The organism is Flavobacterium sp. GSP27 (genome assembly GCF_003970395.1).
Taxonomy (GTDB): Bacteria; Bacteroidota; Bacteroidia; order Flavobacteriales; family Flavobacteriaceae; genus Flavobacterium.
This window is the reverse complement of sequence record NZ_RYDP01000001.1, coordinates 98,939-156,609: the sequence shown is the minus strand read 5'-3', so window position 1 is coordinate 156,609 and position 57,671 is coordinate 98,939. Positions and strand designations below refer to the sequence as shown.

The following is a 57,671-nucleotide window of genomic DNA, read 5'->3' as shown; positions in this document are numbered from 1 at the left end:
GGGTTTAATTTTATTGGCTTTATCCAAAGCTACAATTGCTTTATCATAGTTCTCAATCCCTTTTTGCAACAACGATTCATAAAAAAGTTCCTGAAACTGATCCGTATCGAGCTTTATTTCCTCAGGTTCTGTTTGTGCCCACAGCAAAGCCGAATTGCATTGCAAAACGAGAAATAAAATTATGAAAGCGCTTTTTTTCATGCTGTATTTTTAATCCTGAATCTTTTTTATATAATACCACTTAACATTACAAATAATAACATTTCGTCGCATACTTGTTTAAACATATAAGTCATATAAGTTTTGAATTAATTCAAGTAAAACCAATAGTTCATTTAAGCGAAGCCACATAGCCTTGCAAGACTCGTATGTTTAAAATTAAATATTTTTATTTTTGATTATAGCATTTAAGTAGTTGGACCTATTTAATGTCATACTAAAAAATGAGTGAAATACTATTTGATATATAAGTCATATAAGAATTAAACCTTAAATGACCTTATGATTGTTTAAGTTACATAAGGCCAACACAATTGAAACTTAAACTTACATGACTTATATGGTAAAAAAATGCAACATTGTTTTATTCTTATTGCTTAGTGCATTAATTGAATCCTTTTACTCCAATACCGAATAATCCCCAATGCTAATACTGGAAAAATTCCCATCAAAACTAACGTGATTCCCAATCATTGCATTGTCTAAATTCGCATTTTTGATATGAGAGTGCGTTTGTACTAAACTGTTTTTTATCGTGCTGTTTTGAACATGACATCCATCACCTAAAGATACATTCGGTCCAACAGTTGCGTTTATCAAAATTACATTTTTACCGATATAACAAGGCGGAATTATAGTCGAATTCTCTAATTTGACATCAAAATCCACTAAATGTTCGCCATCATTGTGCAAGAATCCTAACATTCTGGAATTGGTTTCCACGGTTACATTCTTGTTGCCACAATCCATCCATTCGTCCACTTTACCGGGAACAAATTTCATGCCTTTAGCCATCATTTGTTTGATACCATCATTTATTTGATATTCACCACCGTGGATAATATTGTTATCTAATACTAATTGTAATTCGTTTTTCAGCACGGCCACATCTTTAAAATAGTAAATTCCGATAACGGCAAGATCTGAGACAAAAGTTACCGGTTTCTCTACTAATTCTACTATTTCATTTGCTTCATTCAGTTTTACAACACCAAAAGCTTCCGGCTGATCTACTTGTTTCACCCAAATCACGCTGTCGGCATTTTGGTCCAAATCGAAATCAGCCCGAATCAACGTATCTGCGTAAGCGATAACTGCTGGTCCACTCAAAGAATCTTTGGCACACATAATGGCGTGACCGGTTCCTAAAGCTTCGTTTTGGTAATAAATAGTGCCTTTGGCGCCTAATTTTTGTGCGATAGCAATTAGTTCCTCTTCTACTTTTTTGCCAAAACTTTCATGAATAATAAAGGCTACTTCCTCAATTTCTTGATTCAATACGCCAGCGATATCCTCAACTAGGCGGTGTACAATTGGTTTTCCTACAATAGGAATTAATGGTTTAGGAATGGTTAATGTATGTGGGCGAAGGCGTGAACCACGACCAGCCATTGGGACAATTATTTTCATGTTTTTTTATTGAAAGATTAAACGATTGAAAAATTTAAAGATTATCGCAAATCTTTAAATTTTTCAATCTTTAAATTATTAAATTTATTTCACTCCCGTACTACCAAAACCACCTTCTCCTCTGGAGGTTTCTGTCAGCTCTTGTACTTGAATCCACTCTGCACGTTCGTGTTTTGCGATGATGAGTTGCGCAATGCGTTCTCCGTTTTGGATAACAAAATCTTCATTGGATAAATTTACTAAAATAACTCCGATTTCACCCCGATAATCAGCATCTACTGTTCCAGGAGCGTTCAACACCGTAATTCCGTTTTTAGCAGCGAGACCGCTTCGAGGTCTTACTTGCGCTTCGTACCCTATGGGCAATTCGATGAAAAGACCTGTTTTTACAATCGCTCTTTCCAGTGGCTTTAATGTTATGGGTTCCGTTAAATTGGCACGTAAATCCATTCCTGCTGAGGCTATGGTTTCATAGTTAGGCAAGGCATGTTGTGATTTGTTGATTATGTTTATTGTCATTGTTTTTTTCGATTAATAATTTTGATTAATAATTCTTTTTCATTGTGGTATATAAAATACATAAACACCAGTAATAACGTGATTCCTACGTAATAATTTTCTCTGAAACCATAAAATGAAACTGCCGAAAATCCTACTGAAATCAATAGATACATGAAGATTTTATTGGTATCATACGGAATAGGATAATATTTATTCCCAAAATAGTAGGAAATACACATCATACTTCCATAAGCCGCAATGGTGGCAATTGCCGACCCATAATAACTCATTGTTGGGATCAGCAGGTAATTTAACACGAGTGTGATTATGGCTCCCACTATGGAAATATAGGCGCCAATATGGGTTTTGTCGATCAGTTTGTACCAAACGGAAAGATTGGTGTAAATTCCTAAGAAAAAGTTGGCCAAAATAATTAATGGTACTACTTTCATGGCTTCCCAATAGGAATCATCTCGGATCATAATAACTTTGAGCACATCGGCAAAAACGATGACGGACAGTAATATAAACGACCCGAAAATGACAAAATATTTGGTAATTGTAGCGTAGGTTTGTGGCGCATCCTGACTATTAGAATGGCTAAAAAAGAAGGGTTCGATTCCCAAAGTATAGGCCGTACGGTACAAGACCATGAACAAACCGAGTTTGTAGCAGGCGGAATAAACGCCCACTTCGGCATCAGCAATGTCAGGAGGCAATAAGTATCCCAGTAAAATTTTGTCGAATTGTTCGTTGATGGCAAATGCGATTCCAGCGACCATTATGGGCATACCGTATTGCATCATGCGTTTCCAAAGCGAATAATCAAACTGCCATTTGAGTTTGAAATAATTGGGGGACAGCAGTATAAATGTAAGTAAGCTCGCCGCGATATTGGACACAAAAATATATCCTATTTGGAAATCTTCCAGGTACAAAGAGCGTAAAATACTGTCCGGATTTGATTCTGCAATCGCGGGTAAATAACTCAAAAAGAAAAGGTTCAGAAAAAGATTGACGGCTACATTTCCTATTTTGATTATGGCATATCTTACGGGTTGCTGGTTGACCCTTAATTTAGAGAACGGAACAATAACCAATGCATCGAGCACTAAAATCCAAATGGTGTATGTAATATATTGTTCATCAATTCCTGACCAAAGCGCTAATGTGTTTCGAAAAAGTAATGCTATGAATAAAAAGGTAAGTGAAGTCCAGAAGATCGACACTGAGGTTGTTTCAACTACTGAATTTTTGTTGGTTTCTTTATTATAAAACCTAAAAAAAGCGGTTTCCATTCCGTACGCAAGAATGACATTAAAAAAAATCATGCCGGCAAAAATGATCGAAACCTTTCCGTATGCTGCTTTTGGAAGTAAATCAGTGTATAAGGGCACCAAAAAAAAACTGAACATTCGCGGGACAACCGTTGCTAACCCGTAAATCGCAGTCTGTTTAAAAAGATTTTTATATAATCCCAAAATGGTGTATTTGTTTAAATTGATATCGACAAAAATAACCAATTCTTTGGTTTAAATGACCTCAGTACCTTTTTGTTTTTACTGCTGTTTCGTCTTAGAAATATTTGATTTGAAGATTTTAATTAGAGCGGTTTTTCGAAGACATTGGAGATTTTCAAATAATACGTTTTGTTTTTTAGCTTGTATTTTAATACTGCTTCAGTGGATTTGATATCGAATTTGGTCTTTGAAATTATAGGTGCTTTGTTGCAATATTCTTTGGTGGGATTTATATCCATAATCAAATCTTCTTTTTTATTGCTTTGTAAAAATGAAGATTTAAAGTCTTTTGGTGTAATTTCCTGAACTAGAGATTCTTGATTGTGAAAATAGATTTTCTCCAATTTGATGTTTGCCGCAAGCGGTTTTTTGAATTCGATATAAAAATTGATCACGCTGCTTTCCGTATCTTTTTTCACTTTTTGGTAGAATACTGATTGTATTTCTTGAGGGAATTCCGTTTGAAGTTCGTGTTTCATAGCACAAAAAGTAAGGCTGATAGCGGTAATCACAGAGAAAAAAATTATTTTATATCCTTTCATAATTTTCTCTTTAACTTAGACCTTCTTCGTTTAAAATTTTAAGAAAGTGAAACCCTTTGGGTACGTAACCTTGGTTGTAATAAAAGCGATGTGCGGTGAAATTTCCGGTAAAGGCATCTAAAACGATCATCGTACAGCCCGTTTTTTTTGCCAAAGCATCAACATAATCCGTCAACATTTTGCCAATTCCTTTTTTGCGGTGATCTGGGTGTACAATAAAATTATCAATTTCTAAATACTTGCCAGACCAGAGTTTAGTTCCTGACCACAATCCAGAGAGTCCAACACATACATCACCTTCAAAAACGGCAATTTGCTTGTAGTTGTGTGGGATCATCTCTGTGAGATACGCATCGTATTTGTCTAAAGTGAAATTCGTATATAAATGTAGCATAACTTCATATTGAGCTAACATTTCCTGTTTAGTGGTCAGTTCTCTAATTTCTAATTTCATATTTGCTTTTCAAAAATGTAAAATTAGAGAAAAAGGAATGAGATTGAAAGTGATGATAGGGTAAATTTTTGAGAAATCTAATTGAAAATTTTGAAGTTTAATAAGTGTCATTTATCGCGCAACACCTAAAATTAGAGCTTATAGCTTAAATTCATAGAAAAAATCATGTTTTCAAATTATTGATGTTCAGGTATTTTAAAAAAATATTCACGGAATTAAGACACGGAATTCCGCGAATTCCAATAACAAGTGTTTGTATGTTAAAATATATGAGGGTAGTTTTGGAGTCAAGAAAAACAAATAAGTTCTTAGTAAGACGTTATTTAGAATTAAGTTTTTTTTCTAAAATGATATTGTAGCTACTTATCTAAAATTTATCAATTTAAAACAATTAAAACAATCTTAAATGAGAACAAAATTTATAATGAGAAAAAGTATATTCCTACTTTCCTTCTGCCTCTTGGTAATCAGTTGTTCTACTGAAAACAATAGTGAAACACTAGAAAAAACAAATTTAAATTCAAAACAGAAGTTAGTACAAGAAACTGCTATTTTGTTAGGCAAGTTATTAACTGACTCTGAAGTCAAAAACGCTTTAAATAACAAAATGAAAGAAGTTGACAAAGATGCAAATATTGTATCTTTTGCATACTTACTTGAACAAGAAGAAGGTTTAAGAAAAAATGAACAAGCTACGTTCAAAAACCAAATAAATAATTTAAGAAAGCAAAATATTTTTAAAAATGCTTTAAGAAAAGAGTTTGAAAATAATTCTAATGATTATAAAACAATTAAAGAAATTTTGGACAAAAACTTAACTTCTAAGAACAATTTTAGATCTACAGCGTTTATTGCAGATGAATTAACTAATCTTCTTGTTTCACAGGAATTACAAATTTTTTTTCCATTTGATCCTGAATATGAAAATGATGATCAAAATGCACAAGAATATTATGTTTCATTCGATCCGCTAAACAATTCGCAAACAAACATCGGATTTCAATTTAATACAGGCTACAGTGATTATGAAATTATTAATAATCTTGATAACAATTTTTTAGATAACAATCCCGTTTATGTAATCGTACCTATAGATCCATGTGATATTGCTGGTAGACCTTGTAATTTTATAGAACTGTTACCTACACCTTTAGACCAAAATAATGAACTGATAACTAGTGAGAATCAATTCATGGTTTACAATCCTAGTGGATTTACTAATAATAACAATACAATACCAACAACAACATTACTGACAACAAATACCAATCATAATAATATTCCCGAAACAGATGGTATCAGTTCCTATATCCCAAGAATAAGAATAAATGGAACTGGTTACATGGGGTTTGGTGGCACACATCAAAAGTTGAGATTTTACCGCGGCACAACTGATGGTTCTGTCACACAAAACGCAGATGGCACAATAACAGCTTCTCCAAAAGATTATATTGTAAAAGAATTCAGATGTAAAAGAAAACATGTCAAAGATAAAAATTGGGTTGATTTTGGTGCTGAATTTGACCAAGATTGGAACATGAGCGAAAATACACAGGATTTCGCTATTTTTTCCATACATAACTTGAAGGCTACAGCATCTTTTGAACTTTCCATGAAGTCAGGTTTTAAACTTGAAGATGGTAAAATTAAACCAAATGCCGAGGCAAGCGGTTCAGCTAAAATTAATGTTTCAGTCGGTAATGCAAAGTTTAGGACAAATGCAGAAATCTCACGTAGAATTGTTTTAGCAACTATTGTAGGTCTTGGCGCTACTGGTGAAACAGTCAGTGATGGTGGTGTGGATTATAATGTGAAGAAAAATGGCATTGTAGATTACTACTTTAAACACTATTATACCGACCTTTAATTATTAATTAGATGCTGTATCTTTGGTACAGCATCTACATTTATGTTGTTATGAAAAAAAATTTTACAGTTTTATTTATCTTTATTTTTACAATCTCATCTGCTCAAAACGAAAGCGTTTATGTGTCAATTGGCAAACCTTGGTTTCCTGATAAAGAAAGCAACTTAAATAATTTTTCACTAGGTTTAAATTATCAAAATAGATTTTCTCAGTCTTTTGCATTTGATTTGTATTTAGAATACAATCAAAGTAATGATTTTCCTCGTTTTTTTGATGATGCAACAGCAGTCGATAATTATTTAATGGATCAAACCTACTCAGGTGTATATTTTAATTCGCTTTGGTCAAAAATAAATACTGTTACTGTAGGAACTAAGATAGATTATCTATTTGTTAATAATGATCGGTTTTTATTTAATTTTAATTTAGGTGCTGGCTATTTGTTTTCATATTCTAGAGCGCATGATGTAAAAAATTGGACTTATGATTTTAATAATGGACAGATACTTACTTATGAAAATGGAACCACTTCAGGTAATTTAAATACTTTTTATTATACCTTAGGATTACAATTTCAATGTACATTTTATAAGAATTACTTTGTTGGTATCAGTCCGTACTATTTAATGCCTATTGGCGAAAAAAAAATTAACTCAATTCCGGTGTATCCTAACCACTATAACCTTACTTTAAATATTGGTAAAAGATTCTAATTATCATAAAATTATTTTTAGAAAAATGATTCAATAAAACATTCATTAAAATTAAAAAACAGTTACTTATAAAATCTAATCCTATGAAAAATAGACTACTATTAACTATATTTTTTCTTTCAACTTCTTTATTTGCTCAAGAAAACAAAGAACAAAAAATTGAAATTTCGTTCTCTTATGGTCTATCCTACATCGAGTACTCCAAATCCTTTTTAGATGATCCCGTACCTTTTGAATTGCCAAATATTGGCTCGTTTTATGAAATAAATTTTGATTTTAAATTACCTAAAGACCGCTACATTGGATTAGGTTATTCTAGGTTACAGCATGCAAAAAATATAGATGATGGTGTAATACTTACTTCAACCAATACTGGTTTGGTTTTACAAAACTATAGAAACATTCATACCAAAGACTTTTATGATGTTCATTTTAGAACCGTTTTTAAAAACAATTTGCAGTTTACGCTTGGAGCATACTATTTTATTGAAAATATGAACAGAAGCGATATTACTAATATTGATAACAATACTGTGTTTGTGTTAATAAACGAAAAAAATCGAGCAGACAATTTGGGTTTATTTGGATCTTTAGAATATTATTTCAAACTCAATAGTTATGCTGAACTTGGTTTAAAAAGCAAGTTGTATTATTCATTAAATGGTGTTGAAACCATAGCTATATTACCTACTTTAAGAGTAAAATTATAACGTAATGATTGTTACTTGTTATGTAGCAAATCGAATAGAAATGTTCAGTAATTTTGCTATTTTCCAACATAAAAAATGATGGTGCTAAAGTCAATTTTTAAAGGATGCTTACAATGTTTGGGAAGGTACTGCATCAGAGGGTTGGCAAAGAGACAACATCTATTATGGATTGACTCCTAGCAAGCAAAAAGGAGCAATTAGTGGTGGGAAGTATAGAGAATACATAACCTCTTTCAAAATGTCGGGAAATGATGCACAAGGAGCATTTAATACTATTTCAAACACAGATGACCCAAAACAAGTAACTGATTATAGACTCAATAGCTCCTCCGGATGGACAGACGGACAATTTGAATTTATGATTTATTGCTTTTATGGATCAAAAGCATCAAACACTGGTGAATCAGATAAAAAAGGCTTTTTTGCTAAACCGTCTGATTTATTTGAATTAAAACATGAAGCATACAGCAGATTTAATTGGCCTTTCAAAAAAACTTACATTCGTACAACTATAATTGGCTTAAAAACTATAAATTTTTTGAATAATAATTACGGTACAGTGTTAGAATTTCAAACGTGGGATTTAAATAGATTTTCAAATGAATGGAAATTTTCTTTTGAAGAAGTAGATGATCCATTAATAATTGAAACTAAACAATCAATAAGCTCAAAATTCAATGCTAACTTTTCTACCGAATTAAGCGGGACAATTTTTGAGGTTGTTAAAGTGAACACGAAATATGGAGCGTCAATTGAAGAATCAAAATCAAATGATTATATCGTCAAAAGAACAACGAAAAGCAACAATTTATTCGACTCTGTAATTCCTTTTTACGATAATGTAGTAAATAAAAATCCTAATACTGGGCAATTTGCTACAAGAACATATTATACTGGTAAAGTAGAGTTTCAAGTAAGACCAATTCAAGTTCAATGGTAGGCACAAAAAAAAACATATCCACCTACGGTAAGTACTGTAGGTGGTTTTTAATAAAAGCAAATAGTTTGCTTTTATTCCTTTTTATAGCATCTTGTGAAAGAGAAGAAGTTCTTAAAGAAGAAGTTGTGAATTCTCTAAATATTAAAATTGACAATGAACAGTTAAATTTAATAAATAGTCGCATCGGCTCCAACGAAAGTTGTGAAAGTTTATTTTTTAGTTGTAGCTATCAAAACAATAAAAATCCAGGTTTTAGAATTGAATTCTCGCTATTGAAAAATGGTACGTTAAAAAATATTACACTTTTTGACTATAGAAATCAAAATGCACATTTTGAATCTGCCGATTTTAACCCTAAAGGCTTAATGACAATATCAAATTTCAACTACGATGAAACAAAAAAGTACCTTCATTTTGATTTTAAAGGATATCTATTAGAACAATCTTACTATGATGAATTAGACATTGATAAAAAAAGAAAATATATCGAAGGGTCGGTAACTAGTAATAATGTAAGAACTACCGAGTGCCCATATACTTTTACAAATATGAATTTTAAAGGAACTGCTTTAAGTTTTTTTACCGCATTTCATTTTGGCGAATATGATCCGAAACTATTAAATAATCCATATCAAATGTACTTTTACACAGATAACGGATTTAGAGCTTTAATTAAATCTAAAATTAAATTGCCAAATTTAGCAGTAGGCACGTATAAATTTGACCAAAATACAATAGAGAACAGAATTGATTTTGATCAATATGTTGGCATATTTAGAGCTACCCAGTTATTGTGGATTAGAGATATTGATTGGAAAAAATACCAAACAGCTGGCAGTTACACAATTCTTGAGCATACAACTATAAATGAAGAAAAAGTAACTAGAGGCGAAATGAATCTGCAAGTTTATAATAAAGGCGCTTTGATTCACAATATTACAAATGGTAAATTTGTTGTCACTGATTTTTAACTAAAACATTCTATTGTATTATAGAGCAAAAGGGCTTAACTCAAAAGTCAATCCCAATTTTTAATGCCTTCTGAGCTCCTGAGTTTTATAAAACCGATACAAATGGTCGTATATCAGGAGCTCATATTGTCGTTGGCGGGAGGTAAACTGACGATTAACCATCATGTGAATATGGCTGCTTAAAAAATCAAAAAGAGGAATCTCCAACTGACTTTTTATGTTGGAACTTAACAAAGCAATTTCTGATATTTTAGTTTCTATGAAGGGAGTTAATACTTCAAATGGCAAGTCCGTTTTGCCTAGTAGCAAGGCAGTAATTTCTACTTCACGCTTGCGGTATTGGGTATCTAGTCCCTTATTTGTGGCCGCATCGGCATTAAATTCTTTTTTAAAATTCATTTGTAACCGGCGCATCAATTCATGTTTTTCAGACATTGATAACTGAAAACTTTCTAAAAAATGATGAATTGTAAACAGTCCAAACAATAGCTGTGCTGCTACCTCAAAATTGGATTTATGCTTTAAATAGGCTACAATCAACTCACTATGATACCCAAACAAAGTCTCAGAATCTACCATGGTAGCCTCTCCGTACCGCTCCAATTCTCTCTTATAAGTATCCGTTTGTACTTTCCAAACTAAATGGTTGACCAATAACTTCTCAAAAACAGGATGGAATGAACTGATAATGGTAGCTATTGCTTCTGGTTTGGTTACTAAAAAACGAAGACGAAGATGCGAATCAGGATCGTTATACCGAATAAAAAACCATTTGGCAATTATCTTTTCCTTTTGTAAATCTAAAATTAAGGGATACAACTTTTCAGATAATATAAGATCTGCTGTTTTTACTCCAGTGTATATTTTATAATACAGCCATTCACTTCCTATGCAAAAATCCCTTTTCATACTTTACAATTGGTCTTTATAATAGGATAGAATGAACTGATTGGCAAAATTTTCACCTTTTGCGTTTTTCACCACAGATTCCTCTGTAAATAGAAATTCTTCTAAAGTGATTTTAACATGATTTACAACTGATTTCAAAAATAATTGAATCCCTATATTTGTCTCAAAATCAAGTAACAATGTGTTGTCAAAATGAGCCCAATTTACAAGACTAGGAATGCTTCGTTGTTTTCTCCAAATCGAAAAAGCTTCAAATAATAGAATGCCATCCATTTTATAAAAAGGCATAATTTCAGTTTTACTTACGATCCATTTTGATTTTGAAAGTAGTACTCCGTTATATTCAACCCTTGGAAAAAAATCATAATGCGTTTCTAAAACACCCCAACTGAAACTGTAAATAGGCTTTACATCTTGCGACTGTAAATCACATAAAAAATGATAAACAGGCAGCGATTTAGTAACATAATTATGGGCATTTGACAAACAAGGAATAACTTCTTTATTGTGTTTCTTAGATCGCAAAATAATTTTGTTGTTGCGTATCGAAATCATTAAATCATTTAAGTCAATCGTGTAGTCTTTAGTTGCTGCCGAATTAGCCAAATAGGCAATTTCAAATGCTCTTAAAACAGGTCTTCTTAATATATTACCAGTTCTTGATTCCGGAATATGAACAATCTCTGCTAAAATTTTATCAGAATGATAGGTCGCTTCTTTGGCTACAACTTCATTGGTTAAATTGAAAATAGCATCATTTCCATTACAAAAACGCCCTAATAGTTTGGCGGCACTAACATCCCCCGAAGATTCAATTGATATGATTTCTTTTTCTTGATGCAATGCAATTTCAATCATTACCGAGAAAGTAGCTGGTGCATTATTCCAACTAGGATCAAAATCCGGAAAATCCTTTTCAGAAAGCGATACTGCTTCTTCATTTTTAAGAATACATTGCTGAAGTTTCTTCTCCATTATAAAATCATAAGCCGTCCAAGGTTCGAGGATTGTTTCTTGAACTTTACTTTTAAAAGAAAAATGCTCCAAAATCTCATGCGTATCATTCATTTCAGAATTTTGAAGATACCCAATTCCCGTTTCAGTATCTAAAACAGTTGTCAAAGGCATTTCTCTTGATTCATTCCTTTGTGTGAATGCTTTTATAAAATTAGTATGGTTTTCAGACTTCTTTTGCTTTTGAATTCCGTTTAAAAAACGAACCGCTTGGAAGACTTTATTTTGTGAACTAGTACTCAAAGTATTTACGGAAGCGGTCGTATTTAAATCAGTTTGAAAAAGATATTTTTCATCAAACTCCACACCTGTTTTCTCAATTAAATCCTGTATCGCTTCATAGTCTTTTTCAGAAGGAACAAGCGTTTGGTCTAATACTAAAAATTGAGTTCTTATACTTTGCAAAAGTTGAGAATCTTTTTTTAAGTTCGGAATTTTATCGATGATAGAAAAAACGCGTCCCCATTCATCACTACCTGTAACTGTTGCATCCAATTCACTTACAAGAAACTGAAAATCGATAAGCTGATTAATATATTCTAAAGCTTCTGCGGTTTCAGAATCATCATCGGCAAGAAGACAAACCATTTCATCAACAGTCATCCCTGATGTTGCTTTAAGCACTAATTCACTTAAAAGGGCTGTTTTTCGCAATGCTGAAATGGTATGGACTCTTTTTGTTTTTACATAGTTGTAATCAACATAGCGGTAAAAATCCCCAAGAGCATAGATCGAATTATTAGGATAATATTTAAGATAAGGTATAACTTCTTCTCTTTTAGCAAATTCTCGTAATAATGCCACCCAAAATTGCATGTCAAATTGTGTAAAACGACTAAAATTTTCAGTTGAATTGAGTATAATGTTCGTTTCAGAAGCTATTTTTCCAACTGAACAACCCGCAAATAACCCGAAAGGAGTACAACGAGTTGATATTCGCGCAATGTATTTCAGTAAACTAAGCTGCAAACTCTCCCTTTTTTTAGGTGATACACTGGAAGGATCAGCTTTCCATTTTTTTAAAGCTGTTAGTAGTTCCGGTGAAGCCATACGAATGGCTTCTCTAACATAAGGGTTTTCAAACTGCAGCAATAAGGCCTCTTCGGAATAATTTTCCAATAAATCAAAATAGAAAGGCAATGGAAATAAAGGGGTTCTTAAAACATAGTGCGAGAAAGGACGAACTTGATAGTGGTGCATTATCGTTTCTTTTTACTCACTTTCTCAGCGAGTTGCATCGCGTTATAGACATTTAATACTTTTCCTGATTTAGATAATTCACTAAATTTGATTTTTTTGCCCTCTCCACCAGGGACCAAAACGTCTAAATCGTAAGCCGTTCCTGATTCTAGAATAATTTGTTTAACCTCCTTAGCTGTTAGTTTAGGATAATACGACCATATTAAAGCCGCTGTTCCAGAAACCATGGGTGCTGCAAGTGAAGTACCTGAATCATAGCCATAACTATTGCCTGCGGTTGTGGTATAAATTTTATCTCCAGGAGCAAATAAATCTACATTCTTCTTGCCGTAATTTGAATAAGAGGCCACAAAAGTACTGTCTGCTTTTGCAGTAGTGGCGCCTACATTGATAAAATTATCTACGACTTCTTTTGCATCATCCTTAAATTCTGTATCTGACGGATAATAAGGGTTTTCGTCAATATTGAATTTATTGTTACCCGCAGAATGTACAATCAATACATCCCTTTTCATTGCATACTTTAATGCTTCTATTACCAATTCTTTATATAAAGAAAATTCTTTACCAAATGACATATTGATAACCTTTGCACCATTATCTACTGCATAATATATCGCATTAGCTATATCCTGATCGTATTCATCACCTGATGCCGAAATTACTAACGGCATTATCTTGAAATTATTTTTTGCAATCATCGATACAATACCTGATACCTTAGTTGAATGATTATGCGTAGATCTTTTGCCTGCCTTGTTTTCTGAGATAGTCGCATTTCCATATCCTTTACTAACTAAATAAGGATTGCCTTTAATATATATTCTTTCATCAAAATTTACATTTAGATTTCTGTTGACTATCGAATCTATTCGAACCCTTGTATCTAAAGCTTCCTCAATTGTATTCTCTCCTGCTTGCAATCTTGACTTTATAAAACCTATCATTGCACCAATATCATAATCCTTGTCTTCACGTCTTTGTTTAAAAGTTTTATCATTAATTTTATGCTTGAGATACAAACTATCTAATTCCTTGATTGAATACTTTTCATTAGGAAAATATCTTTTTAAGCTATCTTTTGCTATTTGATAATTATCAACAATGTATTGTTGTGATTTTAACCAGTTGTCATAAGCTCCAAATTGCTTGTTATAAGTGTTGATTATACGTTTATATTCATCACCGCCTAGGTTTTGAATAGTTAATTGAGGATTAGAATTAGCGTTCAAAATTTTCAAAAATCTTACAAATTCAAAATTAACCCAAACTAAATAACCATTATCTCTTGTTCCTATAAAATTCCAACCATTAATATCGTCTACATAGCCATTTTTATCGTCATCTATACCGTTAGAAGGAATTTCATGTTTATTGAACCAAATATTATTCTTTAAATATTCATGATTAGTATCTAATGGAGTGTCAATTATAGCAACCACAACATTATTGTTTCGAACTTTACTTTTAGATGTTTTTTTGACTTGAATAAAATCAATGATAAAAGCATTTTGATCTTTATTGACTTTATGAAACCAATTTAAAGAATCTAAACTTCGCCAACCAGAGCTAATTGATTCATTTTTTAAAACATAAACTCCATTTTTTTTTGTGGCACAACTTAAAATTATACAGACTAAAAAAATTAAATAAATATTTTTCATTTTTTTAAGTTAAAGTTATTGGGAGGAGGCATTAAAGAGTCAGTTACAGTTTCAATGTCACCAGTCAATTTTAAAAAACCACCATTTATTAAATGTAAGTTATCCAATTGAGCTACTTTCATTTTTTCTAAATTGAACTTTGATTGCGTTTTTGTTTGTTTTTTTTCTGTTTTCATGTGATAAAATTATTTATTTATTATACAAGTTGCAAAAGTAAAAGCTTGGCCTGATAATAGCTAAAAAAAATTAAAAGTTATTGGCGGAATTCCGTGAATTCCGATAGCGCTATATAAAATAATTAACTGAAAACGAAATAGTTATGAATATTTTTCATTTTCTAGTGCTTTTAGAAAAAAAGTAGGCTTAATCTTGTTTTTCTTATAAAAAGCCGCAGCAAAAGCTTCGGCAGAATTGAATCCAAACTCCTTCGCTAAAAAAGGCATGGTGTAATTTCGTAATTTCGTTTGGGCTTGCAATTGGTCAACCGCATGTGTAATTCTCAAATCGTTAATATAATGCACAAACGTTTTTCCTTTATGTTCATTAATAACATTAGACAAATATTTTGTATTTGTATTTAACTGCAAAGCTACTTTTTGAATGGTAATCGTATTCTCTAAATATTCCTTATTGCGTTCAAAGTAGACTAACTTCTCTAATAATTGCTCCACAACCTCTATTGCTATACCTCGTGATTCTTGTGATTTACTTTCTTGTTTAAAATCATCTTCCTTTTTTATAGCACCAGAAGGCTGAAAATCAACTGATGTAGGACGAATAATTGCTTCAAATCGTTTTTGATATTGTTTTTTTGAATAAAATTGGTAGCCTATTAAGCCTCCAATACCTACTATTAGAATCAAAATCCATATAAAATATCTAGATTCATTGTTTTGCAAGGATTGTACAAGGGATTCTTTTTCTGCAAGTAAACGAGGAGTGTCATATTCTTTGACTAAAACTTTATTTAAATGCTTATAGTTTCTTTGTAATATGCTATCAATACTCATAAACTTATTCAAGAATTTTAATTGATTTTCTTTGTCTCCAGTTTTTTTGTAATATTCAATTAAATAGGAATACCCACTTATAAACTCTGGTGTAATTCTTTTATTTAATAAATACATGGAATCTACTTTGATAAAATTTTGAATCGCTTTCTTTTCACTACTCATACCAGCGTACGACTTTCCTAAATAAAAATAAGACGCCAGTATATTACCAAAATTTTTATCTAATATTATTTGAGGCAATGCCTTATTTATACTATCTAAAGATGCTTTGTAATTTTTCTTTAACATTTCATTTGCACCTTCATTTAAAATAAAATATGGTATATAAAACTTATCGTTGGTTATAATCGATTCTTTGTACCCTAATTTGTTATAAAAACTAGCAGAGTCTAAATTCTTTAATGATTTGTGCGCATCGGCAATCACAAATAAAAGATTGTGATAATCGCTACTGTATTTTAAAGATGATATGTCTTTTTTTCTTATGTAACTTAAACATTCACGATATAGTAGCAATGCCTCCTCTACTTCACCTAATTCCTCTGACCTTAAAACACCAATTGACCGCTTGATATAAAAATTTAAATCTTCATTATTGTCTTTAGCATATTTTTCTGCTTTGAAATAATTAGCTAAAGCCTTGCTATACTTAAATTGCATTCTTAACTCATATGCCTTTCTAGAATAAGACAATGCTGGAAAATTATAATCATTTTGATTAGTTGAATAGGCAATAGATGAATCAAGGTATTGTATTGCTTTATTTCCTTTGTATAATGTTGATAAAAGATAAAAACCCCGTGAAAGACTTAAATTATTTTTTCTAGAATAAGATTTAGAAATGATTTCCGAAATAAATGTTTTCTTATTATTATCACTTTTCTGTAAAATAAACTCTTTTTTTAAATCTTCATACGAATCTTTTCCGATAAATTTATCAGCCGTTTGCGCCAATAAACAATAAGGAAACAGTATTAAAAGCACTATTTTAATAAAACGTTGGTTAGTCATTACAGTAGATTTTGCACAAAAATACAGCAACATCACTAAAATAATCTTAAAAATAATGATTTTTTTACATTATTTAAATAGCATATTTTCAGTGATTTATAAAATACAATTTGTGGAATTCCGTGAATTCAGTATCGGAATTCAGGAATTCCGATAACAACAGTTTGCTTAGAACCTCTTCTTACTCTAGTTTTGGCACAAAGAAAGTGAAAGCGTTTGGAGTAAGACGTTACTTTTAAATGTAGATTACTTTCCTAAATCAATTGGCCAATTACAAGGGAATAATTCAGCTGTACTGTAACCCTTTCAAAAAAAACAGAGCATGAGGTTTTATGTAAAGGTATTTGTTCCTCAAAAAACAAAGCATAAGGGAATAATTCAGCTGTACTGTAACCCTTTCAAAAAAAACAGAGCAAGGAGTTTGAAAGCTATGGTCTCTAAAAAAAACCAAGCACAAAAGTTCTCGAGAAACTTTTTATTGAAATGAAATGTGTAATTTTAAAAACTTAAAAAATGAATTTAGATAATTTGAATTTAGTGGAGCTTAATGCTCAAGAAGTTAAAGGAACAGAAGGTGGGTTTATACCTCTTCTAATATGGGGAATAGCAATATCTGCTGAAACTGTAGCTACTGCATTTTGGGTAGGAGTTGGTGTAGGTGCAGCAGTTGCTCAAGGACAAAAATAATGTTAAATATCAAAAAATTAAAATATGAATTTAGAAGCGTTGAATTTAAAGGAAATTAGTATCCAAGAGTCCAAAGAGACTGAAGGAGGTTATCTTGCTCCAGCAGTGATAGCCGTGGCTGCTGCAGGGGCTACAGTTGTTGGCGTTGTTGTTGTAGGTGCTTTAGTTGGATATGGCGTCTATAAATTTGTAGACTGGGCAACATCATAAAATTAACACAATGACTTATCATAAAATAATGCAATACTTAGCTCCTTATTGGTTTAAGATATTTATCATAGGTATTGCTTTAGGAGCGTTAATTGCTCATATTCAAAAGTTAAAAAATAACTTTTAAATCAAGATTTTTATTGTGAGACTGCCTATTTTATTAGGCAGTCTTTTTAGTATTGAAATAGTAATCAGTTAAAGGAAATTTGTTTGTTGGATTGCAGGTTCTCCATGTTTTTATTATCTATACAAACGTGTCTTATAAATTCACTAAAAAAAATGAACTTCAGTCAAGATCCCATAAACACTCTCGAAAACCTTATCGCAAAAAACAAAACCAAGAGTATTTCTATTTACTTGGTCTTGATTCTGGCTATACTTATTTTTCTGGCACTATTGCCTGTCATCAAAATAGACATTAGCAGTCAGAGTCGCGGTATCGTGCGAAGTACTACTGACAATGTTCCAGTAAGTAGCTTAGTGAATGGCAAAGTAACTTTTATAAAAATAAAGAATAACCAAGTAGTGCAACAAGGAGATACCCTGATTGCCATTACCCAAGAAAATTTAAATACCGAGAAAGCCAATAATCAAGTGACGGCGGCTACTATTCAGGATCAAATTCATGATTTAACTCAAGTTACACAAGGCAGGGCTACGGGTTTTAAAACACTTGCTATGCAGCAAGAGTGGCAGAGTTACAATAATAAAAGAGAGGAATTGCAAAGCAAAATTGCCCAATCAAAAATAGTATATGACCGAAACAAACAGTTGCATGATAAGGGCATAATTGCCAAAGCTGAATTTGAGAAATATAGTTTTGATTATACGTATGCTCAGCAAGCACTTTCTGGTTTAGAAAAAAACCAACGTAGCCTTTGGCAAAACAGCAAACGAGAGCTACAAATGCAACTTCAAAACCTAAACGGCACCCTAGAAAAAATAAAAGTAGAAGCGCAAAACTATTATATAACAGCACCATTATCTGGAACTATAGAAAATTTCTCAGGAATTCAAGCTGGTTCTTTCTTGAACGCCTCTCAACCTATAGCCTCTATTTCGGCAATAGATCAATTGATTGTAGAAAGCACCGTTTCACCAAACGACATTGGAATGATACAGAAAAACCAAAAAGTAAAATTCCAATTGGATGCTTTCAATTACAACCAATGGGGATTACTGGAAGGAAAAGTGATCGATATTGACCGTAATATTACCATTCAAGGGGAACAAGCTTTTTTTAAAGTACGCTGTGGGTTGAATACTACCGCAATGCAATTGCAATCCGGTTACAAAACCCAAATTACAAAAGGAATGACCCTCACTACACGCTACATCATTACAAGAAGAAGCTTATTTGATTTATTGTTTGACAAAGTCGATGATTGGCTCAACCCGAAACAATTAGAAATTAGCAAGTAGTAATTAGCAATTGCTGAAATTTCTACTTTCTACTTACTAATTACTAGTTCTCTAAGCTTTCTTTCAATTTTTTAGTTATGGCGACCAAAAGCTTTAGTATTTCAATACAATCCGTAGACAATGAATCAAATTCCATTTTTGTAATGTATTCCGTTTCAAACAATAGTTCAATCCAATATTGGGTTTCGTTTGCTTCCTTTAAAGCAATGTACAATTTGTTCAGAAAATCTTTTCTGCTTTGGGCAAATTCACTTTCTTTAATTAAAGCACCAATTGCTGTTCCACTTCGAAGCATTTGTTTAGACAAAACAAATTCTTTTTTCTCTGTTTGTAAATACTTAAAAGTATTGATAATTCTAATTGCAAATTTTTTTGACTTTACATGGATAAGATTATCGTTTTTCATAAAAAAATTAATTTATAGAAAATCAAAATTACTAATTTCCAACTACTAATTTCTAATTGTATAATGGCCTCTATAAAAATAAAACAACATGATATCAAAGATTGTGGCGCTGCTTGTCTCGCTTCTATTGGCAATCATTACAAAGTTAATCTGCCTATAGCCCGAATTCGTCAATTTGCCAATACCGATAAACGAGGTACCAATGTGCTGGGGATAATTGAAGCTGCAGAAAAAATGGGCTTTTGTGCCAAAGGAGTAAAAGGAGGTATCGATGCTATTGATAAAATTCCGCTCCCAGCTATTGCTCACGTGGTGGTAAAAGAACAATTGCATCATTATATTGTGATTTATTCTGTCTCCTCACCCTCTGGGAGGTCGGGAGGGGAAATTACAGCAATGGATCCTGCTTTTGGTAAAATGGAGACCTACACGTATGAAGAATTTCAAAAAATTTGGTCAGGAGTATTGATTCTTTTTGCACCGAATGATGATTTTAAGGAATACAACGAAAAAGTTACTCCCTTAAAACGCTTTTGGCATTTGGTACAGCCACACAAAACCATCTTAGTTCAAGCTTTGGTCGGTGCCATACTTTTTACCGTTTTAGGATTGGCCATGTCCATTTATATCCAAAAAATTACTGATTATGTTTTGGTGGAAGGCAACAGAAATTTGCTGAATCTGCTGAGTGTTTCCATGATTATCATCATTATACTGCAAGCCTACATCGGTTCTAAAAAGAGTGTTTTTGTTATGAAAACGGGGCAATTGATTGATGCCAAATTAATTTTGGGATACTACAAACATTTGCTCCATCTGCCGCAACGTTTTTTTGACACGATGCAAGTGGGAGAAATCACATCCCGGATTGGCGACGCGGTAAAAATTAGATCCTTTATCAATGAAGTGGCGATTGATATGATTGTCAATATCTTCATTGTGATTTTTTCCTTTACGTTGATGTTTACCTACTATTGGAAATTGGCTTTGGTGATTCTTTTGGTAATTCCATTTTATGGAGCTATTTATTTTATTTTAAATAAATTCAATAAAAAAGTAGAACGTGTTATCATGGAGAATGCCGCCGAATTACAAACACAATTAGTTGAAAGTGTAACGCATATCAGAACCGTAAAAGAATTTGGGATCGAAGAATTTTCGAATCTAAAGACAGAAAATAAATTTGTAAAATTATTGTTCACCACCTACAAATCAGGCTTAAACAGTGTTTTTGCAGGGACTTCTACCCAATTTCTGGCTTCGATATTTACTGTTATTCTAATGTGGATTGGTTCGGGTTATGTGATTGACAGAGCCATTACTCCAGGGGAATTATTTTCCTTTTACGCTTTGATTGGGTATTTTACTTCTCCCGTTGCTTCCTTGATTGGGATGAACAAAACGGCACAAAATGCACTCATAGCAGCTGATCGACTTTTTGAAATAATGGATTTAGAACGGGAAGAAACAGAAAACAAAGTCGAATTGCAAAGAGAAAAGATAGGAGATATAAAATTTGAAAATGTAACGTTCCGTTATGGCTCGCGCACAGAAGTTTTCAAAAATTTTAATGCTGTTTTCAAGAAAAATGAAACCACAGCTATAGTTGGCGAAAGCGGAAGTGGTAAAACGACACTGATTTCACTGTTGCAAAACTTATATCCCATAAAAGAAGGGAAAATTTATATTGGAGAATATGATTCTCAATTCATACATTATCAGAGTTTACGGAATTGCATTGGTGTCATTCCGCAACAGCTCAATCTGTTTTCGGGAAATATTATCGAAAACATTGCTTTAGGCGATTCATTTCCAAATATTCAACGCATTTTAGATTTGTCCAAACAATTGGGAATTACAGAGTTTGTGGAGAAATTGCCCAATGGTTTTGAAACTCAAATTGGTGAAAATGGCGCCATGCTCTCTGGAGGACAAAAACAACGTATTGCTATAGCAAGAGCCTTGTACAAAAACCCGGAAGTGTTACTAATGGATGAAGCAACTTCTTCATTAGATACTAATTCAGAGCGCATTGTAAAAGAAGTGATTGATAATTTTAAATCTCAGGGGAAAACAGTTATCGTCATTGCCCATCGATTGAGTACTATAGCTAACGCAGACACTATTTTGGTAATGGAAAATGGCACTATCGTGGAGTCCGGAAATCACACGGATTTATTAGAACAAAAAGGAAAGTATTATGATTTATGGGATAAACAAGGATTGGTTTAAGAAAAAAAAGATTATTAAGCAATTCCCTTAGAAACAAAAAAAGAGTCACGCATAGCGTGACTCTTTATATATTTTGAATCAATACTTTATTACCCATTCAACGCTTCGGCACCACCAACAATCTCTAAGATTTCGTTAGTAATAGAAGCCTGACGTGCCTTATTATATGTTAATTTCAATTGATTTCTCATTTCCGTTGCATTATCAGTTGCTTTATGCATCGCAGTCATACGGGCTCCGTGCTCTGAAGCAAATGAATCCCGAATTCCTTTATACAATTGTGTTTTTAATGATTTTGGAATTAAAGTCAACACGATTTCTTCTTTTGAAGGTTCAAAAATATAATCACCAGTTGAAACTGTAAGATCAGATTTTATAGGTGCCAATGGCAAAAATTGTTCGGTTTGAACGATTTGTGTTGCGGCATTTTTAAATTGGTTATAAATCAACTCAATTTTATCATATTCTCCTGAAACGAATTTCTCCGTTAATGTATCCGCAATTTTAGCTACAGCATCAAAAGTCAAGTCATCAAAAACAACGCTTTGATTATCAACCACTGAATGTGTTTTACTCAAAACATCATTTCCTTTTTTGCCAATAGCAAAAATATCCACTTGCTTCCCTGTATAAAATTCAACACGACTTTTTGCTTCTTTGATTGCATTCGTATTAAAAGCACCCGCTAAACCTCTGTTAGAAGTTATTACAACTAATAATACTTTCTTGATCTCTCGTTGTATGGTAAACTCTCCTCCTATCTCACCATCAAGCGTGGCAGAAAGATTTTGCAATAATTCCGTTAATTTTTCGGCATAAGGGCGCATTGCTGTGATTGCATCTTGTGCTTTCTTTAGCTTTGCTGCAGAAACCATTTTCATTGCCGATGTAATTTGCATCGTAGATGAAACGGAAGTAATTCTATTACGGATTTCCTTTAAATTTGCCATTTTATATTAGTCTAATGTCGTAAAGTCATAAAGTCTAAAGTCCTCAAAAGCAGATAAACTGACTTTAAGACTTTCGACTTTACAACTTTTGACTAGTTTTAGTTATATTTTGCTGATAATTCTTTTGCCACAGATTCAATTACATCTGTAATTTCGTCTGTTAATTTTCCTGCTTTTAAAGCGTCAAGAGTTGCTCTGTGTTTGTTGTTCAAGAATTCCAAGAAATCTTTCTCAAATTCTCTTACTTTGTTCACAGGAACATTTCTCAATAAGTTTTTAGAACCAGCGTAGATAATTGCAACTTGATCTTCAACAGTATATGGATCGTTCAAACCTTGTTTCAAGATTTCAACGTTTCTTCTTCCTTTTTCAATTACATTTAAAGTAACGGCATCAAGATCAGAACCAAATTTAGCAAACGCTTCTAATTCACGGAATTGTGCTTGATCCAGTTTCAATGTACCTGCTACCTTTTTCATTGATTTAATTTGGGCATTTCCTCCAACACGAGATACCGAAATACCTACGTTAATTGCCGGACGAACCCCAGAGTTAAACAAATCTCCATCAAGGAAAATTTGACCATCTGTAATCGAAATTACGTTTGTTGGGATGTATGCAGAAACGTCACCAGCTTGAGTTTCAATAATTGGCAGCGCCGTCAATGAACCACCACCTTTTACAATTGATTTCAATGAATCTGGTAAATCGTTCATGTCTTTAGCAATTCCATCATCTGCAATTACTTTACAAGCACGTTCTAATAATCTACTGTGAAGGTAGAAAACGTCTCCAGGATATGCTTCGCGTCCCGGTGGTCTTCTCAATAACAGAGAAACCTCACGGTATGCAACCGCTTGTTTAGATAAATCATCATAAACAATTAAAGCCGGACGTCCTGAATCTCTAAAATATTCTCCAATTGCAGCACCTGCGAAAGGAGCATACACTTGCATTGGAGCTGGATCAGAAGCATTTGCAGCAACAATAATGGTATATGCCATTGCGCCTTTTTCTTCTAACATTTTAGCAATTCCTGCTACAGTCGAAGCTTTTTGTCCAATAGCAACATAGATACAAAATACTGGTTTCCCAGCATCGTAAAATTCTTTTTGATTTAAGATAGTATCGATACAAACAGTTGATTTACCTGTTTGACGGTCACCAATAACTAGCTCACGTTGTCCACGACCTACTGGAATCATAGCATCTACTGCTTTTATTCCTGTTTGTAATGGCTCAGTAACGGGTTGACGGAAGATAACTCCAGGAGCTTTTCTTTCTAACGGCATTTCGTATAAGTCTCCACCGATTGGTCCTTTTCCATCAATAGGAAAACCAAGTGTGTTTACTACACGACCTACCATTTGTTCTCCTACTTTAAGAGAAGCAATACGTTGTGTTCTTTTAGCAGTTGAACCTTCTTTGATTCCTGTAGATGGTCCTAAAAGAACTACACCTACATTATCTTCTTCAAGATTCAAAACAATAGCTTCTAATCCATTGTCAAATTCAACTAACTCTCCATATTGAACATTCGAAAGCCCGTAAACACGAGCAATACCATCTCCAACTTGAAGTACTGTTCCTACTTCTTCTAGTGTAGCACCAGATTCAAAACCTTCTACTTGCTTTCTTAATATTGCTGAAATTTCAGCAGGTTTGATTTCCGCCATCTTAATTTATAATTTAGACACTTAAATGTGCAATAAAACTAATTACTTAACTCTCTTTTTAATACTTGTAATCTGTTGGCTACTGAAGCATTGTATTGCTTGTCGCCTATTCTAAGAATAAATCCTCCAATGATTGAAGCATCTACTATATTTTCTATTGTGATTTTTTTATCCGAAAGTGTTGCAATTTTAGCCAAAACTTTAGCTTCTAATGCTGCATCCATAAGAATCGCTGTAGTAACCTGCGCTACTTCAATACCATTCATAATATCCGATAATTTACTGTACTCTATGGCAATTGCTTCTAGAATTTCGAATCTTTTGTTTTCAAATAATAAATGAAACAACCCTTGAGTTACGCCATTTATACCGGCAAAAACTTCTAACAGTGCTTTTTCTTTTACCTCCACTTTCATGGTCGGGTTTTGAATAAAAGTACTCAATTCTAAATTACCCTTAATTGTCGAAGCAATCAATTTCATGTCGTTATTTACAACTTCGGCAACACCTTTTGAGTTTGCTAAGTCTAGAATTGCTTTTGCATAGCGAATTGCTGCTCTTGTACTTGCCATAATTGTTAGTTTAACTTTACATCACCTAACATTTTCTCAACTAATTTAGTTTGAGCTTCTTTGTTAGATAATTCGTCTTTCAATATTTTTTCTGCGATATTCAATGACAATGTTGAAACTTGTAATTTCAATTCGGCCATGGCTGCATTTTTTTCACTTTCAATTGCTGCTTTCGCTTGCTCGATCATTTTTAATCCTTGAGCCTGTGCTTCATTTTTTGCATCAGCAACCATTTTCTCTTTTATTTCACGAGCGTCTTTAAGCATGTTGTCACGCTCTAATCTTGCTTCTTGTAAAATACGTTGGTTGTCAGCTTGAAGATTTTGCATTTCTTTTCTAGCGTTTTCAGCAGATAGTAAGGCATTTTTAATTCCTTCTTCTCTATCATTAACTGCATCCAGAATTGGTTTCCAAGCGAATTTTTTTAACAAGAATATCAATCCTACAAATATTACTATTTGCCAAATAAACAAACCAAACGAAAAATCATTTATTAACTTATCCATTATATCTAATTATAAATTTTAAAGTATGAATTGCTTTTAATCGCAATTTGTAATGTTTTAATTTTAAAAACAATAGTTACAACCAACCGTTGTAACTATTGTTTTTTTTAGTTTTAATTAAGATGCGAATAACGCAGCAAAACCAATACCTTCAATAAGTGCAGCTGCGATAAGCATAGCTGTTTGGATTTTTCCAGAAGCTTCTGGTTGACGAGCAATAGCGTCCATTGCTGAACCACCAATTCTACCAATACCTAAACCTGCTCCGATAACAATCAATCCTGCTCCTACAATAGTTGGAATTTCCATAATATATAAATTAAAAATTAAACATTTTTATTAATAGTCTAAAGTTGTAAGGTCGAATGTCATAAAGTCAAGGTGACTTTTAAACTTTCAACGTTTGACTTTCGACTTAATGGTGAGCCTCTTCGTGATGATGCTCTTCGTTTCCTGCTCCAAAATAAAGTGCGGATAACATAGTGAAAATATACGCTTGTAAAAAAGCTACTAATATTTCAAGAATCATAAGCACAAATGCCAATCCAAATGACAAACTGCTTCCAATCCAACTTTTAAAAATAAACATTAAACCAATGATACTCATCAAAACTACGTGTCCTGCTAAAATATTAGCGTACAAACGGATCATTAATGAAAATGGTTTGATGATGGTTCCCAATAATTCAATTGGCGCCAAAATAAATTTCATTGGAGTTGGCACCCCTGGCATCCAGAAAATGTGTGCCCAGTAATTTTTATTGGCTGAGAAAGTGGTAATTACATACGTCAAAATAGCCAGCGATGCTGTTATAGCAATATTTCCCGTTATATTGAATCCCAGTGGCGTTAACCCTAAAATGTTTAGAAATAAAATAAAGAAAAATATCGTTAACAAGTAACTCATGTATTTCTTATATTTTTTTTCTCCAATATTTGGTATGGCAATTTCGTCTCTGACATACAAAACAATCGGTTCAAATATGCGTCCGGCTCCTGAAGCAATTCCTCCGTTTTTAGTATATGATTTTGCTAAACCTTTAAACAAGATAAACATTAAAATGGCGACAAACAAAATACCAACCACACTTTTAGTGATGGATAAATCAAGTGGCGTTACATTAGTAGGATGACCATGTTCGCCTTCTGTTAAAGTTCCGTCCGCCTCTGTTTTGTATATTTTTTCGTGGTGCAATACGTAGAAGTTTCCATTGTGCTCTGCTGTTTCTTCACCATAATGAAATTTTGAAGAAGAAAATACTTGCAAACCATTGTCCCAAAGGATAACAGGCAATGAGAAACCATTATGTGATCCTGATTCTTTATCCGCATTAAAGGTAAAAGAATGTGAATCTAAAAGGTGATGATTGATAAATTCCTTAATTTCAGATTTTACATCTGTTGGTTCAGCATGAGCTCCTTCAGCTGCCTCATGAGCAACTTCTGTTTTTACTTTCACAGAATCCTGTTCCGGATTTGCAAAACTAATTAAAGGAAGACACGCTACTAAAGTCGCTACTATGAATCTAAGTGGTTTGTTTGAAATCACCATAACAGTTAATTATCTTAATTTATTACGTTTCTGAAATTTGGTGCAAATGTACATCTTTTATTAATATGCAAAAGAATATAAAAAATTATTTTTGATGGATTTGTTCCTTAAAAAATATATTTATTGCTTTTCGTTTAAGATACGTATTGTTAATATGGTTTCGATTGCTAAAAAGAGAATAAACATTATAAAAAAATTAATTTTCTCTATTGATTTAATTTCAATTGTAACCCGCAATATAGGCTTTAAAATCAAATAACAAACTATCATTTTGATACTGGTGCTCAAAAGAAATGACATGCCTACATTATCAAAACTTCGTTCTTTCACTTTCAGCAAAACCACAAATACCATAATTGACAACGCCAAGAACAGCAGGTATAGGGTTTCTATCGAATAGTAAAAAGTGGAGTCATTTATGTGCAAAACATAAAAAACAACTCTATGAATACCGTAAGCCAATCCCGCAAGCACCAATAAAGGCAGCAGTGGTTTGTATTTTTTTAAATTCATTGTATTTGTTTTTTGCCGCAAAGGCACTCAGGCGCAACGTTATTTTAATTTGTAAAATCGGAACGTGTTACGATTGGTTTTTACGCTTTTTATTTTGAAAAATTACTGCGTTTTATTGATTTCGTTTACCTGACGGATTACATTGTACAATGCCAAAACCACGCCAACCATCACTACAATTTTACTGTAATATACTCTTGGATGGGGATAATTCTCGTCTAACCACTCCCCAAGATAGGAAAACAAAAATATGATAACTCCCATTTGAATTGGAATATTAATGAACTGCAGCCATTTATTCGCTCTTTTCGGGGGTGGTTTGTTGTCCATCGTTTTGCATTACATTTTTAATATTTGTTTTCATGGCACAAGATGCACTAAAATCAGCGCCTGGCTCTACTGCTAATTTCCCTACAATAACTTCTCCATGAATACTGGCCTTTGATTTTACATTCAATACTTCGGTTACCTGAATTTTACCTTCAAATTTTCCTTCGATGTCCGCATTTTTGCATACAATATCTCCAGTGACACTTCCTGCGGGTCCAATCACTATTTTTCCTTCTGACTGAAAATTACCAATTAAATTTCCGTCTAATCTAAAATCAGCCTGCGAAATAATATCGCCTTTTATCGTAGTTCCTTCAACAATCCGATTCGTTTTTCCTAAAAGATCGGTATAGGATTTTGCTTTTTTATCAAACATAATTATTGCTTTTTTGGTACCAAATACGTTTCGAGATTTTTCTTGATTTGGATTACTTTGTAGTTTTCACCTGAAACCACTATTGCGGCATCCGTGATTTTATATTTTATGTTCTCTGCTAAAACCAATGTTATGTCAGTTGCATAAACCCGTGATTTTATACCGTGAATGGTAATGAAATTTTCTTTCTCCGTATAAATATCATAGGAATAATATAGTTTCTGAAGATTTTCACTGGCTATGAACATTTTAATTTTTTCTTCCACTGCTTTTGTATTTTTATCGTCACGAGAACCTACTTGATATAGAATTTTCCAATTATTTGAATCCGTTGTATTCAACTCCATTTTCTCTAAAAACGGGATTTGGTCATTCAAAATAACCTGTGCTCCTTTGCCTTCTTCGCTATTTGGATAATTATCAGCCACCTCTTGTAATGCGTTTTTGTAGGCCGTCACACCTTTTAGTTTTCCAATGGCACTTGCTTTGAGCAATTCGAATTTAGATACAATATCCTCGCCTGAAAATTGAGTAATCAAGCTGTCTGAATGCTCTATAACGGCAATAAATTGCTCTTCTTGGAATGCTTTATACCACTTAGCATAGACGCTTTCCGGGGTTTCGGTTTGAGAAATTGCATCCGGATTGGTGTTGTTAATTATTTGTGCATAACGCGAATCCGGAAACCGAATTGTTATCTTCTTTTTCATCGCAGTTGCCATGTTTACATCGGTGATTTGATATAATTTATACAAATTATACATCGCTGGAAGTACCAGCTTTTCCTCTGGATTATTGTTTAATAATTGTTCCAGTTTTGCAATAGCCAAACTATTTTCTTTGAATTTTTCCTTATAAATAATACCCAATTGATAGTAAGCAAAATTACGTTCTTTGGCTATACTGTCTAACTCGATTTGTGCCGTAGGAAGCTGTTTCAGGTAAAAATCTGGTGTATGTTCTTCTATAATTTTATTTGATTCCGTTTTCTTTTCAACGGATTGACTGTCCTCAACCGAAGCAGCAGCCAAAGTTGGGTTAGCATTTCCTGATGAAAGTCTCCAATTCCCATTTAAAGTCCTTTCTCCCCAATTTTTCTTGAAGTCTACTTTTCCAAAAGCAACTGTTGTAGGATTATAAAAATAGAAACTACCCGCTGATTGGGTCGTCGCGCTGGGAATGGTTGGTGGCATCATGGGTGATTTCCGAATGGGTTTTGCGGACTCTTGATCTGAAGCCGAACCTGCCGATCCAATCGAATTATTCCGCTCTATGTTTTCCTGTTTTGCTTTATTTTGCTCCGCTAAAAGTCTTTTGGCCTCCTCTTTTTCTTTTAGTTGAACGATATACTTTTCAAAATAAGTTTGACGATCCGCAGGGTTCATCGCCACCACATTCAGAATGCTGTCATTTCGCTTTGCAAGCGCTTCATACAAAATCACCTCATCGAGATTGCTTCTTATTTTTTGTATTTTATTAAACTCCCTTGATTTTGTATTCAATTTAACCAAGGTACTGTCATAATATTTTGCCGCCACAGGATAATCCGCATTTCTAAAATACAGGTTTCCTAAATTTCTATAATTTGAAGCTACTAAATAGGTGTCTTTTGAACTGGTCTTTAACGAGGCGTTATAAAAATCTAAGGCTTGTTCCTGTCTGTTTTGTTTATCATAAAACACTGCCATTTGATGAAAAATCATATCTTTATAAGGCCTGTTCTCTCTGTCTTCTATTAATTCATCGTAGGTTTCAACAAAAGAATTAAAATCTCCCTTTTCATAATCAAACAATTCGGCTTTTTTGGCATGCGCCTGAATGACAAATCTTCTTTCGGATTTTCGGTTCATGTCAATCACGGATTGATAGGATGCAACCGCGCTGTCTTTGTATCCTAATCCCTGATATAGTTGTCCCAAAACAAAACGGTATCGTGCTTTTTCCTGATTTATTTTAGTGAATTCAATCGCGTTTTTGATCTTAGCAACAGCGCTGTCTTTTTCTTCTAAATTAAAAAAAGAAGCGGCCAAAAGGGCATTTGCATCCGCAAAAACTTGATTTTTCAGGTCGTGATCTTCTACTAATTTACTGATGTTTTTTATGACCAAAGCATCATTTCCCAGACGCATGTTTGTTTTTTCCCGCCAAATTTTGGCTTCATAAATCTTGCTGCTGTTTGGATATTTGTAGAGAATGTAATTGAAAGCATCGAGTGCCGGAACAAATCGCTGGTCGTAATACCTGGCTTTTCCAAGCATCAGATACGCTTCGTCTATTTGACTGTTTTTTTCTCTGCCACCAATGTTCATCGAATGTTTTTGAATGGCTTTGGTCGCTTTGGCTTCTGCCAATTCAAAATCGGTATTTTTAGGTTTTGTTGTGGAAGTAAAATCTTCTACAATTTGCATTTTTTCTACCGGCAGAAGTTGCCAAAAATCATCATCGCTATTGGCATTTACCGCCAGAACTCCTTTCTCCAATCCTACTTGACCGTTATATAAAATATTATACTTGGTACTTAACGCGTGTGAATTTCTTGCCATAAAAGTATCTCTCTTGGTAGAACAGGCTGCCAAAAAAGAAAAAAAGAAAAAGAAAAATAACTGCTTGAATCTATTGATTTTCAATGGAAAACGTTTTTTATCAATTAACTAGTAAATACCCGTTTTAGTATATTTAGTGGTAAAAATACATTTCTTTTTGCTATCGTGAAAATTATGGTGTTATATTTCGGTTTTCCTATCGTGCGTAAGGGATGGAAGCGGCATCCCTCGCTTTTTAGCGTGGATACAGCGTACAGCCCGACCCGAAGTTGCGAGGAGGAACGACGAAGCAATCACGGAGGGTTACGCCCAAAAAAAACCGCTAATTCGCAAACTGAACATTTAAATTAATAAATGCAATTAGCAAATTAGCGGTAAAAGTTTAGTCTACGACTGTTGCGTTGAATTTTAAACGGCAAAAAATAGTTCTAATTCCTTTAAGGTTTCCTCCGAAGTTTGAATGTCTTTGACCACTTCGCCTTTGTGCAGCGCAACAATCCTGTTGCTGACCTCAACGGTGTGCAGTAAATCGTGGCTAGAAACCAGAACGGTTACTTCCGGATTATCCGCTAAATCCTTGATGATTTTTTTTAATCGAAATTGGGTCGTGGGATCTAAATTGGCAAACGGCTCATCCAGAATAATGACTTCCGGATTCCCAATTAAAGTGGCGATGATGCCTACTTTTTTCTGGTTCCCCTTGGATAAATCGCGTAAATATTTCTTGTTATTGAGGATTTCTCCGTTGAAAAACTCTTCGTGTGTTGCCAGTAAAGCATCCACATCGGCTTTGTTTTGTCCGCGTAAATCGCCAATGAAATAAAAATATTCTTCGGGCGTTAAGTACCCAATAAGAAAGCTTTCGTCCAAGAAAGAAGCGGTGAACGGTTTCCAGTTTTCGCTGGTGTTTACCTGAATGTCATTATTGATAATATTTCCCGTTGATGGCTGAATTAAATCTAATAAAAGACTGAAAAAAGTGGTTTTTCCGGCACCGTTATTCCCTACTAATCCAAAGCTTTCGCCTTTTTTTATTTCTAAAGTATCTATTTTTAATACGGTTGTTCCGTTGTATGTTTTCGAAAGGTTGTTTACTTGTATCATTTTTTGAAGTTTAGTCGGTTAACTGGTTATTTGGATAATGTGATTGCTATTTATCCTTTTTGTTTGTAAGCCGCAATGGTTGCGTATTTCTCTGATTTATAGATTTTTTCAATCAAGGTGAAAACTTTGTCTTTGAATGCAAAACCTATTACTCCTGCCGAAGCCACTATGGCTAATCCCACATTAGCACTAGCTAGAGTAGAACCGGCCCAATACAGTAAAACGGGCAATCCTAATTGCGGCAGTGAAATTAGCATCGTTTTTACATTGAATGCTTTTTTATCTCCAAAAGCGCCTTTCCCGGAACTCAAATCGATTGGTGTTTTAGTGTACGCGCCACCCAATAAAACTAAATGAGAATTGACTCCAATGTTATAAATGGCACCCACAACAATGGTTAAATATACCTGCCATCCAAAGTAAAGATAGAACGAAGCAATGGTTGTAGTCACAATTGTAGCAATTACCATCAGCCACCACTTTGAACTCAAATAGCCTTTGTACGGAATGTTTTGCGTCATCATTAATTGGTAATACGCGCTGTCCCAACTCGGTACAAATTGTCCGAAAGTGATTAAGAATCCACCCGAAACGAATATCCCTGCAAAAATATGCATTATAGGATTATTATACGCTTCAATCCCATTAGTAAAGAAAAGAAAGCCATAAAAAAGGAACATGACGCTCAGTCCCACAGTGGTTTTTGACCGTTTGTTTCTTTTGATTAATTTAATGTCATTTTTCAAAAAGGTTCCTATGGTTCCAAATTGGTTTAACCAAGTCAGCTCTTCCGTTTTAGCAACATCATGTTTGTTTGACAATCCCGCGTCGAGGTATAAATTCTTTTTGAAATACTGAAAAGTAATATAATATAGCACGATTAAAACCAAAACCGGAATAGCGAAAGCCCAGTACGTATTGAAAATAGCATTAAAAAATGGCGCTGTAAACTCCGTAATATTAAAGAGTCCGTAATAGTGTAATCCTCCTAAAATAGCAGCTATTGCCAAGAAAATCGCAAATAAATTATCTTTATTACTCAATAGAATATTCAGAAAATTATTGCTGAACAGCAAAGAAAAGATCGCAGTGTACCAAAGCATTACGGAAACTACATCGTATCCTTCGATAATTAAAACAACACAAAACGGAATCAGGAAAAAACAGTGCACCAAATTGAAGAAGGACAAAACCGTCTTCCCTAGTGAGAAATGAACAATTGTTGATTTTTTTATGGGGAAAATCAACATGGGGCGAATGTTCATCACAGGAATTTTTTGCAACAGCAATCGGATGATTAAATCCATCAATACATAATAAATCATGAATTGATTTACAGTTGCGATGGGATCTAAATTCATTTTCTTCAGAATATAAAAAGCCCCGACTCCTAATGCTAGGAAAATTAAAATGAAATAAATGGCGACAAAACCCATCAGGATTTTCAAAGCCAAATTAGTTGCGAAGGAAGCTGACCTAAAAAATGCTTTCCATTCGAGATAAAGAAATTTTTGAATCATAGTTTGGTTCTTTTGGTTTTATAGTAGGTAGTCAAAATGAGAAAACGTTACAAATTTTCTAATTTATATTCCGGATAGGTTTGTTTTAAATAGGCCTCAGCTTTAGATGGGATTATTTTTAATACAATGAAAATCGCCAAAGACATTGAGACTATAAACAAGGTCATGCAAAATAGTGCCAAGTCACTTGGATTTGAAATTCGATCAATTCTAATGATATTAAAAAAATGAATGGGCAAAATCATTAACCACGGAAAAGTTCCATAATTAGATAGTATCTTTTCAAAAAGCCAAATTTTTCCCGTTTCCTGCTTGCGCTTCTTCATTTTTCTGTTTTCAAAAAACAAAAAAGGCAGCATACTACTAATTAAAAAAAGCATCGTTGCGGTAAAAATCTCTTTTGTATAATATTCTTTAAGAAAATAAAACACTGCTAAAATCAAAAACCCTGTCACTATAGTTTTAGGTATCGTAAAAAACCCTTTGAAATGACTCCATACAATACGATTGTATTTTTTCCCTAGAGCTGTTTGCCGACTTTCTACCACATCCATAAAACCAAAAACGCCAAACTTCCTGAACTCTTTATGTAGAACTTCGTCAAAAGTTGGTCTAGGATTTTGTTCCCATTCAGTTTCAATAGCGTTTGCTAAATGATCGACCAATTCCGTTTGTAGATCGTAATATTCCACATAATGCTGACGGGTAAAAAGGTAAAGTTGGTCTATTTGTTGGTGGGTTAGTTTCATGTGAAATTAATTCAGTTGGTATTGTTTTTTGACATTTTCCTTTGTTTCTTTTTGAAGGTGAATTGCTGTAATTATAAATAATATTCCCATTACCCAAGCACAACAAAAAGGTAACATTATAATTGGATGTCTTTGAATTGACTCCTTAAAAGTGTTTAATAGAAACACTATCCAGTACATAAATACAAAGATCCCTGTGAAAGTACTATGACTAATATTCAATTCTAAAAAACGCTTCCCCTTGATTTTTCTATTTGCATAAAAAAAATAGAATGCTGGAATAAAAAGTATTGCTAATAAAACGAATGAATTTTTAACAAACTTAATTGGTTCATCAAAATAAAAAGTTGCTTTAAAGATTAAAAGGGCAAGCAAAATGCCTAAAATAATTTTAGGAAACCTCAAATACTCAGTAATCATATTCCACTGTGCTTTTCTAAACTCTTTTCTCAAAATTTGTGTGCGGTCCTCTTCAATGACTTTAAAACCATTGCGACCAAAACGATCTTCGGCATACTGTTTCACTTGATGAAAAGTAAGTTCTGGATCTTTCTCCCAAATTTCCTCCATACTGGTTACCATGTGATCCGTCAATTCTACTTGTAATTCATACCATTTGATATCAAAGGATCTGACATAATTGGATACATATTCTATTTGTTCGGTAGTTAATTTCATTTTCAAAAAATTAAAATTCTAATTTTGGACTTGGATTCACTAAACTCTGCATGTTTCGGATGAAATCTTCAAGTTCTGAGAGTCGGTTTACGGTTTCTTTCTGGCCGCTTTCCGTGAGTTTGTAATATTTACGCATGCGGTTATCCACTTTTTCAATTTCCACATCCAGCAAACCTTCGGCTTCCAGTTTGTGCAAGGCCGGATACAAAGCGCCTTCGGTGATGTTGAGTTCGCCTTGGGTAATTAACTTTACTTTCTGAGTGATTTCATATCCGTACATCTTGCCGTTTTCTTCGAGCAATTTCATGATAATCGTATTCAGACTTCCTTTGTATAATTGTGAGTTTTTCATTTTTTTGTCATTGAGCGTTTTGGAATCATCTCGATTGTACCTAACAAATATACATAAGAAACTTATACATAACTTAATGATGTATGTTAAATTTCAAATATTTTGAATTCAAAAAACCTATTCTGTTTACTATATTTGCAAAAAAAACAACATGTCGTCATTCTATAAATTAAACATTAAAGAAGTTAAACGAGAAACCACAGACTCGGTTTCGGTCTTATTTAACGTCCCATTAGAATTTAAAGCTTTTTACACCTATCTGGCTGGTCAATACACCACCTTGAAATTGAAACTTGACGGTGAAGAGATCCGTCGTGCGTATTCCATTTGTTCTTCTCCGGAAAGCGGCGAATTGCGAATTGCGGTAAAAGCCGTAAAAGGTGGTGCATTTTCTCAATTGGCTAATACAAAACTAAAAGCGGGAGATACCCTGGAAGTAGGAACTCCAGAAGGAAAATTTACCTTTGTTGCTGATGCGGATCGCGCCAGAAATTATGCAGCTTTTGTAGCCGGAAGCGGAATTACTCCGGTTTTATCCATCATTCAAAGTGTTCTCAGCAGCGAACCAAAAAGCAGTTTTATCTTGGTTTACGGAAATAAAACTCCAGAAGAAACCATGTTTCACCAACTATTACATGATTTACAACAAAAATATGTGGCCCGTTTCTTTGTTCACTATGTATACAGTCAGTCCAAAATTGAAGGTGAATTATTCGGCAGAATTGAAAAATCTACCGTCAACTTCATTTTGAAAAACAAACACAAAGAATTAGAATTCGAAAAATTCTATTTGTGTGGTCCGGAAACAATGATCAATACGGTTTCGGATGTTTTAAAAGAAAATAATGTCAAGGAATCGGCTATAAAATTTGAACTTTTCACTCCGTCTGCCGAAGAAAATCAAATAAAAAAATCATTGGGTGGACATACCAAAATCACCATTATGGTAGATGATGAGGAAACGACTTTTGAAATGTCACAAAAACAAACCGTTCTTGATGCCGCTTTAAAACAAGGACTTGATGCTCCGTACTCCTGCCAAGGCGGAATTTGCAGCAGCTGTCTGGCTCGCATTACCTCCGGAACTGCCGAAATGACGAAAAATTCCATCCTTACCGATAAAGAAATCGCCGATGGTTTGATTCTTACCTGTCAAGCACATCCAACTTCTGAAACTATTTATGTGGATTATGATGATGTTTAGGAAAACTGTTCCCTTTACGGTAGCTTTGTTAAATTAAAAAAAAGAGTTTGCAATGTGCAAACTCTTTTTTTATAATTAAATGTTGTAAAACATCTTGTGAGGAATAATTGAGATGTAATTTTTCTAAATACCTTAATGGTTCAAAACATTTTTAATTTTTTCAACTACATCTTCAACAGCAATCGTTCGCATGGAATCTTCATAACCTGCAACTTTTTTATTTCCATAGACTGAAGTCGGTAATTTTGGAAACTGATTCCTATCCGGAACCAAAGAATTTTCCAATGGCTGATTAAACGGTGAAAATCCTGCATACGGATGCGTCGCGCCCCACAGTGTAATCACTTTTACGCCTAGCATTGCTGCAATATGTGCATTCCCAGAATCCATGGAAAGCATTACATCAAGATTGCTAATGAGTTGTAATTCCTGTCGCAATTTGAGTTGCCCCGCAACAACAATCATGTTTTCTTTATTAGCAGCAAGCGAATCTAAGATTTCGATTTCCTTTTTTCCACCGCCAAAAAGCAAAATGGTATTGGTTGTGTCCAGAGCTAATTTGTCAATTACTTCCTGCATTAAATCCAACGGATACACTTTAGAATCGTATTGTGCAAAAGGAGCAATTCCAATCCATTTTTGATTTTTTTCTCCAATTATCGCTAGAATGGCTGGACTCAAAACTGCTTTTTGAGGAAATTCAGGTTGTGATAAATTAATTGTAAAACCGAGTTGTTCAAATACTTTAACGTGTCTTTCGAACATCGTAGGGAGTTGCTGGAACACTTTGTTTTCTGGCTGGGTCAGCGCTTTTTTCTCGGCTCTTCCTTTATCCGCAGAAGCTACTTTTTTTCCGCTTAAAGCAAAAAGGTTTCGGATGATTTTAGAGCGCAAGACATTGTGTAAATCGGCAAAAGCATCAATGTTTAAACCTTTTAAATCTTGGAACAAACGCAACAATCCTGCAACCCCTTTGTGTCGTACTTTTTCATCGAAAGCAAAAAAAGAAAGATTCGGAATTCCTTCAAAAAAAGGTTCGAAAAACGGTCTGGAAATCACTGTGATTTTAACATTCGGATGCTGGTTTACAAAAGCGCGTAAAACAGGAACCGTCATGGCGACATCTCCCATTGCGGAAAGTCTCATGACGGCTATATGATTTATAGTAGTTGACATTTTTTAACCAGAATAATTTTTATTTCCTATTACTTCTTTATTTGATTTCGAGCCATTCTAAAGTTAAAAATTCCGAAGAGAATAAAAATTACTCCTTTCAAGTGCTTCGTTTGATCTATGTAATCCAGAAAAATAACTTCGTACATTACATATAAAAACCCTAAAAAAGTTATGCTGTATATCAGTTGAAAAAACAAAGGTTCTGATCTAAAAAAAGTTTTTTTAAACATCTTATTTCTTGTTTTGGTACAAAACAGGATTCAAATCATCATCGTTGTACATTTTCATTTGTTTGTACACTTTCATGAATTTATTGCCATTTTCAATGTCTGTTAATAAATCATCAATGGCAGTTGACAAATCTGTTCTTTGTTCCAATAAAATATTCAACTTAGCCTGACATTTATCTCTGTGCTCTTGTGAAGCTTCTGTACGACTAGCTTCTTCATTCATGTGATAAATTTTTAAGGCTAAAATCGACAATCGATCAAAAGCCCAAGCCGGACTTTCGGAGTTGATTTTTGCTTGGTCTTTTACTTTTACAGCACTGTATTTTTGAAGAAAATAACTGTCAATATATTCCACCATATCGGTACGTTCCTGATTAGAAGCATCGATTCTTCTTTTTAAGGTCAAAGCGGCAACCGGATCAATATTTGGATCCCGAATAATATCCTCAAAATGCCATTGCACGGTGTCAATCCAGTTTTTGTGATACAACAAATGTTCAAATTTATCCTTTGGGAAAGGATTATTTATGGGCTGATCCACATTATCAAATTGATGATAATCGTTGATACTTTGTTCGAATACGGAGTACGCTAATTTTGAAAACATATCTTTAAATATTAAAAGACAAAGATACTTTTTATACTTTTATACCATATAAAAATAACTATAAGTTTAATTACAAAAATACGACCATGCAAATCCATTATTTATCAGAGGAAAACAGCGTCCTAAATCATTTTTTAGGGCAGATTAGAAATGTGAACGTTCACAATGACAGCATGCGCTTCCGAAGAAACATTGAACGTATTGGTGAAATAATGGCGTATGAATTGAGTAAAGAATTACAGTATAAAAGTGTAGAAATCAAAACACCATTAGGCCTTAAAAAAACCACTGAAATCAAGGATCAATTGGTTTTATGTTCCATTCTACGGGCCGGATTGCCATTACATTTGGGTTTTCTGAATTATTTTGACTATGCCGAAAATGGTTTCGTTTCTGCTTTTAGGCACCATCCAAACCATGATGATTCCTTTGATATACTTGTGCAATACGAGGCCATTTCTGACATCAACAACAAAAATTTAGTACTAGTAGATCCTATGCTTGCCACCGGTCAATCTATCGTTGCGGTTTACAATAAATTGATGGAGAGAGGCACACCTAAAGAGATTCACATTGCGGTCGTTATTGCTGCTCCTGAAGGTATCGCACATCTGGAAGCACATTTGCCGGAAAATTGTCATCTTTGGGTCGCTACATTAGATGAAAAGCTAAATGAGCACAGTTATATTGTTCCCGGTTTAGGAGATGCAGGTGATTTAGCCTACGGTGAAAAGCTATAATTGCGTAAAAAAAGCAAACAAGCTGCAGGCAATAAGCACAAATAGTACCATTTCCTGTTTTAGTTTAAGTTGAGGCAGTTCAATGTGACTGGTTGCCATAATGGCCAAAGGAGCAAATGTAAACACTAATAAGTCGCTGCTTTTATTTGATGAAATCAGAAAAATAAGTACCCCAATAAAAAACGAAGCAACAATTTTTTTGAAAGAAGTGTGCACCAATTGTGGCCTGTTAGATAATGTGGCAAACATCGAAACCAGAAAAAATAGCGCGATTGTTGCATAAATAGACAAGGCGCCGTTTTGATAATTGGTAGTGAAATAATCAATTTTAAAATTAATTTTTACACTTTTCAAAACGTAATCAACCACATTCAGGTTGAAAACTGTTGCAAAAAGCAGAAACATAATTCCTGCAATAAAAAAAGCAATAAAAGGCAACATCCAGTTTCTATAATCTCTGGAAACATGAAAAATTATAGATATAAAAACCAATACGATAAAGATTATGCTCCAAAAATGAAATAAAGCAGCCAGAAAAATCCACAATGAGGCATCAAATATTTTTTCTTTAGAAGCTTTCAGGGACTGCAATGAAATCAATCGACGTAGGGCTAATAAAATGAAGAAATTCGAAATAATCAGATTTGTATTGTCGAATATAGTTGGGGAAAAAAGCAACAACAAAAAGTAAAAAAAAATCGTGTAGGTACTGTCTTTGCTCAATCCATTTTTTTTGGCCACAAAATCGGTAATAAAAACAGAAGCCACTACAAAACAGAACAATCCTGCTTTATTTAGGATCGAAAAAAAGGAATTCACCCACGATAAATCTTGAAATTGGTATATAGAAAAGAAAACCAGCATCAAAATTACGACCAATGAAAAATTTAATGGTGTAGATTTTCTAAAAACACTTGTTATCATACGGATATTTTATACTTTTGTGTTCGTAAATATAATACTTGTTTAAAAAGCAAACCCTGCAAGTTCAAAAAGATTCTTCTAAATAAGAATTTTTACCCGTCAGAGTTCCCAAAAGACAACTACTAAAATTAATTTTATACATTATGAAAGCATTTTTCGAAGGAATACAATACTTATTTGTAAATATTTTATTTGCTCCTCTAGACTTTTTACGCTCACTAGAGCTTACCTCTTGGTTTGCTGCAAACACAATTAACTGGATTTTCATGATTATTTGTGCCTCAGCAATGGTATATTGGATCAAACAATTGAAAATTTTTGAAGAAGCAGGAACAGAAAAACAAGATACTACCGCTCACTCTTTCTTAAAATAAGAATTAAAAATGAGCGATAACTGGAAACTATTTTAAGTCGTTTCCAATGTCTTTCCTAAAATACATCTTATCAAAATGTAGCTTGTCTATGTTTTGGTAGGATTTTTTTATGGCTTCTTCAAAATCATTTCCATACGAAGTTACGGTCAAAACCCTTCCTCCGTTAGAAACTACATTTCCGTTATCGAGTGTAGTTCCTGCGTGAAAAACAATCGAATCTTCAATGGTTTCTAATCCTGAAATTACTTTTCCTTTTTCGAATTCCTCCGGATATCCACCGGAAACAACCATAATGGTAGTAGCACTTCTTTCATCAATTTCCAGATTAATTTCGTCTAGTTTTTCATTGGCTACAGCCAAAAATAATTCTACTAAATCCGTTTTCAATCTCGGTATAACCACCTCAGTTTCCGGATCACCCATTCTCACATTATATTCTATTACGATTGGCTCATTTTTTACATTAATCAATCCAATAAAAACAAAGCCTTTATATGCAATTCCGTCTTTCTGGAAACCGTCAATTGTAGGTTTTACAATGCGTGTTTCTATTTTTTCCATCAAAACAGCATCAACATAAGGAACTGGAGAAACGGCTCCCATTCCGCCTGTATTTAAACCTGTATCACCATCACCTATGCGCTTATAATCTTTGGCAGTTGGCAGGATTTTATAGTTTTTTCCATCCGTAAGAACGAAACAGCTTAATTCTATACCATCCAGAAATTCTTCGATAACGACTTTAGAACTGGCGGCACCAAATTTTTGATGCACGAGCATATTTCTTAATTCTTCTTTGGCTTCTGCCAAATCTTGAATAATCAACACCCCTTTTCCGGCAGCTAAACCATCTGCTTTCAAAACATACGGCGGTTGCAATGTTTCTAGGAATTTACATCCTTTTTCTACTGTTTCAGCAGTAAAACTATCGTAAGCAGCCGTTGGAATATTATGTTTTATTAGAAATTCTTTGGCAAATTCTTTACTTCCTTCGAGTTGTGCCCCCATTTTTGATGGACCGATAACCGGAATATGACTTAATCTAGCATCGTTTAGAAAGAAATCATAAATCCCTTTTACCAAAGGATCTTCTGGTCCTACCACAACCATTGCTACTTTTTCCTGAAGAACAAACGTTTTTATAGCTTCAAAATCAGTTGGGCTAATAGCCACATTAGTAGCTATTGAAGCTGTCCCAGCATTTCCTGGTGCTACAAAAAGTGTATCACAAAGCGGACTTTGAATCATTTTCCACGCAAAAGCATGTTCTCTTCCGCCCGAACCCAGTAGTAAAATTGTCATGTGTAGTTGTGTTTAGTTGTAGTGCAAAAATAATTGCTTTTGTACGTAAAAAATAATTAATTTTTAAAAAGTTGTTCGTTGTCTGTCATTAGTTGTTGGTAAATATTATTTTTGATGAATTATCACTTTAAAATGCTCCCACTTTTCGACTTATCGCTGCAGCTAAATAATTTTCCAATGAAGGAGGCTAAATCCGAATTGCGAAAAATTGTAGCTTTTTCTGAAAAAGAACATGACGTTTTTATTGAAAATAAAAAACAAGAAATTGTCCATTTTCATTTGCAAAATAATCCTTTTTATCGCGAATTAGTCGGTTCAAAAAATCATAAAATCTGGGAAAATTTACCTGTTTTAAACAAACAAAATTTACAAAAACCTTTACTGGAAAGGCTTTCTAAAAATCACTCTCTTAAAAACAGTTACGTCAATAAAACATCAGGTTCTAGCGGAACTCCATTTACTTTTGCCAAAGACAAATACTCCCATGCGTTGACTTGGGCTTCAAACATGTATCGTTTTGGCTGGTATGAAATTGATTTTAATACTTCCTATCAAGCGCGTTTTTATGGAATTCCAATGAACTTTATTGGCAACAAAAAAGAACGTTTCAAGGATTTTTTGAGCCATCGGTTTCGGTTCTCCATTTTTGATTTATCAGATGCTGTTTTAGAAGGATTTTTGAATCATTTTCGAACAAAAAAATTCGATTATATCAATGGGTATACAAGTTCCATTGTTTTGTTTGCTAAATTTTTACAAAAGAAAAACATCGTATTATCAGCAATTTGTCCGAGTTTGAAAGTGTGTATGGTAACTTCAGAAATGCTTTTTGAAGAAGACAAACTCCTATTGGAAAAACAATTTGGCATTCCTATTGTCAATGAATACGGTGCATCAGAACTTGATTTGATTGCTTTTCAGAATAAGGAAGGAGAATGGCAAGTGAATTCAGAAACGTTATTTGTGGAAATTTTGGATGAAAATAATCGAGATGTTCCAAATGGTACTTCAGGCCGAATCGTTATTACTTCCTTGTTCAACAAAGCGCATCCGTTTATTCGCTATGACATTGGCGATCTTGGAATTCTAGACGAAAAAAGCACATTACAGAAACCGATTCTCAAGCAATTAATAGGCCGGACCAATGATGTTGCCATTTTACCCAGCGGGAAAAAATCACCTGGACTTACCTTTTATTATGTTACAAAAAGCATCATCGAAGACGACGGAAACGTGAAAGAATTTCTGATAAAACAAACCAAAATAGATACTTTTGAAATTGAATATGTCAGTGAAACCGAATTAAATTTGGAACAAATTGAAAAAATTAAAAAGGCGATTGAACAATATCTCGAACCGAATTTGAATTTTATATTTATCCGAAAAAAAAGTTTAGAAAGAAGCAATCGAGGCAAATTGAAGCAATTTAAATCGATGCTTTAATGGTCTTGGAATACCGTGGTTTGAGAATTAACTGCGTAAATAAAAACCCAACCATGCAAAGTGTTGCGCTAATTAAATTCAAATGATGATGCGTTCTGTACACGGCAAAATTATGCTTTACTAACTCCATTTTAGAAGCCGAAATAGAATTTTCTCGGATGCGATAAAAAGCTAAACTTTCCGGAACGGGCTGTGCAGTTTTTATTTTTTTGAGTACTGTAAGCCATTGTATCCAATCCTGACGCTTTCGAATGGGGGAAACAGCGATTTTTCCAAAGTAATTAGCTTCATAGATTCCCGTTAGATTCCCTATATAATTACAAAAAAATAACTGTTGGTAGGAAAGATCCAATGGCGCTTCAATTCTTTTGTTTAACGGGTTTCCCCCTTCGTTTATGCAATCATAAAAAGAAAATGTGAAAGGAAGCTTATTCACTTTCATAAAATCAAGTTGTTTGTCTAGTTTTTCGGGTTTCCACAAATCATCTGCGTCTAAAAAAGCAATAAATTTCCCGCTAGCTTGGGCCAAAGCGGTACTTCTGGCAATTCCTGTTCCGGAGTTTTTTATAAGTTTAAAAAGGTGGATTCTGCTATCTTTTTTTGTGATTTCTTCAACTATAGATACCGTTTGATCCGTAGAGCAATCGTCTACAATAATCATTTCCCAGTTTTTATAGGTTTGATTTTGCACGGATTGAATGGTTTCAGTGATGAATTTTTCCGAATTAAAAGAAGGCGTAATTATGGATACAAGTGGTTTTTCCATTATTAATACGCTTTTTCATCACCTTTTATGGTGTTGTATATTGTGTTAAAAACAATCTTAATATCTAATAAAATAGACCAATTTTCTAAATAAAAAATATCAAATTTTACTCTGTTGATAATATCTTTATCTGTTTCGACTTCACCACGAAATCCTTTGGTTTGAGCAAGTCCGGTTATTCCTGGCTTTACAAAGTGGCGTACCATGAACTTATCCACCTTCAGCGCATACATTTCGGTATGACTTACCATGTGGGGTCTGGGACCTACAACGGACATATCGCCAAATAGTACATTTAAAAACTGTGGCAGCTCATCAATACTTGTTTTCCGTATAAACTGACCTACTGTAGTTACCCGAATATCATTTTTAGAAACCTGATTTATATCAGCTTCATCGTTTAATTCCATCGATCTGAATTTGTAGCAATTGAATTCTTTATAATTTAATCCGTTCCTTTTTTGGATAAAAAATAAAGGCCCTTTGGATTCCCATTTTATAAAAATTGCGAGAATTATGGTAAGCCAAGATAACAACCCTAGAATCACCACAACCGAAAATAAAATATCAAAAACCCGTTTGATCACCTTGTTCAAGCTATCGTCTAACAAGATATTTCTCAAGGAAATTACTGGAATGTAATTGTAATATTCAAAAGTAAAATTCCGGGAAAGAATCTGCTTTTTGTCCGGAATAAATTTTAATGTTTTTAGGTTATTGTCAGCAAAATATACAATTTCATTAATTTGACTTTGCGTCAAATCACTCATCGAACAATACATTTCATCTATTTTGTGTTCCAAAACAAAGGCAAAACTCTCCCTAAGCTTTCGCACTTTATCTTTTTTCAAGTCAAAAACTTTTTCTAATTTGTATCCATAATCTGGATTTTTAGTAAAAAACTGTTGTAATGGCTCCACACTTTTAGAATTTCCTAACAGTATTACAGTTCTAAAATTACCGCCAAAAAGCACTCTGTACCTTTTTAGAAAATAATAAATACACAGTTTAATGATTAGAATTAAGAACAGCGAAACTGAAGTGAAGAGAACGATTCTTTGAAAACTGGAGTTTTCAGAGTCAAAAAAAGCGAAGACGAGACAAAAAAGGGTAAATAAAACACCTTGTTTTAAAGCACAGTTTAATATAGATATCAATTTTGTGTATCTGTATACTTCATAAAACCCAAGATTGGCCGCTATAATAAACCAGCTGGCACTTATAAATAAGGAATAAAAAACCTTATTTACAGGAAAGTCAGTCAAGTATACTGAAAGCATATTGATAAAGATCAAGTCTATTACAAATGAAAAAGGGCGAATGCAACCTGAATACCTTCCCGTTTTGGTTTTCACAAATTTATCTGATTAGAAAAAGTGTAATACTCTTCTTTTACTACTATAATCCATAATTACTCTGATGCTGAATTTTCATACCTAAATTTAGGTTTTTTAAACTGTTTTAAAATCGTTAAATTAAAAGATATATTTTGAGAAATCTTTATGCTCCTCTTTAGAAAGTTCTTCTTTAGATAACGATTTGAAATAATCATAGGTGATTTTCATTCCTTCGGTGCGACCCACTTTAGCTTCCCATCCCAACAAGTTTTTAGCTTTTGTGATGTCTGGCTGACGCTGCAACGGATCGTTTATGGGTAAGGGATGATACACCACTTTTTGATTGGTTCCGGTTAGTTTTATGATTTCCTCGGCAAAATCTTTGATCGTAATTTCGTCCGGATTTCCAATGTTGACCGGATAAACATAATCCGAATGCAGCAATCTGTAGATTCCTTCGACTTGATCGTCTACATAACAAAACGAACGCGTTTGCATCCCGTCACCAAAAATGGTTAAATCTTCTCCGCGAATCGCCTGACCTATGAATGCTGGAATAACACGACCATCATTAAGTCTCATTCTTGGCCCATACGTATTAAAGATTCTAACGATTCTAATTTCGACGCCATGAAACGTATGATATGCCATAGTGATTGATTCTTGAAAACGTTTTGCTTCGTCATAAACCCCTCTTGGTCCAATGGTATTCACATTACCATAATATTCTTCGGTTTGCGGATGAACCAATGGATCTCCGTACACTTCAGAAGTGGATGCGATAAGAATTCGTGCATTTTTTACTCTGGCCAATCCCAACAAATTGTGCGTTCCCAAAGAACCCACTTTCAGGGTTTGAATTGGAATTTTTAGATAATCTATAGGACTTGCCGGGGAGGCAAAATGAAGGATGTAGTCTAAATTTCCCGGTACATGGACAAACTTAGTGATGTCATGATGGTAAAATTCGAATTGTTCTAATTTAAAAAGATGCTCAATATTTTTTAAATCTCCCGTTATGAGATTGTCCATTCCAATAACAAAATAGCCTTCCTTGATAAAACGGTCACATAAATGTGATCCTAAAAATCCTGCGGCTCCGGTGATAAGTATTCTTTTCATAGTAATTATTTAAACGTAACAAATGTAATTGATTTGAAGAAAACTCACCCACAAACCGCATCTTTCTTTTTAAATTCGAAGGAGGAAATACAAGGTTTTCTAGGGCATATCGTACCGTGATCTACTATATCTTTGCTTTTTAAAAGAAAAAACAAAGGATACCGCTCCTCCCGGGGCTAAGGAACAACAAATTGCTTTTTCGGATTTGATTTTACATCAATTCTATCTCCGTTTATTGTAAAAGTGCAAAAGAATACTTTATTTTTGTTTCCCACGCAAAAAACAAACATTTGAAAGTTGTACATATAATTGAAGCATTAGGCGGAGGCATTTATACCTATTTTGAAGATCTAACCCATCATTTCGAAAAAGAAATCATTCTTCAAAAAGTACAAACTTCCATCCTATACAGTGACAATCGCAAAGAGATTGACCCAGAAAAAGTAACCCAATTATTTGCTACTATTCCAACTGTCAAAATTGAGATGAGGCGAGAAATAAACTTCATTTCAGACCTTAAAGCATTACAAAAATTAGTCTTTGAACTTCAAAAAATCAAACCTGATATAGTCCATTTACATTCTTCTAAAGCAGGAGTTTTAGGGAGAATCGCTTGCAGTTTTTTGAACCCAAAACCAAACGTTTTTTATACACCTCACGGATATGCGTTTTTGCGTACCGATATTTCTACTATGGCCAAAAAAGGATATTGGTACATCGAGAAATTCTTTCAGAAAATTTTCGGAGGAATCACCATCGCTTGTGGTGACTCGGAGTTTGAAATGGCAAAACAACTAGGAAAAGCCGAAATGATTAGAAATGGAATAGATATTTCTGCCATCGAAAACTATTCACAAGCCGTTGATAATACAAAACTAACCATAGGAATTGCAGGTCGGATTACTGCGGCTAGAAATCCAAGACAATTCAATGCCATTGCTTTGCAATTTCCAGAGTATCAATTTGTATGGATTGGCGATGGAGAAGAACGCGATAAAATTACTGCCCCAAATATCAAAATTACAGGTTGGTTTATAGAAAAAAAACAGGTGTACGAGCAAATAAATGCTTTAGATATCTATCTTCAAACCTCACTTTGGGAAGGATTACCTATCGCGGTTCTTGAGGCTATGGCATTACAAAAACCAATAATTGCGACTAAAATAAATGGCAATAAAGATACCGTTGTTCACAAAGAGACTGGCTTTTTATACCAAGAATTATCGGAGTTATCGCTCTATTTCAAAATCCTTGAAGATTCAAAAGTTAGAGCTCAATTTGGCAACAATGGCAAAACAAGATGTAAAGATTTATTTAATACAACAATTAATTTTACTGCACTTCAGAAGTTGTATGAACGTTACTTTTTTGCTGCAGCCAAAAACTTCCAAAAATAGAAAACCAAAAGCCGCTAAACGTAATTCCGTCGAAACGCAATAAAAAATCATCAGTCAAATTCGAAGTAAAAAAAAGAAAAAAGAAAGCAAAAATTAATGCGTTTTTTAAATCGATTCCCAGATAACCAATCGTTCCAATAAAAAGCAAAACCACTAGCGGCCCTAAAACACCAAACTTCAACAAAGAGTCTAAAAATTGATTGTGTGTAGGAAAAGCATATTTTGCTAAAAAATACTGATTCGTTTGTTTATAATAATTTACTAATTCTGGTTTTCCATCCGAAGCTCCAACGCCAAAAGGCAAATGTTGCAAAGATAATTCCCAAACCGATTGCCAGATAGAAACTCTGGTTACGAGAGAATTAAAAACCTTTATTTCGGGATGATCAATTTCGTCAAGCTTCCCCACTTTGTCCATGTAAGCAAAAGTTACCGTGCTATATTTTTCTTTCATATAAGGATTTTTTTGAATAAAGAGAAAAAGAACCCCACACACTACACCACCAATAACTGCAGTATAAAGCAATACCTTTTTTAGGTCAAATTGTACTGCAAAAAACGAAAACAATACCAATAAATACCCAACTAAAACATTGAATAAAGCCATTCGAGTATTAACTAAAAGCACAACAAAAAAAGAGATTACAAATATCAAAAAGGATAAAAACACAAGTCCAATCTTCTTTTTCGTTTGGCAACTTTGCAATAACAAATACAAGGCTGAAATACTCACAAAAACCAAGTGCATATTGAGCGCTGGAGCATGAATTTCGATAGAATTTGCAAAAACATAGCCCATTTCCCATAGGTGAATTCCATGCCAATACTTAGTGATATGCTCCGGAAAAACAAATACAAAACGCAACACAAAAACAATCATTAATAACGTGGTACTATTTACATAAAATTGTAACAATTTTTGAAATGAAATGCGTTTGTAATTTCCCAAAATAATTAGTGGAAATAAGACTAAAGAGACTGTCTTTTCCAAAGATTTAATACCTTGCGCAAAAGAATCATTGTTCCAAAATAGCAATAATTCTAACAAAAAAGGCGATGCGATTGTACTGGCTAAAATCAATGCCTTTCTAGATAACTTTATTTTCTTGAAATAGAACATATTAAAAATAGCGAAAGCAAAAATTAACCAAGTACAAGGCTTCCTGAAAATTAGCGTACAAGCTATCGCCACCAAAAAAAAAGAGAAAACTTTATTGAATTGCTTTTCGGAAATGGTCATAATAAAGAGCATAATAAATTAATGGGAAAACACCCATTTTGTGACGAATCGCTGATCCTAAGTCAGGTTCAAAAACCCCTTGAATGATAAAAAAAGAAAATATAAAAAGAAGCATCCATAACTCGTAAACATATTCTTTTTTATCTTTTATGCAACGTGCCAATCGAACCAATAAAATATAAAACAGAAATAATTGCCAAATTACGAATAACAAAATTTGTGGAGAAAAAATATGCTTCAACCCGTTAAGGGGGACATTTACAGTAAAAAAACCATACAAAATTCCTATGATTTCACCATACCAAGTGTCTGTTTTTACAGGTGAAACAATACTTGAATTAGCATCAACAGATCCTAATCGGGCGCTATTTATAAGCTCTCTGCTTTGCTCTGAAAAAAATTCTCCTTGTACAAAGCCATAACTCAATGACAAAAAAATTACAATTACAATTCCGTAAAAAAGAGTTGCAAAAGTACGATTCGGAATCTTGACACAAGTAACCCAATACATTCCCATGGCTACGATAGGAAGTAGCGCAAAATAAGGCCTGTAGATAACTCCAAAAAACACAAAAAGAGACAAGGCTATAAATAAGGTAGTCTGAAAAGTAAAATGCTTATTTTGAAATAAGAAAACGATCACGGAGAGGTACAAAAAAGTAATAAACTCCTTGGAAGGCATTGCCATAAAAATCGCAATCATGATGAAAGCAAAATACACCAAAATATTCTTAATTGTAACTTTCTCAAACGTACTTGGAATTCCTATTTTATACAAAATACCCATTAAAATGGAAAACTGAATTAATGCAATTATTGAAAAGGGCAAATAACGCAAACCTGATATTTTATAAAATAGAATAGTTAATGGGTAACTTCCAAAATAACCAATTTCGTTACCATTATCATAAGCAATTATAGCAGCATCATAAAAAAACCGTTTCGGTAAAATAAAACTCGCAGCAAAGGCCACAAATAGATTGAGTCCCACAAGGATTAAAAAAGCTACTTTATTTTTTTTTATGAGTAAAGACATTTAGGTCTGATTGAAAATAGAAGTGACAAACTTAACTCAAAAACAACTTAATCCCGTCTTTGTAATACACAAAAAGAGCTGTTCCAAAATTCCAAAAAATTGCACTCGCCGAAAAGGCGATTGCCCCACCTAACATTCCATAGGAAGGAATTAACCAGTAATTGAGAATAAAATTAAGACCAAGAGCGCCCAAAACAATACGTTGAAAAATTCGTTGCCGCCCAGTCATGTTTAAATAAACAGGAGCCGACCCAAAAAAGGCACAAAAACCTTGTCCCAAAACCAATACTACTAATGCCTCTTTCGCTGCTAAATAATTGGGGCCAAAAAAATTCAAAACAAACTCCGGAAAAATAAGCAATCCAATAACTGCGGGCAGCGTAATCGCTACAATTAATCGGGAACTATTTTGAACTATTTGCTGTACTTTTTCAATTTCTTTATTCGAAAAACTTGCTGCAATAGATGCCGAAACGGTAATGTTTATTGTTAAAATAATAACAGACAACAATGTCATTAACTTGACCGCCACCGAATAAAAAGCAACTGCTGCGTCACCTTGGTATTTTTTTAAAAACAAGATGTCAAAACTCATCATCAAAAAAATAGCCATTCCGCTTACAGCTATGGGAAAAGATTGAGTGATAATCTCTCGAGCTGAGAAACAATCTGTAGTGCAAATAGCTGTTTTTTTTGTAAAAAAATAAAAAGTTAGAACTGTAGTAACAATTCCCAAAAAAACAAAACTCAACAATAAAGCATCTACTAAATACAATTCTAATTGCCATTGAACTAATAAAACAGCCAGAACAATAATAGGCAAGTATTTAAAAACATTTCGAAATAATTCAGCTACTACTATTTCCTCTAATGCTCTAAAAACCTCAACGTTTAGAATAGCAAGTCCATAAAAAAACATAACTGCGGAGGCTTTGAATAGAAGGAAATAAGTTGCATTATCAGCAAAAAATTGTGTAATAACAGAAGCATCTAATAGTACAAAAAAAAGAAATAAAAGTAAGGATGCTAAAAACAGCATCAAAACCATTTTTAAATATACTTTCTTCAAATGGCCTAAAGAATAATTAGGATACAAACGCCCTTTAAAATACAATATGGATTGGTCAAATCCTAGCAAACAAATACTACCGATTGCAAAAAGAAACGTACGCACAAAATCATATTGCCCAACTAGTTTAGGATCAAATTTTTGAGTTAAAAACAAAGTAAAACCAAATAAAAGAACCACACCAAAAACCCGAATCAATAAGGTTAGTAAACTTTGCCGAACTACAGGATTTTGGACTGTTGTAAGTAAGTAGTATCGAATTGTTTTTAACACATTGGCTCTGTTTTGCAAAAGAAAAATATTTTTTTTAAGAAGCAATTACTTTTGATTTTGTTAATTGCTTTTGATAAAATCGAATGAACAAATGAATAAAAACAAATAATAATACTAGCAATACTGGCAATACAAACTTCATAACGCCATTTACTGCTTTTGAAGTATCACTATTCAATGTGAATGTTACCTCTTTAATCGTTTTTTGAAAATTGATTAATTTTAATCGGTTTAGCCCTTGAATGTATAACAATTCCTGTTTGGTTTTAATAATATCATTCAGTTGTGTATTTTCATTATAATACATGAGCTTATCATTTTTTAATGCACTTTTCACATTGGCCGTAAACCCATTAAGAACTCCATTTATTTGTTGAATAATCGTGTCATTTTGAGTAAGATCCTGTTTTAAATTTGCTAATCCTACCTTTTGTATGGCGGTAAAATATTCAGATTGATTTAGATAGTTCAATAATGGTGTAATCAATTTTTTCTCACTAGTAGTTCCATTGGTAACAACCGCAATCGTATGGTACGTATAATTTTTACTAGTAATATTGTCTTCAAGTACTTTTTTTACCTCTCCAACTTCTGCCATTAACTTAATCAACTCAAAGTTTCGCTCTTTATCTTCAATGAATTTATAAACATCAGCTATGGGCTTAATTTCAATTTTTATTAGATCTTCAGGTTGGGACAATCCTATTTCATTTTGTAAAAAAACGATATCGCCAGCATTAATTTTAGATTGAATCAAATTGATTTTTGCATACAAATAATCCACACTCCCAAAATTAGGAATCACAGTAATTTCAGTAGTATACAATTTATTATTCTTATCCAAAAACAATCCCAAACTAAAACCGATGATTAGTAATACTAAAACAACCTTCCATTGATTTACAAAAAACTGAATACAATGGAACAACAGGGTATTCAACCTTCCGAACCCTTTTTTTAGCTTACTGGTAATTTGAAATACATCAATTTCTGAATCGCTATGCGCGTTTGAATTCATGAGCTAATTATTTTGCGTTGAAAATTTGTTCCAATATCTTAATAGTAATCAAATAGGTAGGTTTTACTCCTGTGGTTCCCAATCCGCCTGACGCTAAAGTACTTCCGGTTTCAAGTGGATTATCTGATGCGTAATACGCATATCTAACTTTGACATCATGCGGCACACTTTTTCTGATTTTTGATGCCGATTGAATCGCTTTTTGGTAATAAGAACCCTCCATTTCCAGTCCGATAATTCCCCAGGTCGATTCGTGGAAAAATTTCAATAAATCTCTGTTTTGCAATGATGTTCCTAAAACCGTAACCATGGGTCCGGCAAAAACAGCAATATCATTGCCTTCAAACATCTCAGCCGACAATTCATTATGGAAAAAATAATTATCTGCCGTTCCTTCATTAATGTGTGCATTCGGAATCATAATGTCCCCTTTTCCACCTTCCAGAATCCCAGCTTTCCCCATGATAGAAACCGATTCCACATTCAATAAAGTGTCTTTTTTAAACGGTTTCAGCAACTCATCAATCGTTTCATACGCCTGTTCCCCAAAAGCATAATCCATAACAATCAGTACTGGTTTTTTATCTCCGGTGTTTGCCTTTGGAAATGAGGTTTTTTCCCAGTCAATTTTGGCAGTATCAAAAATCTGAATATCGATATTCGTTCCTGAGGTATCCGGCAACGAAATCATTCCAAATTTCAAGGCTACTTCTTCCACTTGGTTTCGCACAGCATCTGCTCCGGATTTACTCAATTCCTCGTAAATAAAGAAATCTGATTTGTCTTTGAACTTAGTTTTCAACACTTCCGTAGCAAAAATAGAATTCATCACACTGTGCATGTTCGCACTAATCACGTGAATAGGGCGGTCTAAAAGTTCGTTTTCTTCTAGCACTTCTTTAATTTTGGTAGCCCAAATTTCCCCATGAATGTGGTGTCCCAATCGCTCTCTTAAAATAGGACTAAAGGTGATTGTTCTCTTATTATCGTCTACAATTTCTTCAATGGCGAGTTTCCCCAACCAAAAAATAACGTGCAGGAAACGATCTGGCGCAGCAGCTGAACCAAAAGCATCATAAATATCCAATACTTCCTCAAAAGTTCTTCCCAGAATATTAGCGGCATGCGAAATGGCTTTCTCTTTTTCTACAAGAGTCAGTTTCTTCTTTTGGGAAACTGCTTGTTCCAGTTTGAACCAGTCGCGGGAAACTTCACCGGCGTCATCCAGTAAAACCCTGTTTCTAATTTTGTGTGATTCTATGAAAATAAACGTCAAATGTGTCAGAATATCATAAATATCTGAGCGTCCACGAGTAATCTCCACGTTCATTTGTTCCTCGTCGATACGGTAACAATTGCGTCGCCTTTTTGGCGGTACAATTGCCTGAAAATGCGATTTAGAATACCCTTCATCCGAAGTTAAATTGATAAATCTGCATTCTTCAATTCCAACTGGCAGACGTTCAATTACATATAAAAGTCCGTTCAATTCTACTTTTTCTTCGGCAATATTTCCATAAATTTCTGGTCGTAATGCTAATAATGCTTCGCGCAATGTATCGCCTGAAATTCCCATCGGTTTGTAAAATCCCCTGTTAAAAAGGTGGCGCATCGTGATGTACATTTTTTCAATTGCTGCCGAAGACTCTTGTGCTCTGGAGCGTGATATATTTTTTGTTTCTTTCATTTTCTACTTATTTTCTAACCTTCAAAGGTAAGATATTTATTTACTTCTTAATAAATCCACAATACTTCTGTCATTAGAAAGCCTCGGAATTTTATTTTGTCCGCCCAGTTTGCCAATGGATTTCATATAGTCCTGAAAGCCATTTTTAGCCACTTTGGTAATCACCACTTTTCGCAACACTTTACCAACAATCAAATCATCATAATACATGTTTTGTTTTCGCATGGCATTGTCCAGCGCTTCCGCAAAAGATACGCTGTCTTCCGGGTCGTTTTCAAATTCAATAAACCATTCATGATACGGCAATCCCTCTGCAGGAGTGATTTGTGGTGCCACGGTAAACTCATTGATTCGAATGGTAGTTCCAAGAATTGCTTCCTGTAACGCACTTTCCACTTCTTTCCCAATTACATGTTCTCCAAAAGCCGAAATATAATGTTTGATTCTTCCGGATACTATAATTCTGTAGGGTTTTAAACTGGTAAATTGAACGGTATCGCCTAAATCATATCCCCAAAGTCCTGCATTAGTAGAAATGATTAAAACGTAATTGACGCCCAGTTCCACTTCACCAATCGTAAAACGTCTTGGTCCCGAACCTTCGGGATTCGTATAAAATTCGTCTGATTTAATAAATTCATAAAAAATTCCCGAGTTCAAAAGCAGTAACATTCCTTTTTCTTTTTGTGAATCTTGGTACGCAAAAAATCCTTCCGAAGCCGGAAACAGCTCAATACTGTCTACTTTTCGACCTATCAAATTTTCAAATTTGGCGCGGTACGGTTCATAATTTACACCGCCGTAAATAAACAAATTGAAGTTTTTGAAGATTTCCCCAACAGGCTTCCCTCCTTTTTGATGCAATTTCTCAAAATACATTTGCACCCAGGAAGGAATTCCAGAAATCACAGCCATGTTCTCGTTGATTGTTTCCTCGACAATTGCATTCACTTTAGTATCCCAGTCTTCAATGCAATTGGTTTCCCAAGAGGGCATTCGGTTTTTTTGTAAATATTTTGGAACAAAATGCGCTACAATTCCAGATAAACGACCGAATTTTATTCCATTATTCACCTCCAGAAGTGGGCTTCCCTGCAAGAAAATCATTTTTCCATCTACAAAATCAGCGTTACCGGTTTCATGAATATAATGCAAAATAGCGTTTCTGGCTGCTGTAATGTGAAACGGCATGGATTCTTTTGTCAAAGGAATGTACTTAGCCCCAGATGTTGTTCCAGAAGTCTTGGCAAAATAAAGTGGTTTTCCTTTCCATAGCACATCAACTGACCCCTTGACCACCTTATCAATATAAGGTTTTAACCCTTCATAATCTCGAACAGGAACCTGATTTGTAAAATCATCGTAATTTTTAATTTGGTCAAAATGATGGTCTACGCCAAATTGGGTTTTATTTGCGTCTTTTATTAATTGTAAAAAAACTTTTTTTTGAGTTTCAATAGGATCAGTAGACCAAGCTTGTGTGGTATTGTAAATTTTTTTTGCAAATAATTTTGCTGCAATTGATTTTAGTGACATTTCTTCCTTCTGATTTTAATTGTTTGAGCCGCTGGGCGCACTCCATTTTATTGTAATAAAAACTATTTTACTTTATTGGAGGTTGACCCTTACCTTTGTTGGAGGATCGCAGGGAATTTACATTTTTCTCTTCCTGCGCAACCTGTTGCCTCAATTCTAATTCTTGTTTTGATGCAGACATATCAACCTGTGAAGGCGCTTCCTCTGCCTCCGCGAGTATTGAATCTTTATTGAATTTTGCATATTCTAATTCTCCGGTCAGCACTTTTTGAATCGATTGGATATAGGCTTCGTTTTGTTTTAATGCGCGTGACAAAGAATCCGATTTTAAAGACAGTTCCATTGCATCCTTTTTCAATTTTGAAGAAGAATAGCCCGGTATAAATTCTCGTAAAGGAGTGAATGCAATGATAAAGGTGGTGACAAATGTAATGATTATAGCGCCCAAAGTTGCTACCACAAAAACGTTCATTAGGGTAAGTTTCAATGAAAAAGTTTCTTCAAAAGTATCTTCGTTTAGTATGATTAAACGTCTTTTATTAAATAAATTTTCCTTTAATTTCTGTCTTTTTAATCCTTTGTCGGGCATCTTTTTTGATTATTTAACAAATATAACAATTATTGTCGTTGATTGTATTCGCTTTTCTAGGATCATATTTCTTAATCTTGCATTCGTTTTTAATAAATTTTTAACGTTTTTAAAATTAAAATAAATGAATTTAAATGAGTTTCTATTAATTAATTCTCTATACCTTTGCTGATAGGTTTATTACAAACTTGCTTCGGCAATAAATTATCGTATTATGAGTAGTATAGGTGTTACAGAAATCCTTATTATATTGGCGGTTGTTTTATTACTTTTTGGAGGTAAAAAAATCCCGGAACTGATGAAAGGCTTAGGAAGCGGAATCAAAGAATTCAAAAACGCAGCCAAAGAAGATCCGTCAGCTGATAAAAAAGTAGACGAAACAAAATAAAAAAAGGCTTTTCATACTTGAAAAGCCTTTTTTTATAATTTAAATAACCATCGTCAACTGAATTCTCTTTCTTTCCTCATCTACTTCGGTCACTTTGACTTGAACATGTTGGTGCAATTTAACCACTTCATTTACATCACTAACAAAACCGGCTTTGAGTTGCGAGATGTGAACCAACCCGCTTTCTTTGACTCCAATATCCACAAAACAACCAAAATTAGTAATGTTATTGACAATTCCCGGCAAAACCATTCCTGTTTTTATATCTTTTATCATTTTTACATTCGGATCAAATTCAAATACTTTAGCTGATTGTCTGGGGTCTAATCCTGGTTTCTCTAATTCCTTGATAATGTCTTTCAATCCCAATAAACCTATTTCTGGTGTACTATAGTTTTCTGGTTTTATCAAAGCGATTTTCTCTTTGTTGGCAATCAAATCATGCACCGTCAATTTCAAATCTTTAGCCATTTTTTCTACAATTCCATAGGCTTCCGGATGAACCGCTGAATTATCCAATGGGTTTTTTGCATTCGAAATTCGGATAAAAGCAACGCCTTGTTGGTACGCTTTTTCACCCAAACGCGGCACTTTTTTAAGTTGTTTTCTATCTGTAAAAGGACCGTTATCCGAGCGGTATTGTATTATATTTTCAGCCAGCTTCTCTCCTATTCCGCTCACGTAACTCAATAAATGCTTGCTCGCAGTGTTTATGTTTATCCCAACTGAATTCACGCAACGAACCACTGTATTATCCAATTCTTCTTTCAACTTGTTTTGGTCCACATCATGTTGGTATTGGCCTACGCCAATGGCTTTCGGGTCAATTTTTACTAATTCGGCCAATGGATCACTTAATCGTCTACCTATAGAAACCGAACCTCGAACGGTGGCATCATAATTCGGAAATTCATCTCTAGCAATTTTTGAGGCAGAATACACCGATGCTCCCGCTTCTGAAACGATAAAAACCTGGACCGGTTTGTCGAAAGCTATTTTCTTGATGAAGAATTCGGTTTCCCGCGAAGCCGTTCCGTTTCCTATTGAAATAGCATCAATTTTATACGAATTTACCATCGAACGAATTTTTTTCATCGCCATCGCTTCCTCTTTTTGAGGCGCATGCGGATAAATGGTTTCATTGTATAACAAATCTCCTTTTTCGTCCAAGCAAACA

Annotated in this window: 57 protein-coding genes (2 of these 57 running past the window's edge); 15 read left to right on the top strand and 42 right to left on the bottom strand. The window is 33.8% G+C overall.

Translation table 11 applies throughout. The features are described from left to right. The 6 genes from EKM05_RS00740 to EKM05_RS00715 form a co-directional block, all read right to left on the bottom strand. Positions 1–201, bottom strand: the 5' portion of a protein-coding gene (locus tag EKM05_RS00740; RefSeq protein WP_126552899.1) for a lipopolysaccharide assembly protein LapB. 1,149 nt of this gene lie to the left of the window's left edge; only the first 201 of its 1,350 coding nucleotides appear in the window; the start codon lies at positions 199–201; the stop codon falls past the left edge of the window. Positions 202–618: 417 nt separating this feature from the next. After that, the gene (locus tag EKM05_RS00735; protein WP_126552897.1) at positions 619–1,629 is read right to left on the bottom strand and encodes a sugar phosphate nucleotidyltransferase; all 1,011 of its coding nucleotides are present in this window, start codon (positions 1,627–1,629) and stop codon (positions 619–621) included. A gap of 84 nt (positions 1,630–1,713) precedes the next feature. Then, entirely contained in the window at positions 1,714–2,148 is a 435-nt protein-coding gene (gene dut, locus EKM05_RS00730; protein WP_126552895.1) for a dUTP diphosphatase, read from the bottom strand. Next, the gene (locus EKM05_RS00725) at positions 2,145–3,611 is read right to left on the bottom strand and encodes a lipopolysaccharide biosynthesis protein (protein ID WP_126552893.1); all 1,467 of its coding nucleotides are present in this window, start codon (positions 3,609–3,611) and stop codon (positions 2,145–2,147) included. Before EKM05_RS00725 ends, dut begins: the two co-directional genes overlap by 4 nt. Before the next feature lie 122 nt (positions 3,612–3,733). Beyond that, entirely contained in the window at positions 3,734–4,192 is a 459-nt protein-coding gene (locus EKM05_RS00720; protein ID WP_126457807.1) for a hypothetical protein, read from the bottom strand. Between the two features lie 10 nt (positions 4,193–4,202). Next, entirely contained in the window at positions 4,203–4,646 is a 444-nt protein-coding gene (locus EKM05_RS00715; protein ID WP_126457805.1) for a GNAT family N-acetyltransferase, read from the bottom strand. Between the two features lie 406 nt (positions 4,647–5,052). Here EKM05_RS00715 and EKM05_RS00710 point away from each other — a divergent pair, with 406 nt between their 5' ends. From EKM05_RS00710 to EKM05_RS00690, 5 genes are all read left to right on the top strand, one after another. After that, positions 5,053–6,513: a hypothetical protein gene (locus EKM05_RS00710; RefSeq protein ID WP_126552891.1), complete on the top strand. Its 1,461-nt coding sequence runs from the start codon at positions 5,053–5,055 to the stop codon at positions 6,511–6,513. A 50-nt stretch (positions 6,514–6,563) separates the two neighbouring features. Beyond that, positions 6,564–7,226, top strand: coding sequence for a hypothetical protein (locus EKM05_RS00705; RefSeq protein ID WP_091259556.1), 663 nt, complete (start codon positions 6,564–6,566; stop codon positions 7,224–7,226). Between the two features lie 83 nt (positions 7,227–7,309). After that, the gene (locus EKM05_RS00700; RefSeq protein ID WP_126457799.1) at positions 7,310–7,936 is read left to right on the top strand and encodes a hypothetical protein; all 627 of its coding nucleotides are present in this window, start codon (positions 7,310–7,312) and stop codon (positions 7,934–7,936) included. 169 nt (positions 7,937–8,105) lie between these two features. Continuing rightward, complete coding sequence (locus EKM05_RS00695) at positions 8,106–8,876, top strand: hypothetical protein (RefSeq protein ID WP_126552889.1); 771 nt, start codon at positions 8,106–8,108, stop codon at positions 8,874–8,876. Next, entirely contained in the window at positions 8,870–9,847 is a 978-nt protein-coding gene (locus tag EKM05_RS00690) for a hypothetical protein (protein WP_126457795.1), read from the top strand. Before EKM05_RS00695 ends, EKM05_RS00690 begins: the two co-directional genes overlap by 7 nt. Positions 9,848–9,907: 60 nt before the next feature. On the opposite strand, the gene EKM05_RS00685 is transcribed toward EKM05_RS00690, so the two are convergent. From EKM05_RS00685 to EKM05_RS00665, 5 genes are all read right to left on the bottom strand, one after another. After that, positions 9,908–10,756 (bottom strand): thiopeptide-type bacteriocin biosynthesis protein, encoded by an 849-nt coding sequence (locus EKM05_RS00685; RefSeq protein ID WP_126457793.1) that lies wholly within the window; start codon positions 10,754–10,756, stop codon positions 9,908–9,910. Positions 10,757–10,759: 3 nt separating this feature from the next. Beyond that, positions 10,760–12,970 carry a lantibiotic dehydratase family protein gene (locus tag EKM05_RS00680; protein WP_126457792.1) on the bottom strand — a complete coding sequence of 737 codons (2,211 nt, stop codon included), beginning with the start codon at positions 12,968–12,970 and terminating at the stop codon, positions 10,760–10,762. After that, positions 12,970–14,634 carry a S8 family serine peptidase gene (locus EKM05_RS00675; protein ID WP_126457791.1) on the bottom strand — a complete coding sequence of 555 codons (1,665 nt, stop codon included), beginning with the start codon at positions 14,632–14,634 and terminating at the stop codon, positions 12,970–12,972. The genes EKM05_RS00680 and EKM05_RS00675 overlap by 1 nt, the downstream gene beginning before the upstream one ends. Beyond that, positions 14,631–14,810, bottom strand: a complete 180-nt coding sequence (locus tag EKM05_RS00670) for a hypothetical protein (protein ID WP_126457790.1) — start codon at positions 14,808–14,810, stop codon at positions 14,631–14,633. Before EKM05_RS00670 ends, EKM05_RS00675 begins: the two co-directional genes overlap by 4 nt. Positions 14,811–14,951: 141 nt before the next feature. Continuing rightward, the gene (locus EKM05_RS00665; protein WP_158615126.1) at positions 14,952–16,658 is read right to left on the bottom strand and encodes an AraC family transcriptional regulator; all 1,707 of its coding nucleotides are present in this window, start codon (positions 16,656–16,658) and stop codon (positions 14,952–14,954) included. Between the two features lie 513 nt (positions 16,659–17,171). Here EKM05_RS00665 and EKM05_RS14525 point away from each other — a divergent pair. From EKM05_RS14525 to EKM05_RS00650, 3 genes are all read left to right on the top strand, one after another. Next, positions 17,172–17,345 carry a bacteriocin gene (locus EKM05_RS14525; RefSeq protein WP_231507447.1) on the top strand — a complete coding sequence of 58 codons (174 nt, stop codon included), beginning with the start codon at positions 17,172–17,174 and terminating at the stop codon, positions 17,343–17,345. A gap of 24 nt (positions 17,346–17,369) precedes the next feature. Next, entirely contained in the window at positions 17,370–17,555 is a 186-nt protein-coding gene (locus EKM05_RS14460; protein WP_091259184.1) for a hypothetical protein, read from the top strand. Positions 17,556–17,834: 279 nt separating this feature from the next. Continuing rightward, positions 17,835–18,977: an HlyD family secretion protein gene (locus EKM05_RS00650; protein WP_199745208.1), complete on the top strand. Its 1,143-nt coding sequence runs from the start codon at positions 17,835–17,837 to the stop codon at positions 18,975–18,977. Positions 18,978–19,020: 43 nt separating this feature from the next. Here the strand turns inward: EKM05_RS00650 and EKM05_RS00645 are convergent, their stop codons facing one another. Further along, positions 19,021–19,383 (bottom strand): four helix bundle protein, encoded by a 363-nt coding sequence (locus EKM05_RS00645; RefSeq protein ID WP_126552885.1) that lies wholly within the window; start codon positions 19,381–19,383, stop codon positions 19,021–19,023. 63 nt (positions 19,384–19,446) lie between these two features. On the opposite strand from EKM05_RS00645, the gene EKM05_RS00640 reads away from it, so the two are divergent. After that, positions 19,447–21,615: a peptidase domain-containing ABC transporter gene (locus EKM05_RS00640; RefSeq protein ID WP_126552883.1), complete on the top strand. Its 2,169-nt coding sequence runs from the start codon at positions 19,447–19,449 to the stop codon at positions 21,613–21,615. Between the two features lie 89 nt (positions 21,616–21,704). On the opposite strand, the gene atpG is transcribed toward EKM05_RS00640, so the two are convergent. The 15 genes from atpG to EKM05_RS00565 form a co-directional block, all read right to left on the bottom strand. After that, positions 21,705–22,565 carry an ATP synthase F1 subunit gamma gene (gene atpG, locus EKM05_RS00635; protein ID WP_126552881.1) on the bottom strand — a complete coding sequence of 287 codons (861 nt, stop codon included), beginning with the start codon at positions 22,563–22,565 and terminating at the stop codon, positions 21,705–21,707. 98 nt (positions 22,566–22,663) lie between these two features. Beyond that, on the bottom strand, positions 22,664–24,241 hold the full coding sequence (atpA, locus tag EKM05_RS00630) for a F0F1 ATP synthase subunit alpha (protein ID WP_126457785.1): 1,578 nt from the start codon (positions 24,239–24,241) through the stop codon (positions 22,664–22,666). A 38-nt stretch (positions 24,242–24,279) separates the two neighbouring features. Then, complete coding sequence (gene atpH / locus EKM05_RS00625) at positions 24,280–24,813, bottom strand: ATP synthase F1 subunit delta (protein WP_126455011.1); 534 nt, start codon at positions 24,811–24,813, stop codon at positions 24,280–24,282. Positions 24,814–24,818: 5 nt separating this feature from the next. Continuing rightward, complete coding sequence (locus EKM05_RS00620) at positions 24,819–25,319, bottom strand: F0F1 ATP synthase subunit B (protein ID WP_126455009.1); 501 nt, start codon at positions 25,317–25,319, stop codon at positions 24,819–24,821. 117 nt (positions 25,320–25,436) lie between these two features. Continuing rightward, positions 25,437–25,628, bottom strand: a complete 192-nt coding sequence (atpE, locus tag EKM05_RS00615) for an ATP synthase F0 subunit C (RefSeq protein ID WP_073353856.1) — start codon at positions 25,626–25,628, stop codon at positions 25,437–25,439. Between the two features lie 106 nt (positions 25,629–25,734). Continuing rightward, positions 25,735–26,871 (bottom strand): F0F1 ATP synthase subunit A, encoded by a 1,137-nt coding sequence (atpB, locus tag EKM05_RS00610; protein WP_126552879.1) that lies wholly within the window; start codon positions 26,869–26,871, stop codon positions 25,735–25,737. 120 nt (positions 26,872–26,991) lie between these two features. Beyond that, positions 26,992–27,384 (bottom strand): hypothetical protein, encoded by a 393-nt coding sequence (locus EKM05_RS00605; protein WP_126457782.1) that lies wholly within the window; start codon positions 27,382–27,384, stop codon positions 26,992–26,994. 102 nt (positions 27,385–27,486) lie between these two features. After that, positions 27,487–27,714 (bottom strand): AtpZ/AtpI family protein, encoded by a 228-nt coding sequence (locus tag EKM05_RS00600; protein WP_126552877.1) that lies wholly within the window; start codon positions 27,712–27,714, stop codon positions 27,487–27,489. After that, a complete protein-coding gene (locus tag EKM05_RS00595; protein WP_126457781.1) occupies positions 27,680–28,090 on the bottom strand; it encodes a polymer-forming cytoskeletal protein in 411 nt (136 codons plus the stop codon). The genes EKM05_RS00600 and EKM05_RS00595 overlap by 35 nt, the downstream gene beginning before the upstream one ends. Before the next feature lie 2 nt (positions 28,091–28,092). Beyond that, the gene (locus EKM05_RS00590; RefSeq protein ID WP_158615125.1) at positions 28,093–30,717 is read right to left on the bottom strand and encodes a tetratricopeptide repeat protein; all 2,625 of its coding nucleotides are present in this window, start codon (positions 30,715–30,717) and stop codon (positions 28,093–28,095) included. Positions 30,718–31,041: 324 nt separating this feature from the next. Beyond that, positions 31,042–31,737, bottom strand: coding sequence for an ABC transporter ATP-binding protein (locus tag EKM05_RS00585; RefSeq protein ID WP_126454999.1), 696 nt, complete (start codon positions 31,735–31,737; stop codon positions 31,042–31,044). A 50-nt stretch (positions 31,738–31,787) separates the two neighbouring features. Beyond that, positions 31,788–33,257, bottom strand: a complete 1,470-nt coding sequence (locus EKM05_RS00580; protein WP_126552875.1) for a DUF5687 family protein — start codon at positions 33,255–33,257, stop codon at positions 31,788–31,790. Positions 33,258–33,304: 47 nt separating this feature from the next. After that, positions 33,305–34,006: a hypothetical protein gene (locus tag EKM05_RS00575; protein WP_126552873.1), complete on the bottom strand. Its 702-nt coding sequence runs from the start codon at positions 34,004–34,006 to the stop codon at positions 33,305–33,307. Positions 34,007–34,012: 6 nt separating this feature from the next. Beyond that, the gene (locus EKM05_RS00570) at positions 34,013–34,684 is read right to left on the bottom strand and encodes a hypothetical protein (protein ID WP_126552871.1); all 672 of its coding nucleotides are present in this window, start codon (positions 34,682–34,684) and stop codon (positions 34,013–34,015) included. Between the two features lie 10 nt (positions 34,685–34,694). Continuing rightward, complete coding sequence (locus EKM05_RS00565; RefSeq protein ID WP_091259149.1) at positions 34,695–35,036, bottom strand: PadR family transcriptional regulator; 342 nt, start codon at positions 35,034–35,036, stop codon at positions 34,695–34,697. A 151-nt stretch (positions 35,037–35,187) separates the two neighbouring features. Between EKM05_RS00565 and EKM05_RS00560 the strand changes: the two genes are divergently transcribed. Continuing rightward, on the top strand, positions 35,188–36,240 hold the full coding sequence (locus EKM05_RS00560) for a ferredoxin--NADP reductase (RefSeq protein ID WP_126454992.1): 1,053 nt from the start codon (positions 35,188–35,190) through the stop codon (positions 36,238–36,240). 132 nt (positions 36,241–36,372) lie between these two features. Here EKM05_RS00560 and EKM05_RS00555 read toward each other — a convergent pair whose 3' ends face one another. Together EKM05_RS00555 and EKM05_RS00550 are read right to left on the bottom strand one after the other, a co-directional pair. Continuing rightward, positions 36,373–37,386, bottom strand: coding sequence for a glycosyltransferase family 9 protein (locus tag EKM05_RS00555; RefSeq protein ID WP_126553167.1), 1,014 nt, complete (start codon positions 37,384–37,386; stop codon positions 36,373–36,375). Positions 37,387–37,647: 261 nt separating this feature from the next. Then, positions 37,648–38,253, bottom strand: a complete 606-nt coding sequence (locus EKM05_RS00550) for a DUF4254 domain-containing protein (RefSeq protein ID WP_126552869.1) — start codon at positions 38,251–38,253, stop codon at positions 37,648–37,650. Positions 38,254–38,339: 86 nt separating this feature from the next. On the opposite strand from EKM05_RS00550, the gene upp reads away from it, so the two are divergent. After that, positions 38,340–38,993: a uracil phosphoribosyltransferase gene (upp, locus tag EKM05_RS00545; RefSeq protein WP_126454984.1), complete on the top strand. Its 654-nt coding sequence runs from the start codon at positions 38,340–38,342 to the stop codon at positions 38,991–38,993. On the opposite strand, the gene EKM05_RS00540 is transcribed toward upp, so the two are convergent. After that, positions 38,988–39,917 carry a DUF6427 family protein gene (locus EKM05_RS00540; RefSeq protein WP_126552867.1) on the bottom strand — a complete coding sequence of 310 codons (930 nt, stop codon included), beginning with the start codon at positions 39,915–39,917 and terminating at the stop codon, positions 38,988–38,990. The two genes, upp and EKM05_RS00540, sit on opposite strands and share 6 nt — an antisense overlap. A gap of 143 nt (positions 39,918–40,060) precedes the next feature. Here EKM05_RS00540 and EKM05_RS00535 point away from each other — a divergent pair, with 143 nt between their 5' ends. Continuing rightward, positions 40,061–40,291 (top strand): uracil phosphoribosyltransferase, encoded by a 231-nt coding sequence (locus EKM05_RS00535; RefSeq protein WP_126454980.1) that lies wholly within the window; start codon positions 40,061–40,063, stop codon positions 40,289–40,291. 27 nt (positions 40,292–40,318) lie between these two features. On the opposite strand, the gene purD is transcribed toward EKM05_RS00535, so the two are convergent. After that, positions 40,319–41,593, bottom strand: a complete 1,275-nt coding sequence (purD, locus tag EKM05_RS00530; protein WP_126552865.1) for a phosphoribosylamine--glycine ligase — start codon at positions 41,591–41,593, stop codon at positions 40,319–40,321. Positions 41,594–41,725: 132 nt separating this feature from the next. Between purD and EKM05_RS00525 the strand changes: the two genes are divergently transcribed. Further along, the gene (locus tag EKM05_RS00525) at positions 41,726–43,036 is read left to right on the top strand and encodes a phenylacetate--CoA ligase family protein (RefSeq protein ID WP_126552863.1); all 1,311 of its coding nucleotides are present in this window, start codon (positions 41,726–41,728) and stop codon (positions 43,034–43,036) included. Here EKM05_RS00525 and EKM05_RS00520 read toward each other — a convergent pair. The 3 genes from EKM05_RS00520 to EKM05_RS00510 form a co-directional block, all read right to left on the bottom strand. Next, complete coding sequence (locus tag EKM05_RS00520; RefSeq protein ID WP_126552861.1) at positions 43,020–43,802, bottom strand: glycosyltransferase family 2 protein; 783 nt, start codon at positions 43,800–43,802, stop codon at positions 43,020–43,022. The two genes, EKM05_RS00525 and EKM05_RS00520, sit on opposite strands and share 17 nt — an antisense overlap. A gap of 2 nt (positions 43,803–43,804) precedes the next feature. Further along, positions 43,805–45,157, bottom strand: coding sequence for an exopolysaccharide biosynthesis polyprenyl glycosylphosphotransferase (locus EKM05_RS00515; protein ID WP_126552859.1), 1,353 nt, complete (start codon positions 45,155–45,157; stop codon positions 43,805–43,807). 120 nt (positions 45,158–45,277) lie between these two features. Beyond that, the gene (locus EKM05_RS00510; RefSeq protein ID WP_126552857.1) at positions 45,278–46,261 is read right to left on the bottom strand and encodes a UDP-glucuronic acid decarboxylase family protein; all 984 of its coding nucleotides are present in this window, start codon (positions 46,259–46,261) and stop codon (positions 45,278–45,280) included. A gap of 290 nt (positions 46,262–46,551) precedes the next feature. Here EKM05_RS00510 and EKM05_RS00505 point away from each other — a divergent pair, with 290 nt between their 5' ends. Then, positions 46,552–47,658, top strand: a complete 1,107-nt coding sequence (locus EKM05_RS00505; RefSeq protein ID WP_126552855.1) for a glycosyltransferase — start codon at positions 46,552–46,554, stop codon at positions 47,656–47,658. Here EKM05_RS00505 and EKM05_RS00500 read toward each other — a convergent pair. From EKM05_RS00500 to EKM05_RS00470, 7 genes are all read right to left on the bottom strand, one after another. After that, a complete protein-coding gene (locus EKM05_RS00500) occupies positions 47,594–48,898 on the bottom strand; it encodes an O-antigen ligase (protein ID WP_126552853.1) in 1,305 nt (434 codons plus the stop codon). The two genes, EKM05_RS00505 and EKM05_RS00500, sit on opposite strands and share 65 nt — an antisense overlap. Beyond that, the gene (locus EKM05_RS00495; RefSeq protein ID WP_126552851.1) at positions 48,870–49,934 is read right to left on the bottom strand and encodes a hypothetical protein; all 1,065 of its coding nucleotides are present in this window, start codon (positions 49,932–49,934) and stop codon (positions 48,870–48,872) included. The genes EKM05_RS00500 and EKM05_RS00495 overlap by 29 nt, the downstream gene beginning before the upstream one ends. A gap of 31 nt (positions 49,935–49,965) precedes the next feature. Next, positions 49,966–51,294: an MATE family efflux transporter gene (locus EKM05_RS00490; protein WP_158615124.1), complete on the bottom strand. Its 1,329-nt coding sequence runs from the start codon at positions 51,292–51,294 to the stop codon at positions 49,966–49,968. Positions 51,295–51,310: 16 nt separating this feature from the next. Beyond that, positions 51,311–52,294: a hypothetical protein gene (locus tag EKM05_RS00485; RefSeq protein ID WP_126552847.1), complete on the bottom strand. Its 984-nt coding sequence runs from the start codon at positions 52,292–52,294 to the stop codon at positions 51,311–51,313. Between the two features lie 7 nt (positions 52,295–52,301). Continuing rightward, positions 52,302–53,981 carry a hypothetical protein gene (locus EKM05_RS00480; RefSeq protein WP_126552845.1) on the bottom strand — a complete coding sequence of 560 codons (1,680 nt, stop codon included), beginning with the start codon at positions 53,979–53,981 and terminating at the stop codon, positions 52,302–52,304. A gap of 36 nt (positions 53,982–54,017) precedes the next feature. Continuing rightward, complete coding sequence (locus EKM05_RS00475; protein ID WP_126552844.1) at positions 54,018–55,517, bottom strand: GH3 auxin-responsive promoter family protein; 1,500 nt, start codon at positions 55,515–55,517, stop codon at positions 54,018–54,020. 67 nt (positions 55,518–55,584) lie between these two features. Next, positions 55,585–56,106: a peptidase gene (locus EKM05_RS00470; RefSeq protein ID WP_126552842.1), complete on the bottom strand. Its 522-nt coding sequence runs from the start codon at positions 56,104–56,106 to the stop codon at positions 55,585–55,587. A gap of 214 nt (positions 56,107–56,320) precedes the next feature. On the opposite strand from EKM05_RS00470, the gene tatA reads away from it, so the two are divergent. Continuing rightward, positions 56,321–56,494, top strand: coding sequence for a twin-arginine translocase TatA/TatE family subunit (gene tatA, locus EKM05_RS00465; RefSeq protein ID WP_126454940.1), 174 nt, complete (start codon positions 56,321–56,323; stop codon positions 56,492–56,494). 39 nt (positions 56,495–56,533) lie between these two features. On the opposite strand, the gene EKM05_RS00460 is transcribed toward tatA, so the two are convergent. After that, a protein-coding gene (locus EKM05_RS00460; protein WP_126552840.1) for a Tex family protein crosses the window boundary here: on the bottom strand, positions 56,534–57,671 show its 3' portion. Its footprint extends 986 nt past the window's final position; only the last 1,138 of its 2,124 coding nucleotides appear in the window; the start codon falls outside the window, past its right edge; its stop codon occupies positions 56,534–56,536.

Bases quoted from the DNA above. Each gene is read 5' to 3' on its own strand.
- EKM05_RS00735 (WP_126552897.1), bottom strand. From the start codon at position 1,629: ATGAAAATAATTGTCCCAATGGCTGGTCGTGGTTCACGCCTTCGCCCA.
- dut (WP_126552895.1), bottom strand. From the start codon at position 2,148: ATGACAATAAACATAATCAACAAATCACAACATGCCTTGCCTAACTAT.
- EKM05_RS00720 (WP_126457807.1), bottom strand. From the start codon at position 4,192: ATGAAAGGATATAAAATAATTTTTTTCTCTGTGATTACCGCTATCAGC.
- EKM05_RS00715 (WP_126457805.1), bottom strand. From the start codon at position 4,646: ATGAAATTAGAAATTAGAGAACTGACCACTAAACAGGAAATGTTAGCT.
- EKM05_RS00710 (WP_126552891.1), top strand. From the start codon at position 5,053: ATGAGAACAAAATTTATAATGAGAAAAAGTATATTCCTACTTTCCTTC.
- EKM05_RS00705 (WP_091259556.1), top strand. From the start codon at position 6,564: ATGAAAAAAAATTTTACAGTTTTATTTATCTTTATTTTTACAATCTCA.
- EKM05_RS00700 (WP_126457799.1), top strand. From the start codon at position 7,310: ATGAAAAATAGACTACTATTAACTATATTTTTTCTTTCAACTTCTTTA.
- EKM05_RS00690 (WP_126457795.1), top strand. From the start codon at position 8,870: ATGGTAGGCACAAAAAAAAACATATCCACCTACGGTAAGTACTGTAGG.
- EKM05_RS00685 (WP_126457793.1), bottom strand. From the start codon at position 10,756: ATGAAAAGGGATTTTTGCATAGGAAGTGAATGGCTGTATTATAAAATA.
- EKM05_RS00680 (WP_126457792.1), bottom strand. From the start codon at position 12,970: ATGCACCACTATCAAGTTCGTCCTTTCTCGCACTATGTTTTAAGAACC.
- EKM05_RS00675 (WP_126457791.1), bottom strand. From the start codon at position 14,634: ATGAAAAATATTTATTTAATTTTTTTAGTCTGTATAATTTTAAGTTGT.
- EKM05_RS00670 (WP_126457790.1), bottom strand. From the start codon at position 14,810: ATGAAAACAGAAAAAAAACAAACAAAAACGCAATCAAAGTTCAATTTA.
- EKM05_RS00665 (WP_158615126.1), bottom strand. From the start codon at position 16,658: ATGACTAACCAACGTTTTATTAAAATAGTGCTTTTAATACTGTTTCCT.
- EKM05_RS14525 (WP_231507447.1), top strand. From the start codon at position 17,172: ATGAATTTAGATAATTTGAATTTAGTGGAGCTTAATGCTCAAGAAGTT.
- EKM05_RS14460 (WP_091259184.1), top strand. From the start codon at position 17,370: ATGAATTTAGAAGCGTTGAATTTAAAGGAAATTAGTATCCAAGAGTCC.
- EKM05_RS00650 (WP_199745208.1), top strand. From the start codon at position 17,835: ATGAACTTCAGTCAAGATCCCATAAACACTCTCGAAAACCTTATCGCA.
- EKM05_RS00645 (WP_126552885.1), bottom strand. From the start codon at position 19,383: ATGAAAAACGATAATCTTATCCATGTAAAGTCAAAAAAATTTGCAATT.
- EKM05_RS00640 (WP_126552883.1), top strand. From the start codon at position 19,447: ATGGCCTCTATAAAAATAAAACAACATGATATCAAAGATTGTGGCGCT.
- atpG (WP_126552881.1), bottom strand. From the start codon at position 22,565: ATGGCAAATTTAAAGGAAATCCGTAATAGAATTACTTCCGTTTCATCT.
- atpA (WP_126457785.1), bottom strand. From the start codon at position 24,241: ATGGCGGAAATCAAACCTGCTGAAATTTCAGCAATATTAAGAAAGCAA.
- atpH (WP_126455011.1), bottom strand. From the start codon at position 24,813: ATGGCAAGTACAAGAGCAGCAATTCGCTATGCAAAAGCAATTCTAGAC.
- EKM05_RS00620 (WP_126455009.1), bottom strand. From the start codon at position 25,319: ATGGATAAGTTAATAAATGATTTTTCGTTTGGTTTGTTTATTTGGCAA.
- atpE (WP_073353856.1), bottom strand. From the start codon at position 25,628: ATGGAAATTCCAACTATTGTAGGAGCAGGATTGATTGTTATCGGAGCA.
- atpB (WP_126552879.1), bottom strand. From the start codon at position 26,871: ATGGTGATTTCAAACAAACCACTTAGATTCATAGTAGCGACTTTAGTA.
- EKM05_RS00605 (WP_126457782.1), bottom strand. From the start codon at position 27,384: ATGAATTTAAAAAAATACAAACCACTGCTGCCTTTATTGGTGCTTGCG.
- EKM05_RS00600 (WP_126552877.1), bottom strand. From the start codon at position 27,714: ATGGACAACAAACCACCCCCGAAAAGAGCGAATAAATGGCTGCAGTTC.
- EKM05_RS00595 (WP_126457781.1), bottom strand. From the start codon at position 28,090: ATGTTTGATAAAAAAGCAAAATCCTATACCGATCTTTTAGGAAAAACG.
- EKM05_RS00585 (WP_126454999.1), bottom strand. From the start codon at position 31,737: ATGATACAAGTAAACAACCTTTCGAAAACATACAACGGAACAACCGTA.
- EKM05_RS00580 (WP_126552875.1), bottom strand. From the start codon at position 33,257: ATGATTCAAAAATTTCTTTATCTCGAATGGAAAGCATTTTTTAGGTCA.
- EKM05_RS00575 (WP_126552873.1), bottom strand. From the start codon at position 34,006: ATGAAACTAACCCACCAACAAATAGACCAACTTTACCTTTTTACCCGT.
- EKM05_RS00570 (WP_126552871.1), bottom strand. From the start codon at position 34,684: ATGAAATTAACTACCGAACAAATAGAATATGTATCCAATTATGTCAGA.
- EKM05_RS00565 (WP_091259149.1), bottom strand. From the start codon at position 35,036: ATGAAAAACTCACAATTATACAAAGGAAGTCTGAATACGATTATCATG.
- EKM05_RS00560 (WP_126454992.1), top strand. From the start codon at position 35,188: ATGTCGTCATTCTATAAATTAAACATTAAAGAAGTTAAACGAGAAACC.
- EKM05_RS00555 (WP_126553167.1), bottom strand. From the start codon at position 37,386: ATGAGACTTTCCGCAATGGGAGATGTCGCCATGACGGTTCCTGTTTTA.
- EKM05_RS00550 (WP_126552869.1), bottom strand. From the start codon at position 38,253: ATGTTTTCAAAATTAGCGTACTCCGTATTCGAACAAAGTATCAACGAT.
- upp (WP_126454984.1), top strand. From the start codon at position 38,340: ATGCAAATCCATTATTTATCAGAGGAAAACAGCGTCCTAAATCATTTT.
- EKM05_RS00540 (WP_126552867.1), bottom strand. From the start codon at position 39,917: ATGATAACAAGTGTTTTTAGAAAATCTACACCATTAAATTTTTCATTG.
- EKM05_RS00535 (WP_126454980.1), top strand. From the start codon at position 40,061: ATGAAAGCATTTTTCGAAGGAATACAATACTTATTTGTAAATATTTTA.
- purD (WP_126552865.1), bottom strand. From the start codon at position 41,593: ATGACAATTTTACTACTGGGTTCGGGCGGAAGAGAACATGCTTTTGCG.
- EKM05_RS00525 (WP_126552863.1), top strand. From the start codon at position 41,726: ATGCTCCCACTTTTCGACTTATCGCTGCAGCTAAATAATTTTCCAATG.
- EKM05_RS00520 (WP_126552861.1), bottom strand. From the start codon at position 43,802: ATGGAAAAACCACTTGTATCCATAATTACGCCTTCTTTTAATTCGGAA.
- EKM05_RS00510 (WP_126552857.1), bottom strand. From the start codon at position 46,261: ATGAAAAGAATACTTATCACCGGAGCCGCAGGATTTTTAGGATCACAT.
- EKM05_RS00500 (WP_126552853.1), bottom strand. From the start codon at position 48,898: ATGACCATTTCCGAAAAGCAATTCAATAAAGTTTTCTCTTTTTTTTTG.
- EKM05_RS00495 (WP_126552851.1), bottom strand. From the start codon at position 49,934: ATGTCTTTACTCATAAAAAAAAATAAAGTAGCTTTTTTAATCCTTGTG.
- EKM05_RS00485 (WP_126552847.1), bottom strand. From the start codon at position 52,294: ATGAATTCAAACGCGCATAGCGATTCAGAAATTGATGTATTTCAAATT.
- EKM05_RS00480 (WP_126552845.1), bottom strand. From the start codon at position 53,981: ATGAAAGAAACAAAAAATATATCACGCTCCAGAGCACAAGAGTCTTCG.
- EKM05_RS00475 (WP_126552844.1), bottom strand. From the start codon at position 55,517: ATGTCACTAAAATCAATTGCAGCAAAATTATTTGCAAAAAAAATTTAC.
- EKM05_RS00470 (WP_126552842.1), bottom strand. From the start codon at position 56,106: ATGCCCGACAAAGGATTAAAAAGACAGAAATTAAAGGAAAATTTATTT.
- tatA (WP_126454940.1), top strand. From the start codon at position 56,321: ATGAGTAGTATAGGTGTTACAGAAATCCTTATTATATTGGCGGTTGTT.